General features: G+C 70.5%; 48 protein-coding genes and 4 pseudogenes (2 of these 52 cut by a window edge). 21 read left to right on the plus strand and 31 right to left on the minus strand.

Features of this window, described 5'->3' with window-relative positions:
* The 3 genes from ACIA73_RS32265 to pth all read left to right on the plus strand — a co-directional run.
* Positions 1-792, plus strand: the 3' portion of a protein-coding gene (locus tag ACIA73_RS32265; protein ID WP_399442423.1) for a ribose-phosphate diphosphokinase. The gene continues 186 nt to the left of window position 1, outside the view; only the last 792 of its 978 coding nucleotides appear in the window; its start codon lies beyond the left edge, outside the window; it ends in the stop codon at positions 790-792.
* A 288-nt stretch (positions 793-1,080) separates the two neighbouring features.
* The gene (locus tag ACIA73_RS32270; RefSeq protein WP_399442424.1) at positions 1,081-1,665 is read left to right on the plus strand and encodes a 50S ribosomal protein L25/general stress protein Ctc; all 585 of its coding nucleotides are present in this window, start codon (positions 1,081-1,083) and stop codon (positions 1,663-1,665) included.
* Between the two features lie 120 nt (positions 1,666-1,785).
* Positions 1,786-2,406 (plus strand): aminoacyl-tRNA hydrolase, encoded by a 621-nt coding sequence (gene pth, locus ACIA73_RS32275; protein ID WP_399442425.1) that lies wholly within the window; start codon positions 1,786-1,788, stop codon positions 2,404-2,406.
* 196 nt (positions 2,407-2,602) lie between these two features.
* On the opposite strand, the gene ppc is transcribed toward pth, so the two are convergent.
* A complete protein-coding gene (ppc, locus tag ACIA73_RS32280; RefSeq protein WP_399442426.1) occupies positions 2,603-5,335 on the minus strand; it encodes a phosphoenolpyruvate carboxylase in 2,733 nt (910 codons plus the stop codon).
* A 201-nt stretch (positions 5,336-5,536) separates the two neighbouring features.
* On the opposite strand from ppc, the gene ACIA73_RS32285 reads away from it, so the two are divergent.
* Together ACIA73_RS32285 and ACIA73_RS32290 are read left to right on the plus strand one after the other, a co-directional pair.
* Positions 5,537-6,544: an acyl-CoA desaturase gene (locus ACIA73_RS32285; protein WP_399442427.1), complete on the plus strand. Its 1,008-nt coding sequence runs from the start codon at positions 5,537-5,539 to the stop codon at positions 6,542-6,544.
* Positions 6,541-7,248 (plus strand): TetR family transcriptional regulator, encoded by a 708-nt coding sequence (locus tag ACIA73_RS32290; RefSeq protein WP_399442428.1) that lies wholly within the window; start codon positions 6,541-6,543, stop codon positions 7,246-7,248. Before ACIA73_RS32285 ends, ACIA73_RS32290 begins: the two co-directional genes overlap by 4 nt.
* Before the next feature lie 79 nt (positions 7,249-7,327).
* Here ACIA73_RS32290 and ACIA73_RS32295 read toward each other — a convergent pair whose 3' ends face one another.
* The 3 genes from ACIA73_RS32295 to ACIA73_RS32305 form a co-directional block, all read right to left on the minus strand.
* The gene (locus ACIA73_RS32295; RefSeq protein ID WP_399442429.1) at positions 7,328-8,002 is read right to left on the minus strand and encodes a DUF4386 domain-containing protein; all 675 of its coding nucleotides are present in this window, start codon (positions 8,000-8,002) and stop codon (positions 7,328-7,330) included.
* Positions 8,003-8,224: 222 nt separating this feature from the next.
* Complete coding sequence (locus ACIA73_RS32300) at positions 8,225-8,596, minus strand: VOC family protein (protein ID WP_399442430.1); 372 nt, start codon at positions 8,594-8,596, stop codon at positions 8,225-8,227.
* Positions 8,593-9,414 (minus strand): trans-aconitate 2-methyltransferase, encoded by an 822-nt coding sequence (locus tag ACIA73_RS32305; RefSeq protein ID WP_399442431.1) that lies wholly within the window; start codon positions 9,412-9,414, stop codon positions 8,593-8,595. Before ACIA73_RS32305 ends, ACIA73_RS32300 begins: the two co-directional genes overlap by 4 nt.
* 119 nt (positions 9,415-9,533) lie before the next feature.
* Between ACIA73_RS32305 and tamR the strand changes: the two genes are divergently transcribed.
* A complete protein-coding gene (gene tamR / locus ACIA73_RS32310) occupies positions 9,534-10,037 on the plus strand; it encodes a MarR family transcriptional regulator TamR (protein ID WP_399442432.1) in 504 nt (167 codons plus the stop codon).
* Here the strand turns inward: tamR and ACIA73_RS32315 are convergent.
* From ACIA73_RS32315 to ACIA73_RS32360, 10 genes are all read right to left on the minus strand, one after another.
* Positions 9,990-10,787, minus strand: coding sequence for a LuxR C-terminal-related transcriptional regulator (locus ACIA73_RS32315; RefSeq protein ID WP_399442506.1), 798 nt, complete (start codon positions 10,785-10,787; stop codon positions 9,990-9,992). The genes tamR and ACIA73_RS32315 overlap by 48 nt on opposite strands.
* Before the next feature lie 338 nt (positions 10,788-11,125).
* Positions 11,126-12,319, minus strand: coding sequence for a galactokinase (gene galK, locus ACIA73_RS32320; RefSeq protein ID WP_399442507.1), 1,194 nt, complete (start codon positions 12,317-12,319; stop codon positions 11,126-11,128).
* A gap of 12 nt (positions 12,320-12,331) precedes the next feature.
* Positions 12,332-13,330: a UDP-glucose 4-epimerase GalE gene (gene galE / locus ACIA73_RS32325; protein WP_399442434.1), complete on the minus strand. Its 999-nt coding sequence runs from the start codon at positions 13,328-13,330 to the stop codon at positions 12,332-12,334.
* On the minus strand, positions 13,327-14,376 hold the full coding sequence (galT, locus tag ACIA73_RS32330) for a galactose-1-phosphate uridylyltransferase (RefSeq protein WP_399442435.1): 1,050 nt from the start codon (positions 14,374-14,376) through the stop codon (positions 13,327-13,329). The genes galE and galT overlap by 4 nt, the downstream gene beginning before the upstream one ends.
* A gap of 198 nt (positions 14,377-14,574) precedes the next feature.
* On the minus strand, positions 14,575-15,255 hold the full coding sequence (locus tag ACIA73_RS32335; RefSeq protein ID WP_399442436.1) for a LuxR C-terminal-related transcriptional regulator: 681 nt from the start codon (positions 15,253-15,255) through the stop codon (positions 14,575-14,577).
* A 226-nt stretch (positions 15,256-15,481) separates the two neighbouring features.
* Positions 15,482-17,368: a PQQ-binding-like beta-propeller repeat protein gene (locus ACIA73_RS32340; RefSeq protein ID WP_399442437.1), complete on the minus strand. Its 1,887-nt coding sequence runs from the start codon at positions 17,366-17,368 to the stop codon at positions 15,482-15,484.
* 176 nt (positions 17,369-17,544) lie between these two features.
* Positions 17,545-19,311 carry a PQQ-binding-like beta-propeller repeat protein gene (locus ACIA73_RS32345; protein WP_399442438.1) on the minus strand — a complete coding sequence of 589 codons (1,767 nt, stop codon included), beginning with the start codon at positions 19,309-19,311 and terminating at the stop codon, positions 17,545-17,547.
* A 282-nt stretch (positions 19,312-19,593) separates the two neighbouring features.
* On the minus strand, positions 19,594-21,408 hold the full coding sequence (locus tag ACIA73_RS32350; protein ID WP_399442439.1) for an ABC-F family ATP-binding cassette domain-containing protein: 1,815 nt from the start codon (positions 21,406-21,408) through the stop codon (positions 19,594-19,596).
* A gap of 148 nt (positions 21,409-21,556) precedes the next feature.
* Positions 21,557-21,718 (minus strand): hypothetical protein, encoded by a 162-nt coding sequence (locus tag ACIA73_RS32355; protein ID WP_399442440.1) that lies wholly within the window; start codon positions 21,716-21,718, stop codon positions 21,557-21,559.
* A 104-nt stretch (positions 21,719-21,822) separates the two neighbouring features.
* Positions 21,823-22,440 carry a TetR/AcrR family transcriptional regulator gene (locus tag ACIA73_RS32360; protein WP_399442441.1) on the minus strand — a complete coding sequence of 206 codons (618 nt, stop codon included), beginning with the start codon at positions 22,438-22,440 and terminating at the stop codon, positions 21,823-21,825.
* Between the two features lie 44 nt (positions 22,441-22,484).
* On the opposite strand from ACIA73_RS32360, the gene ACIA73_RS32365 reads away from it, so the two are divergent.
* The gene (locus ACIA73_RS32365; RefSeq protein ID WP_399442442.1) at positions 22,485-22,985 is read left to right on the plus strand and encodes an FBP domain-containing protein; all 501 of its coding nucleotides are present in this window, start codon (positions 22,485-22,487) and stop codon (positions 22,983-22,985) included.
* On the opposite strand, the pseudogene ACIA73_RS32370 reads toward ACIA73_RS32365, so the two are convergent.
* The 7 genes and pseudogenes from ACIA73_RS32370 to rsmI form a co-directional block, all read right to left on the minus strand.
* Positions 22,982-23,182, minus strand: a pseudogene (locus tag ACIA73_RS32370) (hypothetical protein); the annotation flags it as partial. The gene ACIA73_RS32365 and the pseudogene ACIA73_RS32370 overlap by 4 nt on opposite strands.
* 23 nt (positions 23,183-23,205) lie before the next feature.
* Positions 23,206-24,144: a 4-(cytidine 5'-diphospho)-2-C-methyl-D-erythritol kinase gene (locus ACIA73_RS32375; protein WP_399442443.1), complete on the minus strand. Its 939-nt coding sequence runs from the start codon at positions 24,142-24,144 to the stop codon at positions 23,206-23,208.
* Positions 24,141-24,956, minus strand: a complete 816-nt coding sequence (gene rsmA, locus ACIA73_RS32380) for a 16S rRNA (adenine(1518)-N(6)/adenine(1519)-N(6))-dimethyltransferase RsmA (RefSeq protein ID WP_399442508.1) — start codon at positions 24,954-24,956, stop codon at positions 24,141-24,143. The genes ACIA73_RS32375 and rsmA overlap by 4 nt, the downstream gene beginning before the upstream one ends.
* 246 nt (positions 24,957-25,202) lie before the next feature.
* A complete protein-coding gene (locus ACIA73_RS32385) occupies positions 25,203-26,825 on the minus strand; it encodes a ubiquitin-like domain-containing protein (protein WP_399442444.1) in 1,623 nt (540 codons plus the stop codon).
* 222 nt (positions 26,826-27,047) lie between these two features.
* Complete coding sequence (locus ACIA73_RS32390) at positions 27,048-27,986, minus strand: TatD family hydrolase (RefSeq protein WP_399442446.1); 939 nt, start codon at positions 27,984-27,986, stop codon at positions 27,048-27,050.
* 35 nt (positions 27,987-28,021) lie between these two features.
* Entirely contained in the window at positions 28,022-28,501 is a 480-nt protein-coding gene (locus ACIA73_RS32395; protein WP_399442447.1) for a hypothetical protein, read from the minus strand.
* Between the two features lie 130 nt (positions 28,502-28,631).
* Positions 28,632-29,495 (minus strand): 16S rRNA (cytidine(1402)-2'-O)-methyltransferase, encoded by an 864-nt coding sequence (rsmI, locus tag ACIA73_RS32400; protein WP_399442509.1) that lies wholly within the window; start codon positions 29,493-29,495, stop codon positions 28,632-28,634.
* Between the two features lie 151 nt (positions 29,496-29,646).
* Here rsmI and ACIA73_RS32405 point away from each other — a divergent pair, with 151 nt between their 5' ends.
* Positions 29,647-31,407 carry a dolichyl-phosphate-mannose--protein mannosyltransferase gene (locus ACIA73_RS32405; RefSeq protein ID WP_399442448.1) on the plus strand — a complete coding sequence of 587 codons (1,761 nt, stop codon included), beginning with the start codon at positions 29,647-29,649 and terminating at the stop codon, positions 31,405-31,407.
* 152 nt (positions 31,408-31,559) lie between these two features.
* On the opposite strand, the gene ACIA73_RS32410 is transcribed toward ACIA73_RS32405, so the two are convergent.
* Positions 31,560-31,925, minus strand: a complete 366-nt coding sequence (locus ACIA73_RS32410) for a hypothetical protein (protein ID WP_399442449.1) — start codon at positions 31,923-31,925, stop codon at positions 31,560-31,562.
* Between the two features lie 475 nt (positions 31,926-32,400).
* On the opposite strand from ACIA73_RS32410, the pseudogene ACIA73_RS32415 reads away from it, so the two are divergent.
* The 6 genes and pseudogenes from ACIA73_RS32415 to ACIA73_RS32440 all read left to right on the plus strand — a co-directional run.
* A pseudogene (locus ACIA73_RS32415) lies at positions 32,401-32,737 on the plus strand (DUF3631 domain-containing protein); the annotation flags it as partial.
* Positions 32,738-32,822: 85 nt separating this feature from the next.
* Positions 32,823-33,276: pseudogene (locus ACIA73_RS32420) on the plus strand (site-specific integrase); the annotation flags it as partial.
* 92 nt (positions 33,277-33,368) lie between these two features.
* Positions 33,369-33,980 carry a hypothetical protein gene (locus tag ACIA73_RS32425; protein WP_399442450.1) on the plus strand — a complete coding sequence of 204 codons (612 nt, stop codon included), beginning with the start codon at positions 33,369-33,371 and terminating at the stop codon, positions 33,978-33,980.
* 397 nt (positions 33,981-34,377) lie between these two features.
* Entirely contained in the window at positions 34,378-36,015 is a 1,638-nt protein-coding gene (locus tag ACIA73_RS32430; RefSeq protein ID WP_399442451.1) for a penicillin-binding transpeptidase domain-containing protein, read from the plus strand.
* 145 nt (positions 36,016-36,160) lie between these two features.
* Positions 36,161-36,640 (plus strand): annotated as a pseudogene (locus ACIA73_RS32435) (YbaK/EbsC family protein); the annotation flags it as partial.
* A 113-nt stretch (positions 36,641-36,753) separates the two neighbouring features.
* Positions 36,754-37,605, plus strand: coding sequence for an EamA family transporter (locus tag ACIA73_RS32440; protein ID WP_399442452.1), 852 nt, complete (start codon positions 36,754-36,756; stop codon positions 37,603-37,605).
* 90 nt (positions 37,606-37,695) lie between these two features.
* Here the strand turns inward: ACIA73_RS32440 and ACIA73_RS32445 are convergent, their stop codons facing one another.
* Entirely contained in the window at positions 37,696-38,103 is a 408-nt protein-coding gene (locus ACIA73_RS32445) for a PPOX class F420-dependent oxidoreductase (RefSeq protein WP_399442453.1), read from the minus strand.
* 295 nt (positions 38,104-38,398) lie between these two features.
* On the opposite strand from ACIA73_RS32445, the gene ACIA73_RS32450 reads away from it, so the two are divergent.
* On the plus strand, positions 38,399-38,803 hold the full coding sequence (locus ACIA73_RS32450; RefSeq protein ID WP_399442454.1) for a hypothetical protein: 405 nt from the start codon (positions 38,399-38,401) through the stop codon (positions 38,801-38,803).
* 12 nt (positions 38,804-38,815) lie between these two features.
* Here ACIA73_RS32450 and ACIA73_RS32455 read toward each other — a convergent pair whose 3' ends face one another.
* Positions 38,816-39,520 (minus strand): VOC family protein, encoded by a 705-nt coding sequence (locus ACIA73_RS32455; RefSeq protein ID WP_399442455.1) that lies wholly within the window; start codon positions 39,518-39,520, stop codon positions 38,816-38,818.
* Between the two features lie 223 nt (positions 39,521-39,743).
* On the opposite strand from ACIA73_RS32455, the gene ACIA73_RS32460 reads away from it, so the two are divergent.
* Positions 39,744-40,646 (plus strand): D-alanyl-D-alanine carboxypeptidase family protein, encoded by a 903-nt coding sequence (locus ACIA73_RS32460; RefSeq protein ID WP_399442456.1) that lies wholly within the window; start codon positions 39,744-39,746, stop codon positions 40,644-40,646.
* A 154-nt stretch (positions 40,647-40,800) separates the two neighbouring features.
* Here the strand turns inward: ACIA73_RS32460 and ACIA73_RS32465 are convergent, their stop codons facing one another.
* The 4 genes from ACIA73_RS32465 to ACIA73_RS32480 form a co-directional block, all read right to left on the minus strand.
* Positions 40,801-41,961, minus strand: coding sequence for a serine hydrolase domain-containing protein (locus tag ACIA73_RS32465; RefSeq protein ID WP_399442457.1), 1,161 nt, complete (start codon positions 41,959-41,961; stop codon positions 40,801-40,803).
* Between the two features lie 316 nt (positions 41,962-42,277).
* Positions 42,278-43,063, minus strand: coding sequence for an energy-coupling factor ABC transporter ATP-binding protein (locus ACIA73_RS32470; RefSeq protein WP_399442458.1), 786 nt, complete (start codon positions 43,061-43,063; stop codon positions 42,278-42,280).
* Entirely contained in the window at positions 43,064-43,825 is a 762-nt protein-coding gene (cbiQ, locus tag ACIA73_RS32475) for a cobalt ECF transporter T component CbiQ (RefSeq protein ID WP_399442459.1), read from the minus strand.
* 1 nt (position 43,826) lies between these two features.
* Positions 43,827-44,918: an energy-coupling factor ABC transporter permease gene (locus tag ACIA73_RS32480; RefSeq protein ID WP_399442460.1), complete on the minus strand. Its 1,092-nt coding sequence runs from the start codon at positions 44,916-44,918 to the stop codon at positions 43,827-43,829.
* Positions 44,919-45,115: 197 nt separating this feature from the next.
* On the opposite strand from ACIA73_RS32480, the gene ACIA73_RS32485 reads away from it, so the two are divergent.
* Together ACIA73_RS32485 and ACIA73_RS32490 are read left to right on the plus strand one after the other, a co-directional pair.
* Complete coding sequence (locus ACIA73_RS32485) at positions 45,116-45,505, plus strand: SsgA family sporulation/cell division regulator (RefSeq protein WP_399442461.1); 390 nt, start codon at positions 45,116-45,118, stop codon at positions 45,503-45,505.
* A gap of 229 nt (positions 45,506-45,734) precedes the next feature.
* Positions 45,735-49,103 carry a S41 family peptidase gene (locus tag ACIA73_RS32490; protein WP_399442462.1) on the plus strand — a complete coding sequence of 1,123 codons (3,369 nt, stop codon included), beginning with the start codon at positions 45,735-45,737 and terminating at the stop codon, positions 49,101-49,103.
* 85 nt (positions 49,104-49,188) lie between these two features.
* Here ACIA73_RS32490 and ACIA73_RS32495 read toward each other — a convergent pair whose 3' ends face one another.
* The 3 genes from ACIA73_RS32495 to ACIA73_RS32505 are packed head-to-tail and all read right to left on the minus strand — an operon-like array spanning position 49,189 to position 52,600.
* Positions 49,189-50,073: an SDR family oxidoreductase gene (locus tag ACIA73_RS32495; RefSeq protein ID WP_399442463.1), complete on the minus strand. Its 885-nt coding sequence runs from the start codon at positions 50,071-50,073 to the stop codon at positions 49,189-49,191.
* Positions 50,070-51,038: an alpha/beta fold hydrolase gene (locus tag ACIA73_RS32500; protein WP_399442464.1), complete on the minus strand. Its 969-nt coding sequence runs from the start codon at positions 51,036-51,038 to the stop codon at positions 50,070-50,072. Before ACIA73_RS32500 ends, ACIA73_RS32495 begins: the two co-directional genes overlap by 4 nt.
* Positions 51,035-52,600: a flavin-containing monooxygenase gene (locus tag ACIA73_RS32505; RefSeq protein WP_399442465.1), complete on the minus strand. Its 1,566-nt coding sequence runs from the start codon at positions 52,598-52,600 to the stop codon at positions 51,035-51,037. Before ACIA73_RS32505 ends, ACIA73_RS32500 begins: the two co-directional genes overlap by 4 nt.
* Before the next feature lie 326 nt (positions 52,601-52,926).
* On the opposite strand from ACIA73_RS32505, the gene ACIA73_RS32510 reads away from it, so the two are divergent.
* From ACIA73_RS32510 to ACIA73_RS32520, 3 genes are all read left to right on the plus strand, one after another.
* Positions 52,927-53,643: a MerR family transcriptional regulator gene (locus ACIA73_RS32510; protein WP_399442511.1), complete on the plus strand. Its 717-nt coding sequence runs from the start codon at positions 52,927-52,929 to the stop codon at positions 53,641-53,643.
* A 71-nt stretch (positions 53,644-53,714) separates the two neighbouring features.
* Entirely contained in the window at positions 53,715-56,153 is a 2,439-nt protein-coding gene (locus tag ACIA73_RS32515) for a PQQ-binding-like beta-propeller repeat protein (protein ID WP_399442466.1), read from the plus strand.
* A 67-nt stretch (positions 56,154-56,220) separates the two neighbouring features.
* Positions 56,221-57,671, plus strand: the 5' portion of a protein-coding gene (locus ACIA73_RS32520) for a PQQ-binding-like beta-propeller repeat protein (RefSeq protein WP_399442467.1). Its footprint extends 796 nt past the window's final position; the window shows 1,451 of its 2,247 coding nt (coding positions 1-1,451); its start codon is at positions 56,221-56,223; its stop codon lies off the right edge, out of view.

The raw sequence follows: 57,671 nt of genomic DNA on the forward strand, positions 1-57,671 counted from the left end.
CTGATGCAGAGCCACACGGCTCCCATCAACAAGTGGATCATGGAACAGCTCATCATGGTCGATGCGCTGAAGCGGGCCTCGGCCCGTTCCATCACGGTGATCGTGCCGTCCTACGGCTACGCCCGTCAGGACAAGAAGCACAAGGGCCGCGAGCCGATCTCGGCCCGTCTGGTCGCCGACCTGCTGCAGACCGCGGGTGCGGACCGCATCCTCACGGTCGACCTGCACACCGACCAGATCCAGGGCTTCTTCAACGGCCCGGTCGACCACCTCACCGCGCTGCCGGTCCTCGCGGACTACGTGGGCGCGAAGGTCGACCGCTCCAAGCTGACGATCGTCTCCCCGGACGCCGGCCGGGTGCGCGTCGCCGACCGCTGGTGCGACCGTCTGGACGCGCCGCTGGCCATCGTGCACAAGCGCCGTGACAAGGACGTCGCCAACAAGGTGACCGTCCACGAGGTCGTCGGTGAGGTCGAGGGCCGCGTCTGCGTCCTGGTCGACGACATGATCGACACCGGTGGCACCATCTGCGCCGCCGCCGACGCGCTGTTCGCGCACGGCGCGGAGGACGTCATCGTGACGGCCACCCACGGCATCCTGTCCGGCCCGGCCGCGGACCGTCTGAAGAACTCCAAGGTGAGCGAGTTCGTCTTCACGAACACGCTGCCGGACCCGTCCGACCTGGAGATGGACAAGATCACGGTGCTCTCGATCGCGCCGTCGATCGCCCGCGCGGTGCGCGAGGTCTTCGAGGACGGTTCGGTCACGAGCCTCTTCGAGGAGCAGTCGTAGCTCTCTGAGGCGTTACGGGGACGGGGCGGCCACCTTCGTTGAGGTGGCCGCCCCGTTTCCGTACCCACGAAGGCCCGGGGCAAGGCTGGCGCAGGGCCGCCGGTGCCTGTGGAAGATCGATTGGGCTGTCCGGGGCAGGCCCGGGTACAGTGTGCAAGTTGCTCGGCGAGGGAGGCTCAGGCCCTCCGTTATCGACGCGCTCTTCGTAGCAGGCTCCTTCAGCGGGCCGTTCGTGTGGCCGGGTGACGACCTACCCCCTTTGTTTCGCCACTTACGAGGAGCGCAATCATGGCTGAAGTCAAGATCACCGCTGAGGTCCGTACCGAGTTCGGCAAGGGCGCTGCCCGCCAGACCCGTCGTGCCAACAAGGTTCCGGCCGTCATCTACGGTCACGGCGCCGACACCGTGCACATCACGCTGCCGGGTCACGAGCTGATGATGGCGCTCAAGACCAGCAACGCCCTGCTGAACCTGGACATCGACGGCCGCAGCGAGCTCGTCATCCCCAAGGCCGTTCAGCGTGACGCCATCAAGCGCAACATCACCCACGTCGACCTCCTCGCGGTCAAGCGCGGCGAGAAGGTCACCGTCGAGGTCTCCGTGATCTCCGAGGGCGACCTGGCACCGGGCTCCAACCTCCTGGAGAACGTGCTGAACACCCTCTCGGTCGAGGCCGAGGCCACCCACATCCCCGAGTCCGTCACCGTCTCGGTGCAGGGCCTGGACGCCGGTGACTCGATCCTCGCGAAGGACGTCCCGCTGCCCGAGGGCACCACGCTGGTGACCGACGCCGACGCCGTCGTCATCCAGGTCGTCTCCGCGCAGGCCGAGGAGCCGGCCGCTGACGCCGACGCCGCGGGCACCGAGGCCTGAGCCTCGTAGCTCCACAGCTTTGCGGTGCAGCCGCCGTTCCGTGCCCGAGGGGTGCGGGGCGGCGGCTGCCGTGTGTGCGGGCCCTTTCGGTATGCCTTTCGGTATGAAGGAGAGATGCAGATGACGACCCCGAGTCCGGGTCAGGCCCCCGCGCCGGACCCTTCGACCCCCTGGCTGGTGGTGGGCCTGGGCAATCCAGGACCCGAGTACGCGGCGAACCGGCACAACGTGGGCTGGCTGGTCGCCGACCTCCTCGCCTCCCGGATCGGCGGCAAGTTCAAGTCGCACAAGGCGCGGGCGCAGGTTCTGGAGGGGCGGATCGGCCCGCCCGGTCCGTACAACCGCCGGGTGATCCTGGCGAAGCCGCTGTCGTACATGAACCTGTCGGGCGGCCCGGTGACCGCGCTGCGCGACTTCTACAAGGTGCCGACGGCGAACATCGTCGCCATCCACGACGAGCTGGACATCGACTACGGAGTGCTGCGCCTGAAGCTCGGCGGTGGCGACAACGGCCACAACGGGCTGAAGTCGATGACCAAGTCGATGGGCCCCGACTACCACCGGGTGCGCTTCGGCATCGGCCGGCCGCCGGGCCGGATGCAGGTCGCCGACTTCGTACTGAAGGACTTCTCCTCCACCGAGAAGAAGGAGCTGGACTACTTCGTGGACCGGGCGTCCGACGCGGTGGAGGCACTCGTCATCGAGGGCCTGGAACGGGCGCAGTCGACGTACAACTCGTGACGCTCGCCTCTTGTACGCCGTAGAAGGCTGTACACCGTAGGTCGCCATACGCTGTACGTCGCTTTCCGGCGTACAGCAACCTGCGGCTCGCATCGCTGTACGCCGCACAACCCCATACGCCGTACAACCCCATACACCGTAAGGGCGCCCCCCGGAGTACCGGTGGGCGCCCTTACGGCGTACAGGAGGCCGGTGATCAGCCGGTGTTGCGCAGTCCCGCCGCCACACCGTTGACCGTCAGCAGCAGGGCCCGCGAGAGCAGCGGGTCGGCGTCCTGGCCGGCCGCCGCCGCGTCGCGCTGGCGCTTGAGCAGCGCGACCTGGAGGTAGGAGATCGGGTCCAGGTAGGCGTCACGGATGGCGAAGGTCTGCTGGAGGACGGGGCTGGTGTCCAGCAGTTCCGCGCCGCCCGTGATGCGCAGGACTTCCTGCACGGTGAGCGCGTGCTCGGCCTCGATGGCGTCGAAGACGTGCTTCAGCTCGTCGGGCACCAGCGTGTCGACATAGTGACGTGCGATGCGCAGGTCGGTCTTGGCGAGCGTCATCTCCACGTTGGAGAGGAAGTTGCGGAAGAAGTGCCAGTGCTCGTGCATCTCCTCCAGGACGCTCTCCAGGCCCGCCTCGCGCAGCGCCTTGAGGCCGGAGCCGACACCGAACCAGCCGGGCACGATCTGCCGCGACTGGGTCCAGCCGAACACCCAGGGGATGGCCCGCAGGCCGTCCAGGGAGACGCCCGAGCCGGGGCGGCGGGAGGGCCGCGAGCCCAGGTGCAGGTCGGCGAGCTGGTCGACGGGGGTCGACGCGAGGAAGTACGTCGGCAGGTCCGGGTCCTCGACCAACTTGCGGTACGCGGTGTGCGCGGCCCCGGAGACCGTGTCCATCGCCGCGTCCCAGCGGGCCAGCGCCTCGTCGGACTGGCGGGGCGAGGTGTGCAGCGCGGACGCCTGGAGGGTGGCCGCGACGGTCAGCTCCAGGTTCTCCCTGGCCAGCGAAGGCACCAGGTACTTGTCCGAGATGACCTCACCCTGCTCGGTGACCTTGATCTCGCCTTCCAGCGTGCCCCACGGCTGCGCGAGGATCGCGTCGTGCGACGGGCCGCCACCGCGGCCGACCGTGCCGCCCCGGCCGTGGAACAGCCGCAGCCGCACCCCGTACCGGTGAGCGACGTCACGCAGCCGGCGCTGCGCCCGGTGGATCTCCCACTGCGACGTGGTGATGCCGCCGAACTTCGAGGAGTCCGAGTACCCGAGCATGACCTCCTGCACGTCACCGCGCAGAGAGACAAGTCGACGGTACGAGGGGTCGGCGAGCATCTCGTCGAGGATGACGTCGGCCGCACGCAGCTCGTCCGTCGTCTCCAGGAGCGGCACGATGCCGATCTTCGCCCAGCCGCCGTGCAGGTCCAGCAGACCCGCCTCACGCGCCAGCACGGCCGCCGCGAAGACGTCGTCCGCGCCCTGGCACATCGAGATGATGTACGACTCGATGACCTCGGGCCCGAAGCGCTCCAGCGCGTCCTTGACGGTCAGGAACACCCCGAGGGTCTTCTCCCCCGCCGCGTCCAGCGGCGCCGGCACCGGCGCCAGCGGACGCCGCGACCGCAGCTCCTTGGCGAGCAGCTTCTGCCGGTACTCGCGCGGCATGTCGACGTACCGCCAGGACTCCTCACCGAGCCGGTCGAAGAGCTGACCGAGCGCGTGGTGGTGGGCGTCCGCGTGCTCACGCACGTCCATCGTCGCCAGCTGGAGGCCGAAGGCGGCCAGCGTGCGGATGGTGCGGTCCATCCGGCCGTCGGCGAACAGCTCGCCGCGGTGCTCGCGCAGCGAGGTCTGGATGAGGGTGAGGTCCTCGATCAGCTGGCTGGTGCCGAGGTAGTCGCAGCCGGGCCGGTGGGCGGAGCCCGCCGCCAGACGCTCGCGGGTGTTGACCAGCTTCTGCCGGATGCAGGTGGCCTTCAGCCGGTACGGCTCCTCGGCGTTGAGCCGCTTGTAGCGGGGGCTGATCTCCGGCAGCCGCTCCAGGTCCGCCTGGAGCGACTCCAGCAGCTCCTCCGTCGCACCCGTGTAGCGGATCGAGTTCGACAGCTGGCCGCGCAGCTGGTCGACCAGCTCCAGGGCGTCGGTGATGCCGTGCTCGTGCTGGAGGATCAGTACGTCGCGGGTGACGGCCGGGGTGACGTTGGGGTTGCCGTCGCGGTCGCCGCCGATCCAGGTGCCGAAGGTCAGCGGGCGGGTGCCCGGCGGGATCTCGATGCCGACCCGCTCCAGCTCGGCGGCCAGGTCCTCCAGGACGTCGCCGACCGCGCCGGCGTGCAGCTCGTCCAGGTAGTAGATGGCGTTGCGGGCCTCGTCCGCCGGTTCCGGGCGTACGACACGCAGCTCGTCGGTCTGCCAGATCAGGTCGATGTTCTCGGCCAGCCGGCGGTCGTGGCGGCGCCGGTCGGAGGCGATGACCGGGGTTTCGAGCAGCTCGGCGATGCGCCGGAGCTTGTTCAGGACGGAGCGGCGGGCGGCCTCGGTGGGGTGCGCCGTGAAGACCGGCCGCACATTGAGGTTCTTGACCGTCTGCTGGAGGTGCTCCGGGTCGGCGTCCTTCAGCAGGTCGGCGGTGCGGGCCAGCAGCCCGCCCTCGACGGCGCGCAGCTCGCGCATCTCCCGGCCGCGGTGCACCTGCTCGGTGACGTTGGCCAGGTGGAAGTACGTGGAGAAGGCGCGCACGAGGCGCGCCGCGGTCTCCAGGTCCATGTCACCGAGGAGGTCGGCGGCGGCTTCGCCGTCGGTCCTGGTGAGGGCCCGGACCCGCTCCACCAGGTCCAGGAGCTCGGGGCCCTCCTGCCGTACGAGGGTCTCGCCGAGAAGGTCGCCGAGGCGGCGGATGTCGGCACGCAGCTCGGGGCTGGTGTTGGGGGTCGTCTGGTCGGCACTGCTCACAGGTGCGGCTCCTTGCAGTGGGATACGCGTCAGGCAGGAACTCGGACCGCGCTGTCCGACGGGGTCCAGGATATGGGTCCCCGGATCCGGGTACTCGTCGGCCTCGTACAGCGGGCCTCACCGCTGCCATACTTACGAGGCCGTAGGTTACGGAACCGTAGCCAGGTATCACCCGCATTCCTCACCCCACAGGGGACCTTCATGACCACTAGCCCCGATCTACTCAACGAACCCGCCACCCAGCGGGACGACGAGGCCACGGCCTTGGCGACCCGCGGCGGCGAGTCCAAGCGTTCCATCGAACAGATCGCGCTGCTCCTGTTCATCACCGTCCCCTTCGTGGCCCTGCTCGCGGCGATCCCGCTGGCCTGGGGCTGGGGAGTGAGCTGGCTGGACCTCGGCCTGATGGTGTTCATGTACTACCTGGGGTGCCACGGCATCACCATCGGCTTCCACCGCTACTTCACCCACGGCAGCTTCAAGGCCAAGCGCCCGCTGCGCATCGCGCTGGCCGTGATGGGGTCGATGGCCGTCGAGGGCCCGCTGGTCCGCTGGGTCGCCGACCACCGCAAGCACCACAAGTTCTCGGACGCCGACGGCGACCCGCACTCGCCGTGGCGCTTCGGTGAGGATCTGCCCTCGCTGATGAAGGGCCTGTGGTGGGCGCACATCGGCTGGATGTTCGACGAGGAGCAGACCTCGCAGGAGAAGTACGCCCCGGACCTCGTCAAGGACCCGGCGATCCGCCGCATCTCCCGCGACTTCGTCTACTGGACGATCCTCTCGCTGGCCATCCCGCCGCTGGTCGGCGGCCTGGTGACGATGTCCTGGACCGGCGCCTTCACGGCCTTCTTCTGGGGCTCCCTGGTCCGCGTCGCCCTGCTGCACCACGTCACCTGGTCCATCAACTCCATCTGCCACGCCGTCGGCAAGCGCCCCTTCAAGTCGCGCGACCGCTCGGGCAACGTCTGGTGGCTGGCGGTCCTCTCCTGTGGTGAGTCCTGGCACAACCTGCACCACGCGGACCCGACCAGCGCCCGGCACGGCGTGATGAAGGGCCAGGTCGACTCCTCGGCCCGGCTGATCCGCTGGTTCGAGCAGGCGGGCTGGGCGTACGACGTCCGCTGGCCGACCGCCTCGCGGCTGGCCTCCCGCCGGCAGACCGGCGTGACGGGCCCGCGGCAACCCGACGCAACAGAAACGGCATGATGGAGCCTGTGGCGACCGACGGCAGTAGCACTGGCAATACGACCCCGAGCACGGGCGGCAGCAAGCCCCGTCCCCCGGCGCGGCGCACCCGCCGCGTGCGGATGACGGGCGCCGAGCGCCGTGAGCAACTGCTGGACATCGGCCGCACCCTCTTCGCCGAGAAGGGCTTCGAAGGTACGTCGGTGGAGGAGATCGCCGCGAAGGCGGGCGTCTCCAAGCCGGTCGTCTACGAACACTTCGGCGGCAAGGAGGGCCTGTACGCGGTCGTCGTCGACCGGGAGATGCGCTCGCTGCTCGACATGGTGACCAGCGCCCTGACGGCCGGCCATCCCCGCGAGTTGCTTGAGCAGGCCGCGTTCGCCCTGCTCGACTACATCGAGACGTACACCGACGGTTTCCGCATCCTGGTCCGGGACTCCCCGGTCGCCCAGTCGACGGGCACCTTCGCGTCCCTCATCTCCGACATCGCCACCCAGGTCGAGGACATCCTGGGCCTGGAGTTCAAGGCGCGCGGCTTCGACCCGAAGCTGGCCCCGCTGTACGCCCAGGCGCTGGTCGGCATGGTGGCGCTGACCGGTCAGTGGTGGCTGGACGTCCGTAAGCCGAAGAAGGCCGAGGTGGCCGCCCACCTGGTGAACCTGTGCTGGCACGGCCTGGAGAACCTGGAGGCCAAACCGCGCCTGATAGGACACCGCAAGAACTGACGGACGGCTTACTCCGTGTACGGCGGCGGCCCGCACCCCTCCCAGGGGGTGCGGGCCGCCGCCGTACCGCACGTACCCCTCAGCGCTTGCGCGACAGCACCGCCGCCACCCACACCAGCCAGATCAGACCGCCGAAGCGGACCACCGGCAGTGCGTACCCGAAGACGTCGGCGACCAGGCTGAGGGTGCCGAGCATTCCGGCGGCGGCGATGACCAGGCCGACGGCGGCGAGCGGGCCCGGCAGCGGTCCCGAGAGGGCGACCGCGCCGACGAGCAGCGCGAAGGCCACCGCGTAGGTCACCCCGCCGGTCAGGAAGGACAGGTCGGCGACGGCCCGCGCCAGCGCCGGTTCGGCGTCCGCGGGCAGCCGCCCGCCGGTCCAGGCGAAGAGCGCGCTCAGGGCCAGTGCCACCGTGCCCAGCACCCCGCCCACCAGGGCCAGTGCGGCGCCCTGCGCGCTGCCCCCGAGGTCCCGCAGCCGTCGGTGCAGGGCGGGGGTGAGTACGGCGAGCGGAATGGCGGAGGCGAGCAGTAGCAGTGCCCCCACCTTGACCTTGGTGCCGTTCGCGCCGGTGTAGGTGAGGACTTCGGCGCCTGTGGCGGTGGGCTGCGGAGTGGAGCTGTTGAGGACGACGTACGCGATCGTCAGGGCGGCGAAGGCGAGGACGGGCGGCAGCAGGGCCGAGCCGCCGCTCCGCGCGCGGGAGTTGCTGCCGGAGGTGTCCGGCGGGTGATGGGCGGTCGTGGTGGACATGCGGTCTCCTCGGTCAGAACGCACGGGCGGTGGCTGGTGCCTCTGCCGTTGCGCTGTCACCGGTACGACGCAGCGAGCGGAGCCGGATGTGACACCACCGCCTGAAGCCGCGGCCCCGGTTTCCCCGGGTCCCGCTGGCCGGCGCGGTGTCCGCGCAGGTCAGCCCGTGTCCGACCGCGCCCCGGCCAAGCCGGCCCACGCCCCCGGGCCGGCCCGCCCAGGTCACCCCCCGCCGTCATTCCGCTCCATGAACTCCAGCCGGTTGCCCACCGGGTCGCTCGAACAGAACCGCCGGTGCCCCGGCAGGTCGTCGTCCCGGACGACCTCCGCACCCCGTGAAGCCAGCCGCTCCGCGTACGCCTCGATGTCCGTGACCCGCACCCCCGGATGGGCCTTCCTCGCCGCCCGGAAGTCCTCCTCGATCCCCAGGTGCAGCCGCACCCCGCCCGCCTCGAACCAGCAGCCGCCCCGCGCGGCCAGCACCGGCGGCTTGGGGATCTCCCGCATCCCGAGCACCTCGACGTAGTACGCGCGCAGCGCGCTCTCGCTCCCGGGCGGCGCCGCGAGCTGTACGTGGTCCAGGGCCGCGATCACCGGACCACCCCCACCGCGAAGATCCTCCGGAACGGGAAGACGGTCCCGCCCTCAGCCCCGGCCCCGGCCCCCGCCCCGCTCGCCGGATACGCCTCGCGCAGCAACTGCGCGTACTGGGCCGTGAAGTCCGCCGTCGCCTCCTCGTCCCCGGCCAGCGCGGTGAGCACCGGCCGCAGCGCGGTGCCCTTCACCCAGTCGAGCACCGGGTCCCGGCCGTGCAGGAGTTGGAGGTACGTGGTCTCCCAGACGTCCGCCTCGCAGCCGAGCCCGCTGAGCAGGGCCAGATAGTCGCCGGGGGTCCCGACGGCGGCGGTACGGTCGCCGACCCCGCTCAGCCGGTCGCGCCAGCGCGGGGATTCGCGCAGCGAGGCGAGCAGCGTGTGGCTGGGTGCGTCGAAGTTGCCGGGGACCTGGAAGGCGAAGGTGCCGCCCGGGGTGAGCGCTGCCAGCCAGCCGGGGATCAGCTCCGCGTGGCCGGGCACCCATTGGAGGAGCGCGTTGGAGACGATCAGGTCGTACGTCGCCGGGGGCGGCGCCCAGCTCGCGGCCTCGGCGTGGGCGAAGTCGAGGCGCTCGCCCGCGTACTGCTCGGCCTTGGCCAGCATCTCGCGGGAGTTGTCGAAGCCGGTGATGCGGGCCTCGGGCCAGCGGTCGGCGAGCAGCGTGGTGACGTTTCCTGCGCCGCAGCCGAGGTCGGCGATGCGGGCCGGAGCGGTGGCCGGGTTGATCCGGGCCAGCAGGTCCAGGAAGGGACGGGTCCGGTGGCCCTCGTGGCGGAGGTACTGGTGCGGGTCCCAGACGGGAGGGGAGGTCGTCATGGGTATCAGCATCCTCGCCCACTTATCTCGACGTCAAGAGACTCAATACAGAAACTCTCGCAATCAAGAGACTCGACCTGAAGAGACTTCACATCGACAGACCCCCTACACTGATCCCCATGGAGGACGAGGTCGACCGACTGGTCGCAGCATGGCGCCGAGAGCGCCCCGACCTCGACGTGGAGCCACTTGAGGTGCTCAGTCGGGTGTCCCGTCTGGCGCGCCATCTCGACCGGGCCCGCCGTCTCGCGTTCTCCGAACACAGTCTGGAGCCGTGGGAGTTCGACGTGCTCACCTCGCTGCGCAGGGCAGGAGCCCCGTACCAGCTCTCCCCCGGCCAGCTGCTGACGCAGACCCTGGTCACCTCGGGCACCATGACCAACCGCATCGACAGGCTCGCCAAGAAAGGCCTGGTCGAGCGGCTGCCCGACCCCAGCGACCGGCGCGGAGTCCTCGTCCGGCTGACCGACGAGGGCCGCGACCGCGCCGACCAGGCGCTGGCCGGACTGCTGGAGCAGGAGCGGGCGATCCTGGGCGAGCTGTCGCGTGCCCAGCGTGGCGAACTGGCCGGTCTGCTACGCCAGTTGACCGCCCCGTTCGACAACATCCCCGGGAACGGTTAGCTCGGCCGGACCGACCCCGGCCCGCCGCGCCAGCGCCACCGCGGCCAGCGTGGAGTGCACGCTTAGTTTCCCCAGCACGTTCTGCATATGGGTGCGGACCGTGTGCGGGGACAGGAACAGCCGCTCCGCGACCGCCTTGCGGCCCAGCCCCGCCACCATGCAGCGCAGCACTTCTCGCTCGCGCGGGGTGAGGGACTCCACCAGGCGTTCGCTCTCGGTGCGGTGCTTGCGGGCGGCGGTGAGTTCCCGCAGTACGCCGGTGAGGAGTGCGGGCGGCAGATGCGTCTCCTCCCGGAGTACGCCGCGGATGACGGCCAGCAGCCGTTGCAGCGAGCAGTCCTTGGCGACCCAGCCGGAGGCGCCGGCCTGGAGGGCGAGGGCGGCCCGGCGCGGGTCGTCCTTCTCGGCGAGCACCACGGTGCGCACCGCCCCGTGCCCGCTGCGCACCCCTGCGACCAGCGAGATCCCGTCGACCAGACCGTCCTGTTCGGCCCCGCTGTCGGGGACGGCGACCGCCACCGCGTGGTGCGTGGTGCCGCCCTGCCCCGGCAGTGCGGTGCCGAGATCGGCGTCGATGAGCATCACGTCGAACTTGCGGCCTTCCGCCGCCCCGCGCTCCAGACACCGCAGCGCCGCGGGGCCACTGCCGGCCGCCGCCACGTCCACGTCCGGTTCCGCCGCGAGGGCGGCGGCGAGGGACTCCGCGAAGATTCGGTGGTCATCCACCACCAGGACCCGGATACGAACCACTGCCTCTGACACCCCCATGGGTCGGAGGGCGGACCTACGCGGACACGACCCCCGGGACCGGGTACCTCGATCACTGCGCACGGCCGCCGCCGTGTGCTGATCAGTACCCCGCCCCGGGCGCCGTACCCGACTGTCTCGCCCCCTGATCAGCACCGGCCCCCACCGGTGCTCAAGCCTCAGAGTACGGGCGGGGGCGGTAACGGGAAGGGCTTTTGCCGAACTGTTTGGGGTCGGGGCCCGGAGTGGGCTTCCTGTGTCCGGTTGTGGCGGAAGGAGAGAGGGAATGAGCAGTTCCTGCCCTCAGGTGCTGCTTTTGCCCTCGTCAAGTGGCTCCCGTTTCAGGCCAGTTGGCGTGCTCCCGCCGACGGGGTGGCCGGGAAGACCCGCGGGGCGCGGTGGCCCTCCGCCGCGAACGCCGCCTCGATCCGGTCGCCGAGACCGGTCACCGCGGAGGCTTCCGCCAGCACGATCGCCGAGCCGCCGAAGCCGCCGCCGGTCATCCGTGCGCCGTGCACGCCAGGCGTGCGCGCCGCTGTCTCGACGACCAGGTCGAGTTCGGGGCAGGAGATGCGCAGATCGTCGCGGAGGGAGGCGTGCCCTTCGAGGAGTACGGCACCTATGGCGCGGACGTCACCCGCGTCGAGGTGCTCGGTCACCTGCCGCACCCGGTGGTTGTCGGAGACGACGTGCCGGACGTACCGGCGGATCCTCTCGTCGGTCAACTTGGCCAGGGCGTCGTCCAGTTCGGCGTGCGCGACATCGCGGAGGTGGGTGACCCCGAGCTGCCGGGCCCCTTCCTCGCAGCCCGCCCGGCGTTCCGCGTAGGCCCCGTCGCCCAGGGCGTGCTGGACGCGGGTGTCGACGACCAGCAGCGTCAGACCGTGGGCGGGCAGGTCGAAGGGGATCTGCCGCCGGGTGAGGTCGCGGGTGTCCAGGTGCAGGGCGTGGCCCGCCTCGCAGCAGGCGGACGCCGTCTGGTCCATGATTCCGCACGGCACGCCGACGAAGGCGTTCTCCGCGTACTGGCACAGCTGAGCCAGCTCCGCACGGGTGAGCGGCAGCTGGTACAGGTCGACGAGCGCCAGAGCGAGGGCCACCTCCAGCGCTGCGGACGACGACAGCCCGGCCCCGGTGGGCACGGTCGAGCGCAGGTGTACGTCCGCGCCGCCGGCCACTTCGGCGGCGTAACCCCGCTCGCGCAGCGCCCAGACGACGCCCGCGAGGTAGGTCCACCACTCGCCGGGCGCGTCCTGGGGCCTGAGGTCGGCGACCCGGAGTTCGGTGACGCCGCCACTCCTGCCGCCACCCCCGCCGTCCCCCTCACGGTCACCGGAGTGCAGTCGCAGGACGCCGTCGGTGCGGCGGGCGACAGCGACCTGCGCGGTGTGCGGGAGGGCGAGCGGCATCACGAAGCCGTCGTTGAAGTCGGTGTACTCGCCGATGAGGTTGACCCGGCCGGGGGCGGCCCAGACGCCCTCCGGCTCGCTGCCGTACAGCTCCTCGAACTCGGCGATGAGTTGAGCCACGGTCATGCCCATGCCTGTCTACTCCCCCTCGGTGCGGCTGCTGCCGCCGCTGGTGCCGTTGTTGCCGCGGTCGCGCTGGGCGAAGCGCCAGGCGTCGCCGATGATGGCCGCCAGGTCGGTGCGGGTCGGGTTCCAGCCGAGGGCGGCGGTGGCCCGGGCGGCGGAGGCGACCAGGACGGCCGGGTCGCCCGCGCGGCGGGGGGCGGCGATCTCGGGGATCGGGTGGCCGGTGACCTTGCGGGCGGTGTCGATGACCTCGCGGACGGAGAAGCCGTTGCCGTTGCCGAGGTTGAGGATCAGGTGCTTCCCGGGTTCGGCCGCGGTCACGGCGAGCAGGTGGGCCTCGGCGAGGTCGGCGACATGGATGTAGTCGCGGACACAGCTGCCGTCCGGGGTCGGATAGTCCTCGCCGTACACCGAGATCGCCTCCCGGCGGCCCTGGGTGACCTGGAGGACCAGCGGAATCAGATGCGACTCCGGGTCGTGCCGCTCGCCGCAACTGCCGTACGCTCCGGCCACGTTGAAGTACCGCAGGGACACCGCCGCCAGGCCGTGGGCCGCGCACTCGCCGGTGATCATGTGGTCGACGGCGAGCTTGGAGGCGCCGTACGGGCTGGTGGGCGCGGTCGGCAGGTCCTCGGTGAGGGGGTTGGCGGTGGGCTCCCCGTAGGTCGCCGCCGTCGAGGAGAACACCAGGCGGCGCACCCCCGTGTCGCGCATCGCGCCAAGCAGGTCCACGGTGCCGCCGACGTTGTTCCGCCAGTACTTGTCCGGGTCGATGACGGACTCGCCGACCTGCGAGAACGCGGCGAAGTGCAGCACACCGTCGTACGTCGCGTCCAGATACCGGGCCGCGTCCTGGATGCGCCCCTCGATGAAGGTGGCGCCCGCCGGGACGCCCGCACGGAACCCGGTGGAGAGGTCGTCGAGGACGGTCACCTCGTGCCCGGCCTCCAGCAGATGCGCGGTCACCACACTGCCGACGTATCCCGCGCCGCCGGTCACCAGGTACTTCACTTGACGCGTCCCACCTCTCGCAGCCGTGCTGCCGCCGCCTCGGGCGACACGTCGTTGATGAAGGCACCCATGCCGGACTCGGAGCCCGCGAGGGCCTTCAGCTTGTCCGGGGTGCGGCGGATCGTGAACAGTTCCAGGTGCAGCGCGAATTCGTCCCTGTACGCGTACCGGAAGGGCGCCTGGTGCCAGCCGGAGATGTACGGCGTCGGCGGCTGCCCCGGCCCGAAGAGCCGGTCGAAGCGGCGCAGCAGCTCCAGGTAGAGGCCCGGGAATTCGGCGCGCGCCTCCTCGTCGAGTCCGCGCAGGTCGGGGACCCGGCGGGTGGGGTAGAGGTGCACTTCGTACGGCCAGTGGGCGGCGTACGGGACGAAGGCGACCCAGTGCTCGCCCTCCAGGACGATGCGCGAGGCGTCGGCGCGTTCGCGGGCGACGACGTCGTCGAAGAGGTTGGCGCCGCCCGTCGAGTCCCGGTGGGCCTGAAGGGAGCGGAGCATCTGGGCGGTGCGGGGGGTGGTGAAGGGGTAGCCGTAGATCTGGCCGTGCGGGTGGCCGAGGGTGACGCCGATCTCGGCGCCGCGGTTCTCGAAGCAGAACACCTGCTCCACGGAGGGCAGTTGGGCCAGTTCCGCGGTGCGGTCGGTCCAGGCCTCCAGTACCAGATACGCCTGCTCCTCGGTCAGGTCGCAGAAGGCCGCGTGGTGGTCGTCGGTGAAGCAGACCACCTCGCAGCGCCCGGAGTCGCCCGCGAGGGACGGGAAGCGGTTCTCGAAGACCGCCACGTCGTAACTGCCGGCCGGGATCTCGCTCCGGTGCCCCTCGCGGGAGGGGCAGAGCGGGCAGGCGTCGGCGGGCGGCAGATAGGTGCGGTCCTGGCGGTGCGAGGCGATGGCGACATGGTCGTCGAGCAGGACGTCGTGGCGGACCTCGGAGGTGGTCACGACCGGGGCCAGCGGACGCGGGTCGTGCGCGTCGCGGACCCGGTCGTCGGCCAAGTCGTAATAGAGGAGCTCACGACCGTCGGCGAGCCGGGTCGATGTCTTCTTCACTGTCACCTCACGCACGCACATCCGCCAACAGAATCAAACACAACAAACCACAGGTGCACAGCGGCGTCAATGCCGACGGCCCGCGAAGGGATACGGAAATGGGCGCGCGCATACGCGAGTTGACCCCCGGGGCCGGGCGCGCCGCGTGCGACGCACCGCCTCCCACCCCTGAAGCCACCTACCAGCTGCTGCCTACTGCTACTGCTCCTGCGGAGCGAGCGCCGCCCGGTCGAGCAGGCCGGTGCGGGCGGCGAGGGCCGCCGCCTCCAGTCTGGACCCCACCCCCAGCTTCATCAGCACCCGCTGCACGTGGGTGCGCGCGGTGCTCGGGGCGATGCCCATGCCGGCCGCGATCAGCCGGGTGTCCTCGCCGTCGGCGACCCGCACCAGCACCTCGACCTCGCGCGGGGTCAGCATGTGCAGCAGCCGCTGCCCCTCGTCGTCCGGCTGTGCGGCCGGGTTGAGCAGTTCGGCGAACGCCCCCTGGAGAAGGCCCGGCGCGACCGCCGCCTCCCCCGTCCTGGCCTTCACCATGGCCCGCTCGACACCTTCTATGCGCTCGTCGTGCCGTACGTAACCGGCTGCCCCGGCGGCGAAGGCGGCGGCGATGCCACGCGGGCTCGGCACCGGCCCGAGGACGACGACCGCCACCTGGGGGCGCTCCCGCTTGATCCGCACGATCGGGTCGAAGGTGCCCGGCAGGGCGGGCGTCGCCGTACCGAAGAGGCAGACCTCCGGCGCGCGGCTGACCACGAGTTCGGCCGCGCCCGCGGTGGGTGCGGCGGCGGCGAGCACCCGGTGCCCGCGCAGTTTGAGCGCCGAGGCGAGTGCCTCGGCGAGCAGGCGGTGGTCGTCGACCACCATGAGCCGCACGCCCATCGAAGTACCCCCATATTCCCCCAGGAACAGGCCCCCCGGCCTCCTGCCCCGGCAAGCTACACGCTTGTTCGACGTTGCGCGCCCCTTACTGGCCAGATTCCGCTCGAAGTGGCCAATTCGCCCGGTTCCTGGCGTTGTTGTCGGCGCGACATGGTCGTTGCGCCGACAACCGGAGGGGGGCCGCGACGTGATGTCACGGCCCCCCTCCTTCGCTCTGCCCGCCCGGTTACTGCGCCGGTACGAAGGCCAGAGCCAGGTACTTCTTGGACGAGGACGGGTCCGCGCTGATCAGCGTGGTGCCCATGTAGAGGCGGCCCTTGTGGTAGCGGACCTCGTCCATCTTGATGGTCATGGTCTGCTCGGCATCACGCACCGAACGGTCGGCGGGGTTGTCGAGCAGGAGGGTTTCCTTGCCGGTGCCGCCGTCGATGCTGGCGACCTGGCCACCCTTGTCGTAGGGCGGGAACTTGTAGACGATCAGGTTTCCGCCGTCCATCCGCAGCGGGACCATGTGGTACCGCTCGCCCGCCTTGTAGTTGTCGCCGGTGGGCTTGCCGGTGGCGAGGTCGAAGGTGACGATCTCGTTGGTGCGGCCGGTCTCGGCCTGGCCCTGGTGCTCGGCGGTGGGCAGGTACAGCTTGCCGTTGCCGACCGCGACCTGGGTGCAGCCGCCGACGTCGTCGAGGTCGCAGTCGAACGGGTAGCGCTCGCTGTCCACACCGATGCGGGCACGCAGCTTGCCGGTCTTCTCGTCGACCGAGAAGACGTCGCTGACCTTCGTCTTGTACTCGCCGGCCTCGCCGACGTTGGCGCCGACGACCAGCGGCTTGACGGACAGCACGGAGACGTACTTCGAGTTGTCCGGCATCTTGAACTTGCTGATCGGCTTGCCGTCGGCAGGGTTGAGCGTCTCGATGGAGTACGTCTCGTTGTCGTAGTCACCGCATTCGCGGACCGCGACCAGGCCGCCGGGGCCGCCCGCGTAACCCTTGTCCTTGCACTGGTCGGCGGTGGGCTTCGGGGACCACAGCTCCTTGCCGTCGGCGAGGTTGAACGCGCCGCCGCCCGAGTAGCCCGCCACGGCGACCGTGTTGCCGCTGATGGTGGCCATCGAGAGCCGGACCTTGCGGTCGCCGTCGGGGAAGCTCTTCTGCCAGAGCAGCTTGCCCGAGGCGAGGTCGATCACGCCGGCCTCGGTGCACTGGGCGACCTTCTCGCCCGGGGCCTTGGTGCCCTCGAAGACGATGGCCGCCTTGTTGTCCTGGGTGATCTGTGCGGAGCCGCCGCACGGCGAACCGGAAAGCGGGATCTTCCACTTCTCGGTGCCGTTCTGCGGGTCGTAGCCGACCACGCTGTTGACGGCCGCGCGGGCGTAGATGGTGTCGGTGGCCCAGGAGCCCTTGGTCTTGGTGATCTCCTTCACCGTCGGCAGCGGGACCTGGAAGCCGACCTTGGCGGTGACGTTCGCCGGGGCCTGCTCCTTGCCCGCACCGTCGGGCGCCGGCTTGGCCCCGCCCTCACCCTTGCCTTCGGCTCCCCCGGTGCCACCGGCGGAGCCGCCCGCCACGTCCTTCGGGTCGTCGCTGCTGGTCGCCTTGTAGACGACGCCACCGCCGACGATCAGGACGACGGCGACGACCGCCGCGATGATGATCTTCAGCTGGGTGGTCAGGATGCTGCCGCCGCCGGTGCTGCCGCTCGGGGTGAGGGGCTGCGGAACGGTGGGCGGAGCCGGGGTCTGGGCCGGGTAGCCGTACGGCGGGGGCTGCTGACCGGCCGGGGGCTGCTGGCCCGGGAAGCCGTAACCGGCCGGCGGCGGGGTCTGCGGAGGCTGGCCCGCCGGGGGCGGCGGCGTCGCCGGGGCGCCCTGCGGCTGCTGGCCGGGGGCCTGCGGGTAGCCGTATCCGGGCTGCTGGCCGGGGGGCGGCGGCGTGGGCGCACCGAACCCGGGCTGCTGGGCCGGGGGCGGCGGGGTCGGCGCCCCGAACCCGGGCTGCTGGCCGGGAGGCGGCGGCGTGGGCGCACCGAACCCCGGCGGGGTCTGGGGCTGCTTGGAGAAGGGGCCCGGGGTCTGGGCCCCGTCCTGCGGAGGTTCGTTGGGCGGCTGGGTCATGGAGTTCTACCTCTGGGGGACGTGGTGATCAACTGGGCGGAGTACCAGGGCACTTGATGCCGGAAGCCGGGGGGCCGCTCGGCGCCCGCGCGGCCGTCGCCCCGCCACCCCCGGGAGGGTGGCGGGGCGACGGCGCGTGCGGGTGACGGAGCGAAACGCCATCTGTCGCAGAGGGCCTAGTTGCCGAAGGCCAGCAGGGTCTTCGGCTTCTCGTCGTCCTTGCCGGAGACGCGGTCCGGGGCCAGGAAGAGACGGCCGCCCTCGTAGCGGACCTGCTTGGAGAAGATCGAGCTCTCCAGGCTGGCGACCGACTCCGGGTTCTTCAGCACCGGCGCCGGGCTGCCGCCGGCCGCGGGGATCTTCACGATGCCGCCGGCCTTGTCGTACGTCGGCTCGGTGTACGCGAAGACGCTGCCGCCCTCCGCCTTGACGGGCAGCATGACGCGGCCCTGGAGGGTGGAGACCCACTTGCGCTTGCCGGTGTTGACGTCGTACGCCCGCACCTCGTTGGAGCGGCCGCTGCCGACGCTGCCGGACTTCGCCTCGCCCGCGATGTACAGCGTGGTCGCGTCCGCGGTGACACCGGTGCAGCCCTGGAGGTTGGCCTGCATGATGGCCCAGCCGCACTGCGGGGCGGGCAGTTCGCCGGTCATCTGCCCGGCGGGCTGGCCGTTGGCCTTGAAGAAGGAGACGTTGCCCGCCTTCTTCTCCTTGTTCTCCATGAAGAGGACCAGCGGGTCGACGGAGTAGACGCGCTTGACGCTCCAGCCGGCGGGGACCTTCCAGGTCCACTTGCCCTTGCCCGTCGTCGGGTCGGCCTCGCGGACCTGCTCGGTGGTCTTGTCACCGGTGCCGCAGCTGTCGATCGCGATCAGCTTGGTGCCGTTGGACGCGAAGGAGTCCGCCGCGCACGCGCCGAACTTCTGGTCACCGAAGAGCTTCGAGCCGTCGCTGACCTTGAAGGCGCTGGCGAACGCACCGCGAGCCACGGTGAGCGTGTCCCCCGCGATGGTGAACTCCGGGTCGCCGAAGTCGAAGAGGTTCTCCTGCGGGATCTCCTTCTTCCACCCCACCTTGCCAGTGCCGAGGTCGACCTGCTGCATCTGATTGCACTTGGCCTTCTCGGTGTTGTTGTCCTCCACCGCGATGACGATCTTGTTGCCCGCGCCGACCTGTCGGGGCGCACCGCAGATCTTGTTCGGGAACGGCAGTTCCCACTTCTTCTTGCCGTCCGAGACGCCGTACGCCGTCATGGTCCGGTAGTACGACTGGACGACGGTGTCCCCCACGAACCACAGCGGCAGGACCTCGCCACCGTTCTTCGGCAGGTCGACCGCGTTGGTGTTCGCCCACAGCACCTTGGAGTCGCCCGGCTTGCGGCCCGCGTTGAGGTCCTCGTCGGTGCGCGACTTGCCGTCGCCCGGACCCTTGCCGTCGCCCTCGTCCACGCTCGGACTGCCCTTCGGCGCGGCGGTGTTGGTCGGCCCCGCGACCGGAGTCTCCTCCTTGCCGCCCGAGACCAGGTAGATGGTGCCCGCGATCACGATCAGCGCGGCGACGGCCGCACCGATGATCAGCATCAGCTTCTGCTTCTTCTGCGGGTCGCTGCCACCGGGCCCCGGCATTCCGGGGTACGTCGGCTGGCCCTGCTGCGGGTAGCCGTAACCCGGCTGACCGGGCGGCGGCGTTCCGGGCTGCCCCGGGTAGCCGTAACCGGACGGCGGCGTCGGCTGTGCGTACGGGTTGTCGGCGGCGGGCGGCGGACCCTGCGGGTAGCCGTAACCCGGCTGCCCCGGCGGCGGGGTCGGCGGCATCTGCGGCGGAGTCGGCGGCTGCTGCGGAGCTCCGGAAGGCGGTCCCTGCGGAGCCCCGCCATAGGGGTTCTGCGGGTCCTGCGGAGCGCCGTAGCCCCCCTGCGGCGGCTGGTTGGGCGGCTGAGACATCAGCACTTACCTCTTCACACGGGGGTCCGCCGCCCGGTCGGACTCCCCCGCGATCCCAGTGGGTCAAAACCTCCTGGAATGGAGCGAATCGGGCTTGGATCCCGCAGATCTACGTCAGTCGAGCGGGGCTTCTTTCTATCACTGGAGTCAGCTCGAACAAGGGGCCGGTCCACCCCTGTTCCCAAGGGAGGACCGGCCCGTGATGCGCTCGTTATGAGCTCTCTACGTGTTCTCTACGTCCACAGCAGCACCATTTGCACGGGTACCGTCCGCACCCGCGCCCTACGCGTCCTCGGCCATCTCCAGCCAGCGCATCTCCAACTCGTCGCGCTCGACCACGAGTCGGCGGAGCTGCGCGTCCAGCTCGGCGACCTTGCCGAAGTCGGTGGAGTTCTCGGTGATCTGCGCGTGCAGCTGGGTCTCCCGCTCGGAGAGCTTGGTGAGCTGCCGCTCGATCTTCTGGAGTTCCTTCTTCGCCGCTCGCAGATCGCCCGAAGACTTCTCGGGCTTCACGGACTTCTCCGCCATCGCCGTCACCGGCGCCGCCGCGACGGCCGCCGCGATGACCTGCTGCCTGCGCTCCAGGTACTCGTCGAGCCCGCGCGGCAGGTTCCGCAGCGTGGCGTCGCCGAGCAGCGCGTACACCTTGTCGGTGGTCCGCTCGATGAAGAACCGGTCGTGCGAGATGACGACCATCGAGCCCGGCCAGCCGTCCAGCAGGTCTTCCAGCTGGGTCAGCGTCTCGATGTCGAGGTCGTTGGTCGGTTCGTCGAGGAAGAGCACGTTCGGCTCGTCCATCAGCAGCCGCAGGATCTGCAGCCGCCGCCGCTCACCACCGGACAGGTCCCCCACCGGGGTCCACTGCTTCTCCTTGGTGAACCCGAACTGCTCGCACAGCTGGCCCGCCGTCATCTCCCGGCCCTTGCCGAGGTCGACGCGGTCGCGGACCTTCTGCACGGCCTCCAGCACCCGGAGCTTGGGGTCGAGTTCACCGACCTCCTGGGAGAGGTACGCCAGCTTGACCGTCTTGCCGACCACGATCTTCCCGGCGACGGGCTGGGTCTCGTCCTGCGAACGGGCGGCCTCGGCGAGCGCCTTCAGCAGCGAGGTCTTGCCCGCGCCGTTGACGCCGACCAGGCCGATCCGGTCGCCGGGGCCGAGCTGCCAGGTGACGTGCTTGAGCAGCACCTTGGGCCCGGCCTGGATGGTCACGTCCTCCATGTCGAAGACGGTCTTGCCGAGCCGGGCGTTGGCGAACTTCATCAGCTCGGAGGTGTCGCGCGGCGGCGGTACGTCGGCGATCAGCTCGTTGGCCGCCTCGATGCGGTAACGCGGCTTGGACGTACGGGCCGGAGCACCTCGGCGCAGCCAGGCCAGCTCCTTGCGCATCAGGTTCTGCCGCTTGGACTCCTCGGTGGCGGCGATCCGCTCCCGCTCGGCACGCGCGAAGACGTAGTCGCTGTAGCCGCCCTCGTACTCGTGCACCGCGCCGCGCTGCACGTCCCACATCCGCGTACAGACCTGGTCCAGGAACCAGCGGTCGTGGGTGACGCAGACGAGCGCGGAGCGGCGGGCCCGCAAATGACTGGCGAGCCAGCTGATGCCCTCGACGTCGAGGTGGTTGGTGGGCTCGTCGAGGACGATCAGGTCCTGGTCCGCGATGAGCAGCTTCGCCAGGGCGATACGTCGCCGCTCGCCACCGGACAGCGGGCCGATGACCGTGTCCAGTCCCTGCCCGAACCCCGGCAGGTCCAGCCCGCCGAACAGTCCGGTCAGCACATCGCGGATCTTGGCGCTGCCCGCCCACTCGTGGTCGGCCATGTCGCCGATGACCTCGTGCCGGACGGTGGCGGTGGGGTCCAGCGAGTCGTGCTGGGTAAGCACACCGAGGCGCAGCCCGCCGACGTGCGTGACGCGGCCGGTGTCGGCCTCTTCGAGCTGGGCGAGCATCCGGATGAGGGTGGTCTTGCCGTCGCCGTTGCGGCCCACGACCCCGATCCGGTCCCCTTCCGAGACGCCGAGGGAGACGCCGTCGAGCAGGGCACGTGTGCCGTACACCTTGCTGACTGCCTCGACATTGACCAGGTTGACGGCCATGAGTGGGTGCTCCAGGGGGCGGGGACGGATAGGTCTCCCAGCGTAGTCGGCGCCCGCCGTCGACGTGGACGGCGGGCGCCGGGCCCCTGGCGGGGGGCTTACGGGCAGGACGGGGGCACCCGCGCCCCGTGCTCCCCCGGTCCGCCCGTCAGCCGTGGTCGCCGCGTGCGTGCCGACGACGTACGGCGAAGGCGGTACCGGTGGCGGCCAGCAGCGCCGCACCACCCACCCCGAGCACGAGCCCGCTCGCACCGCCCTGCTCCCCGCCCAGCTCCGCACCGGCCCTGACCGCGCCGGACGGGGTGACCATCGGATTGCTCGGGTTGCCCGGCCACACGGGGCGGTACCGGGAGCGGTGGACTCACCCGTGCCCGCCCCCCCACTCCCGCCCTCACCCTCCGCGGCCCCGCCCCCTCACTCCCGCGGCCACCCCTCCAGCGCCACATGCAGTGCTTCCACGATCCGGGCCCACGACGCTTCCACATCGCGTGCCGCCGTGAACCCCTCACCGGCCTCCAACTGGGCGAACCCGTGGAACGTCGCCCTCAGCAGGCGCACCGCGTCCGTCGCCGCCGGCTCCTGGAGTCCGTACCCCCGCAGCACCGCGTACGTCGTCTCCGCACACCGGCCGGGCCCGGTCGCCCCCGCCGCCACGGCCGCGCCGGCCGGCACCCGCACCTGCGTGGCCGCGTACCGCCCCGGCCGCTCGCGGGCGAAGTCGCGGTAGGCCCCCGCGTAAGCGATCAGCGCATCGCGTCCCGCGCGCCCGGCCACCGCCTCCCCCACCCGGTCCGCGAACTCGCCCGCCGCCAGCAGCGCCACCCGTACCCGAAGGTCCTCAAGACCCCGCACGTGCGAGTACAGACTCGCGTCCTTCACCCCGAAACCGCGGGCCACCGCCGACACCGTCAGCCGCTCGAACCCCACCTCGTCCGCCAGATCCGCCGCCGCCCGCACGACCCGCTCAGCCGTCAGCCCGACCTTCGCCGCCACGCCCCACCACCACCCTCTCCACGCCACCCCTACACCCATTAATCATTTGCCTAGGTTACCTAGGCAGCCGTACCGTCGCACTCATGAAGGAAGCCACCGAAAACGACATCCGGTCGTCGTTCATCAACTGTTCCAAGGGCGAGTCCAAGCGGCTGCCCATGCCGCGCGATCTGGCCGAACGGCCGTGGGGTGACCTGGACTTCATGGGCTGGCGCGACCTCTCGGCCCCCGACCGCAGCTACCTGGTCACCGAGGACCCGGCCACCGGAAAGCTCTTCGGCGTCACCTTCCGTTTCCCGTCCCGCCAGCGCGGCTTCCTGCACCGCAGCATGTGCGCCATCTGCCTGACCACCCACCCCGGCAACGGCGTCTCCCTGATGACCGCCCCCAAGGCGGGCCTGGCCGGCCGTCAGGGCAACTCGGTCGGCATCTACATGTGCACCGACATGGCCTGCTCCCTCTACGTCCGCGGCAAGAAGACCCCGGAGCCGGGCGGCCGCTTCGAGGAGTCCCTCACCCTGGACCAGCAGATCGACCGCACCCGCTCGAACCTGTTCGCCTTCCTGGCGAAGCTGACGGACTAGCCGGCCGACGGACCGGCGGAAGCCGAAGGCCGGGCGCCCACGGACCGGGCGAATCCGGCCAGCACCCGGAAGTCGTCCGCGCGCAGGCCGATGCGCGGATTGACGTGACGGAGCAGCCCGTCCGCCCGGTGGTGGGCGCTCACATACGCCTCGTCCCGCTCGCTCTGCTCGTCGTCCACCCAGGCGAAGGGGCGGCCGGCCGGGGTTGAGGCACAGGCTCTCAGCCCTTGACGACGACCGTCGCGCCGGGCGCCGGCGATACGGCCGGGCGCGCGGCCACGCAGGTCCCCGAGGCGAGCAGGGATTCAGCCACTCGTCCGGCCGCCTCCGCGTCCTTCACCAGGAAGGCCGTGGTCGGGCCCGAGCCGGAGACCAGGGCCGCCAGGGCGCCCGCCTCGGTGCCCGCGGTGAGGGTGGCGGTGAGGGAGGGGCGCAGGGAAAGGGCGGCGGGCTGGAGGTCGTTGGTGAGGGTGGCGGCGAGCGCGGTGGCGTCTCCGGTTCGCAGGGCCGTCCGCAGCGCGTCGGAGGCGGCCGGTTCCGGCACGTCGGTGCCGGAGGCCAGGCGGTCGAACTCGCGGTAGACGGCAGGGGTGGAGAGTCCACCGTCGGCGACCGCGAACACCCAGTGGAACTCGCCGCCCACCTGCCACGGCGTCAGCAGCTCACCCCGGCCGACACCGAGCGCCGCCCCGCCGACCAGACTGAAGGGGACGTCACTGCCCAACTCGGCGCATATGTCGAGGAGTTGGGCATACGGGGTCCGGGTGCCCCAGAGGGTGTCGCAGGCCAGGAGCGCACCGGCCGCGTCCGCGCTGCCGCCCGCCATGCCGCCCGCGACGGGGATGTCCTTGGCGATGTGCAGGTGGACGCCGGGGGCCAGGCCGTGGAGTTCGGCGAGGGCGAGGGCGGCGCGGGCGGCCAGGTTGGTGCGGTCCAGGGGGACTTGGTCCGAGCCCGGGCCGGTGCAGGTGATGCGGAGTTCCGGGGCGGGGGTCGCCGTCACCTCGTCGTACAGGCCGACCGCGAGGAAGACGTTGGCGAGGGGGTGGAAGCCGTCGGGGCGCGGGGCGCCCACCGCCAGCTGCACGTTGACCTTGGCGGGGACGCGGACGGTGACCGGCCCCGGGGCGGCGGCCGCCCCCTGCGACGTATCGCTCACGCCTTGGCCTCCGCGATCCGGGCGAACTCCTCCACCGTCAGCGCCTCGCCGCGCGCCTGCGGCGAGATACCGGCCGCGACCAGGGCCGCCTCGGCCGCCGGGGCCGAACCCGCCCACCCCGCGAGGGCCGCGCGCAGCGTCTTGCGGCGCTGGGCGAAGGCCGCGTCGACGACCGCGAAGACTTCCTGGCGGGTGGCGGTGGTGTCGACCGGCTCGGCACGCCGGACGAGGGAGACGAGTCCGGAGTCGACGTTCGGGGCGGGCCAGAACACGTTCCGCCCGATGGACCCGGCCCGCTTCACCTCGGCGTACCAGTTGGCCTTGACCGAGGGGACGCCGTACACCTTGTTGCCGGGCTTGGCCGCGAGCCGGTCGGCGACCTCCGCCTGGACCATGACCAGGGTGCGCTCGATGGTCGGGAAGTGCTCCAGCATGTGCAGGAGGACGGGAACGGCCACGTTGTACGGGAGGTTGGCGACCAGTGCGGTCGGCTCGGCCGGGAGCTCCTTGACCAGCATGGCGTCCGAGTGGACGAGGGAGAACCGGTCCGCCTTGGCGGGCATCCGGGCCTGGATGGTCGCGGGCAGCGCGGCGGCGAGCACATCGTCGATCTCGACGGCGACGAGACGGTCCGCCGTGTCCAGCAGCGCCAGCGTCAGCGAACCCAGTCCCGGGCCGACCTCCACCACCACGTCGTCCGCCCGCACCTCGGCCGTACGCACGATGCGCCGGACGGTATTGGCGTCGATGACGAAGTTCTGGCCGCGCTGCTTCGTCGGGCGTACGCCCAGCACGGCGGCCAGCTCGCGAATGTCGGCGGGCCCGAGGAGGGAGCCGGTCGCGGAGGCCTGCGAGTGGTCTTCGGACGCAGCGACGGAAGGTTCAGATGTACTCACCCACCAAGCGTAAACGCGCCCCCACCCCAAGACCTCCCGCCTCCCACCCTCGTCAGCCCCCTTGGGCGGCGGGGCCGCCCCCCTGAGGCGGATCGAGCGGGCAAGGGGGCGGCCCCACGGAGTCGCACCCCACCCACCCCGGCCCCGTACCTCCCACCCCCCTTACAGGTGCCGCCCACAGTGCGGCCAAGGACTGGCCCCCCTCTGCACATACAACTTCTTCGCCCGAAACGTCTGCTCCTCCGCCGGAGCCTCATGCGCCGCCCCCGACCCACCCAACGACTGCCACGTCTGCCGGTCGAACTGATACAGCCCCCCGTACGTCCCCGACGAGTCCGTGATCGAGGCCCGCCCCCCGGACTCACACTTCGCCAGCGAGTCCCAGTCCAGCCCGTCCGCCCCCCGCACCGCCGTCGGCATCGCCTTCGTCCCCACCCTGACCACCTGGTTCACCGGCTCCCGAGCCACCTCCTCGGAGAACTTCTTCGGCCGCTGCTTCACCCCGTTGACGGTCCGCAGGACATACGTGACCCGCCGGGTGCCCTTGACCCCCGGCCGCACCACCTCCTCCGTGCCCTTGAAGAGGGACGCGTCGTCCCTGCGCACCACCTCGAAGTCGATCGGCTCCTCGCGGACCTCACGGGTGCCGGTGATCCGCATGATGGTCACCGTCTGCCCGTCGCGCGGGAAGCTGCTCAGCGGGACGGAGGTGGTGTCCTGGTTGCCGAGGGTGATGCCGGACTCCTCGACCGCCTCCTCGACGGTGGCCGCGTTGGTGCGGATGGTGCGCTCGCGGCCGTCGGCCATCAGGGTCAGGGTGCGTTCGGTACGTACGTCCAGGGAGAGCCCCGTACGCGAGATCGGCGAGGACCGGGACGCCGAGAGGTACGCCCCCTCCGCCCGCACCCCGAGCTGACGCAGCGCACCGTCGACGGTCTGCGCGGTCGTCCACACCTTGCGCCGCTCCCCGTCGATGTTGAGCGTGACGGGACGCCCGTACCGGACCACCACCTCGTCCCCGCTGGCCAGCGTCTGGCCGCGCCCCGGGGCCACCAGGTCGTGCTCACCGATGGACACGCCCTCCTTCTCCAGGAGTTCGGTGACGTCGTCGGCGAAGGTGTGCAGGGTGCGGGGGGCGCCGTCGACGCTCAGCTCGATCGATTTGTCGTTGGCGATGAAGGCGGACGTGCCACCGGCCAGGAAGGCCACCACCAACGCCTGGGGGACCAGCTTCCGCAGGGTGTCCGGCTTTTCGGCCCCGGCGGGACCGCCCCCCGGGGCCACCGGCGCCCCCTTGCGACGGCGCGCCGCACGCCGGCCGTCGGCCCGGCCGCCCGCTCCCTCCGGAACGGGGACAGGGCTCTGCCGGGGCAGCAGGGAGTCCGGCCCGTGGGCCTGGCCCCGGCCCGCACCCGACGCGCAGAGGTCCGGCTCCCCCGCCGGCCCCGGCACCACCGGCGAGTCCTGCGCGGCGCCGTACCCGTGGACCACCTCGTACGACCCGTACGCGTCCTGCGTGCCGTAACCCTCGGGACCCGCGTGCTCCCCGTGGCTCGCATGCCCGCCGTGCCCCCCAGCCCCCTCGTACGACGGCTGATACGTGTCGTACTCCACCGACCCCACCGGAGCCGAGTACTCCGCCTCGTACCCGGCCCCGCCGTACGGCTCGTGCCCCGCCCCGTACGACTCGCTCCCGTACGACTCGCTCCCGTACGGCGGATCGACGTACGACGACCCGCCGTACTGCTCCCCGTAGGACAGCGCACCACCTTGCGTATTGCTCACGTCGCTCCCGGTCCGCACGACCGGCACCCCGGATGATCCGGGACGCCCTAGCTGCGGGCCGGGACACTAGCCGAGCAATCGTCACTCTCCAAAGCGGCACAACTACGCAGGGTTGCGCGACGAACCCCCGTACGAGTGGCATACGTGCTGAAATGCGAGCCAGTACGGATCAATCACCCACCGAGGGCCCGGCGCACGGCCCGTGCGCGCCCCTCGGGCGGCTCAATATCCGAACGCACGCGCCGTATTCACCGAGATGGCGGTCGCCATGGCGTCCTCGTCGACACCCTTCACCTCAGCCATCGCCCGGACCGTGATCGGAATCAGATACGGAGCGTTGGGCCGTCCGCGGTACGGAGCGGGAGTCAGGAAGGGGGCGTCCGTCTCGACCAGGACCAGTTCCAGCGGGGCCACGGCGAGGGCGTCGCGCAGGGGTTGGGCGTTCTTGAAGGTGACCGTGCCGGCGAAGGACATGAAGTAACCCTTGGACACGCACACTTCGGCCATCTCCGCGTCACCGGAGTAGCAGTGGAAGACGGTCCGCTCGGGCGCGCCCTCCTCCTCCAGCACGCGCAGCACATCGGCGTGCGCGTCACGGTCGTGGATGACCAGGGCCTTGCCGTGCCGCTTGGCGATCTCGATGTGGGCGCGGAAGGAACGCTCCTGCGCGGCCTTGCCCTCCGGCCCCGTACGGAAGTAGTCGAGGCCCGTCTCGCCCACGCCCCGTACCTGGTCCAGACCCGCGAGCCGGTCGATCTCGGCGAGCGCGTCGTCGAGCGCCGCGTCCCCGCCGCCCGGCCGGGCACCCTGCCGGGACCAGCCGTCGGGGTCGCCGAGGACGATGCGGGGGGCCTCATTGGGGTGCAGCGCGACGGCCGCGTGGATGTTCGCGTACGACGCCGCCGTCTCCGCCGCCCAACGGGAGCCCTTCACGTCGCAACCCACCTGCACCAGGGTGTCCACCCCGACCGAGGCGGCCGCGGCGACGGCCTCCTCGACGGTGGCGCCCTGCATGTCCAGGTGGGTGTGCGAATCGGCGACCGCGACACGGAGCGGCGGGGGCGGCGGCGGCGCGGTCTCCTTGGCGCGGTCGCTCTTGCTGCTGCGATCGCTCTCGCTGGTGCTGCGTTCGCTCTTGCCTGTGCTGGTGCGGTCGCTCATGCGGTCGATCCTACGAAAGCCGCCCGGCCCCCTACTTACTTGCGCTCGCCCCGGTGGAACGGGTGCAGGAGATCGGAGAGGTGCCAGTGGTGCGGCTCCCGCTGCTCGGGGACGTCCGCGACCTCCGTGCCGCCCGCCGCGACCGGTCCGGCCGCGGGGGCCGCAGCCGCCTTGCGGCGCTGGAGTTCCTGGATGGACGACACCTGGCCGGAGCGCATGATCCGTACGACGGTGCTGCCGCAGTTCAGGCAGGAGGGCCGGGACAGCGGGGAGGGGACCCGCTCACCGTTCGCCCGGTACACGACGAAGGGGTGGCCGGAGCCGTCCGTGTGGTGCTCTATCTCGTACGCCTGCTCCCAGCCGTGGCCGCACTTCATACAGGCGAAGGCGTACGCCTCCTGCACGGTCCCCGCCAGGGGCCCCGATGTCTGCGTCCCCACCACTGCCTGTGCGGTGGCCTGTGCGGTGCCCTGTGCGGTGACGCTGCCGGCTGCGCTTTCGGCGATCTCGCTCATGCCAGCTCCTTTCCACTCACCATCCAGTGGACGCCCATTCGGGCCGAAGCGCGACAGACCTGTCGAAACGTAAGGAGCATTTGACGCCGACCTGGGAAATCAGGCACGAATCAGGCATTTACTTTGCTTTTCAAGACACTCCTTTACTCTCACCTGCCCCTGCCCGAGCCGCATTCTTTGCCGCCACGACCGCATCGAACACCTCTCGCTTGGGCAGCCCCGCGTCGAGGGCGACGGCGGCGATCGCCTCCTTGCGACGCTCCCCCGCCTCCTCGCGCACCTGCACCCTGCGCACCAGCTCATCGGCGTCCAGCTCGGCGGGCCCGGCCTCCGGCGCCCCCTCGACGACCACGGTGATCTCCCCGCGCACGCCCTCCGCCGCCCACTCGGCGAGCTCCTTCAGCGGGCCGCGCCTCACTTCCTCGTACGTCTTGGTCAGCTCCCGGCACACCGCCGCCCGCCGCCCCTCGCCGAACACCTCGGCCATCGCCGCGAGGGTGTCGTCGAGCCGGTGCGGCGCCTCGAAATAGACCAGCGTCCGCCGCTCGTCGGCGACCTCCCGCAGCTTCGCCAGCCGCTCGCCCGCCTTGCGCGGCAGGAATCCCTCGAAGCAGAACCGGTCCACCGGCAGCCCCGACATCGCCAGCGCGGTAAGCACCGCGGACGGCCCAGGCACCGCGGTGACCCTGATGTCCTTCTCCACGGCAGCCGCCACCAGCCGGTACCCGGGGTCCGACACCGAAGGCATCCCGGCGTCCGTCACCAGAAGCACCCGAGACCCGCCTTCCAGGGCCTCCACCAGCTCCGGCGTCCGGGCGGTCTCGTTGCCCTCGAAGTAGGAGACGACACGCCCCGTCGTGTAGACCCCCATCGCCTGGGTGAGCCGGCGCAGCCGTCGGGTGTCCTCGGCGGCGATCACATCGGCGCGCTCCAGCTCCTTCGCCAGCCTCGGCGGTGCGTCGGACACGTCCCCGATGGGCGTTCCGGCGAGCACGAGGGTCCCGGCGCCGGAGGAGGCGTCGGGCGCGGGCGCGGACGCCGGGGCGGACTCGGGGGCGGGCGCGGGTTCAGTCGATCCAGTCACACTGCCCATCCTCCCAGGGTGGACGGGCGACGCGCACAGCCTCGTTACCTACGATGGCGCGGTGACGAGTACCGCGCCCCACGCCCCACACGGGCAGGCCACCCACGAGGAGCCGCCCTCCTGGCAGCGGCGGCTGCGCCGCTTCGGCCATGTGCCGCGCCGCCAGGCCGACCTGCGGGACCGGCTCGTACCTCCGTACGTACGTCCCCCCGGCCCTCACCTGTGGTCGATGCTCCACATCTCCCCGGCCCTCGCCGACCGGCTGATGCGGATCGCTCCCTGGGGCGGTCCGCTGCTGGTCACACTGGTCGCCGCCCTGCTGCGGTTCTGGCAGCTGGGCAGCCCCAAGGCGGTGATATTCGACGAGACGTACTACGCGAAGGACGCGTGGGCGCTGGTCAACCAGGGGTACGAGGGCAGTTGGCCCAAGGACATCGACAAGCGGCTGCTGGCCAACCCGGACCTGGTGTCGGTCCCCACCGACCCCGGCTATGTGGTCCACCCGCCGGCCGGGAAGTGGCTGATCGGATGGGGCGAGCAGCTCTTCGGGTTCACCCCGTTCGGCTGGCGGGTGGCCGTCGCGGTACTCGGCGTACTCTCCATCCTCATCCTGTGCCGGATCGGCCGGCGCCTCTTCCGCTCCACCTTCCTGGGCTGCCTGGCCGGTCTCCTGCTGGCCGTTGACGGCCTGCACTTCGTCATGAGCCGCACCGCGCTGCTCGACCAGGTCCTGATGTTCTTCGTTCTCGCGGCCTTCGGCTGTCTGCTTGTCGACCGCGACCACTCACGTCGCCGGCTCGCCGACGCGCTGCCCGTCGACGCCGACGGCGTACTGCGCCCCGACGCCCGCCTCGCCGAGACCCTCCGCCTGGGCCTGCGCCCCTGGCGGCTGGCCGCCGGGCTCTGCCTGGGCCTGGCCTTCGCCACCAAGTGGAGCGGCCTCTACACCCTGGTCGTCTTCTGCCTGCTGACCGTCGTCTGGGACGTCGCCGCCCGCCGCACGGCCAGCGCCAGGCACCCGTACAAGGCGGTCCTCAAACGCGACGTCCTCCCCGCCTTCGTCTCCACCGTCCCCGTCGCGCTGCTCACCTACCTGGCCTCCTGGACCGGCTGGCTGGTCACCGACAAGGGGTACTTCCGCGACTGGGCGAAGGGCCGCGAGGGCCTCTCCCCCGACCGCGTCCTGGGCATCCCGCTCCCGCAGTTCGACATGAGCTGGGTCCCGGAGTGGCTGCGCAGCCTCTGGCACTACGAGAGCGAGGTCTACTCCTTCCACATCCAGCTGACCTCGGGCCACACCTACGAGTCCAACCCCTGGTCCTGGATCGTGCTGGGCCGCCCGGTCTCGTACTTCTACGAGTCCCCCGGGCCCGGCACCGACGGCTGCCCCGTCACCGAGACCGAGAAGTGCGCCCGCGAGGTACTCGCGCTCGGCACTCCGATGCTCTGGTGGGCGGCGGCCTTCGCGCTCCTCTACGTCCTCTACCGCTGGTTCTTCCGCCGCGACTGGCGCGCGGGCGCCATCCTGGCGGGCGTGGTGGCCGGCTGGCTCCCCTGGTTCCTCTACCAGGAACGCACCATCTTCTTCTTCTACGCCGTCGTCTTCGTCCCCTTCCTCTGCCTGGCCGTCGTCATGATGATCGGCGCCATCCTCGGCCCGCCGGGCTCCGACGAACGCCGCCGCGCGGTCGGCGCGATCGGCGCGGGCGTCCTGGTGCTCCTGATCATCTGGAACTTCATCTACTTCTGGCCGATCTACACGGGCACCACGATGCCGATCGGGGAATGGCGCCACCGGATGTGGCTGGACACCTGGATCTAGCTGGATGAACACCCGTGAGGGGCGCGGCTCAGGCCGCGCCCCTCACGGGTGTTGTTGGTCGTTGTCGCGGTGGTCTTGGGCCACCTTCGGACGGCCCACAGACGGCCCCCGCTCCTCGTGGAGATACCGAATGCAACCCTCGTGGAAGGATCTCAAGCGTCGTCTCGGATGAGGTCGACGAGGGCTTGCTCCGACCAGTGACCAGCCGCGCCGGGGCTGGCGGCGACGTACGCGGCGATTGCACCCACGCCCCATGTGCCGCTCGACAGTAGGCCCGACGCCAGGAAGCGAACGTATTCAGGTGACGGCGGAACACTGGGTACTTCGTGCATGCGCCAAGGCGCTGTGAAGGTCAGCACGGGCACATCGTCGACCTGCCCGGCACACACAAGCGTTTCGTACCGCCCCTCGCCCAATGCCGCGCGCCCCTGCGTCAGGACGTCTGTCAGGTCGAGATCCGTACCGGGCTCTCGATACATTTCCTGGGCCGCGATGTCGGCGAACTGCTGGACGGTCACAAGGTGCGCCCTAGCGAGTACTCGCCCCTGGGCGTACGGGTCGTAAAAGGCCCTGCCCCCGCCCCACACCGGGGACTCCGTGGCGAAGTACAGACTCCCTGAGAGTTCGACCGGGATGGACCGAGTCGGCATCTCTCGATCACGGCACCCCGGGTACGACCTGGACGCTCCCGGGGGCTGGCCGCCCTGAATGTAGGCGGCCAGCCGGTCCAGGTGCATGTTCGAGCCGTAGGACGTGTACCAGACCCGCGCAGGATGCTGGTTGCGGGGAAGCTCTGGGTCGATGCTCCGAGGGGACTTCACTCTTGCTTGCTCCTGTAGGGCGTGTTCACTCTGCCGAAACGTCGTACCTGATGACATGACGGTCTCCCGGGAGAATCGTGATCATTACGCGTAGCGGCCGATCGTCTTCGTCGTAGCCCGTACGCATGTGCGCGGCCACGGGAGTGCCAAGAGAGACAGTTTTTCGATCTCTGTCACCGACCTGCGGGACCAGGTGTTCAGCGGCATCGACCGGCTTCCCACAGTCGCCGTTCTCGACCGGCTGTGCAGCCTGGACGAGTCGCCATGGGCTGACATGGCAGGCCGCCCGCTGGACTCCCGGGGAGTGGCCAAGATGCTCCGGGAGTACATGACCGCCGACAACACCCCCGTCGCGGCCCGGAACATCAAGACCGGCGCGGGGAGCGTGATGAAGGGCTACTACGCCAAAGACCTTCACGGCGCGTGGCAACGGTACTGCCCTCCCCCTCCTGCCTGAGAGTCCGCTACTTCCGCTACCTCGGCTACCGGGCAGCTCAGAGGCCCTCTGAGAGGTAGCGGCAAGCACCCCGGTAGCGGCAAACGTCCGCTACCGCTACCTCTTGCCGCTACCTCGATCATGCCCTGACCAGCGACGTCTTCGCCCTACCGAAGGGCGGCAAGGTGCGCGACGTACCGCTCCCCGAGGAGGTCGCCGGCGCGCTCCGTGCGCACCCGGAGCGCTTCCCGCCCGTCAGGGTCACCTTTGCCTTGGCGTACGCCCGGCGGGCCGCCGGTTACGAAGTCGCTCATCTTCGCCGGGAGCGGCGGCGACTTCGTACGGGTGAGCCACTTCAACAGTTGGCAGCGGAAACCCGCTCTTGCGGCCGTGGGCATCATTCCGGAGCCCAAGGGGGGTTGAGCGGTACGCGGCGGCGAGAACATCCGAGCCCTGAGCCAGTACTTGGGGCACTCGGACCCGGGCTTCACGCTCCGGACGTACACGCACCTGATGCCGAGCAGCGAGGGCCGCACTCGGAAAGCTGTAGACAGCTTGTACCGGGTGTCTTTGTCGACCACGAGTGCACCGGTGAAACAGCCGTCAGGTTGAGCGCGAATAGGGAATGGCTGGAAACCTGTCAAGGCAAAAAGCCAGTTGCCAAACCCCTTCAGCTCGAAGTCGGCGGGGAGGAGGATGACGCAATGGACCAGGAGTTCGTAGGGCTAGTCGCTGGCATGTCTGGACTCATTGGGGCCGTGGTGGGAGGGCTTGCCACGGCCTACGGTGCACGCATCGGAGCACAAAAGACCATCGAGGCCACTCACATCCAGGCCGAGCGCCAATCCACCGATCAGCAGAGGCGCTGGATACTCGATCAGCGCAGCCAGGTGTGCAGTGACGTCCTAGCATCACACGCGTCATTCCGAACAACGGCTATCAACTGGGTAGCAACGCTGCGTGGAGGTAATCCGTTGGCTGAAGAGGAATACCTCCGTTTCCAGGGCCAGTTTGTCGAACTCGTGGAAGTCTCAGCACGCGCTGACCTTTGGGGGCCCCAGTACCTGGTCGACAACAGCAGAGCGCTGCTCAAGGCAGCCGGGGCGGAGTTCAGCGCGCTCGTCGAGTGGTCTGCAGCGACTCGTGAGGGACGAGCGAGTGACATCACAGCCGTGACTCAGCAGTACGGGGCCGCTAGGGACGCCATCCAAGCGGCCAGGTCCGCCTTTATCGAAACGGCCGGCCGTGCCCTACAGATCTCCAACGACAGCCCGATGACGGCCCGGGAGACCCTGCAAGGCCCAGCGAATCGCTGAGCAGGCAGGTCCGCGCCCTAGAGCTCCTGCATGGAACAACTTCATCTACTTCTGGCCGATCTGCACGGGCACCACGATGCCGATCGGGGGATGGCGCCACCGGATGTGGCTGGACACCTGGATCTGAGCCCCGCGGAGGGGCCCCGGAAGGGGCGGGCAACCGCACCGCAGACAACCTCGGCCCCGCCCCTTTTGCCTCCTCCACCAGCACCGACCCGCACACCACCCGACAGCCGAACCCCACAAAATCCACCTCCCTTCCCCACTCCGGCCGCCCCAGCCCCACGTACCAGTCGCATAACGCCACACCACCCCCACCACTCCCTCCCCGTAGAGTCACTCCCCGATAACCCACCGGAACCGACTCCGGGGGGACTCCTGGGGAGGGGACTGCGACATGCGCAGTGGAGCCAAGGTCGCCGCAGTGAGCGGCGCATTCGTCCTGTTCGCCGGCGGCGTGACCTACGGCGGCTACCAACTCCTCTCCGGCGAAGGCGCGATCAGCAGCCAGAACGGCAAGGGCCCCGGCACCCAAGCCGCCCCCGTCCGCACCGGCCCGCCCACCAAGGACGAGATCACCACCACCGCCAACAACTTCCTCACCGCCTGGGCCAAGTCCGACACGGAGGCCGCCGCCCAGCTCACCAACGACGCGGCCACCGCCACCACCGTCCTCGCCACCTACTTCGAGGAAGCCCACATCTCGGGCCTGAAGATCACCCCTGGCACCGCCACCGGCACCAAGGTCCCCTTCACCCTCACCGGCAAGGTGAGCGCCGACGGCGTGGAGAAGCCCCTCTCCTACGCCTCGTCCCTCACCGTCGTCCGCGGAAAGACGACCGGCCAGCCTCGCGTCGACTGGTCCCCGTCCGTCGTCCACCCGGACCTGAAAAAGGGCGAGACCCTCAAGACGGGCACCGCGAGCACCCCGCCGATCAAGGCGGTGGACCGCAACGGCAAGGAGCTGACGGAGGAGAAGTACCCCTCCCTCGGCCCGGTCCTCAACACGCTCCGCGACAAGTACGGCGAGAAGTCCAACGGCAAGCCCGGCGTCGAGCTCTTCATCGAGTCCGAGGACCCGAACACTCCCGCCCGCACTCTCCTCACCCTCAGCAAGGGCGTCCCCGGCAAGCTGCAGACCACCATCGACGCGGGCGTCCAGGCGGCCGCCGAGACGGCGGTGGCGCGGTACAAGGGCGGATCCGTCGTCGCCCTCAACCGCGAGAACGGTGCCATCCGCGCCCTCGCCAACAACCCGGCCAAGGGCTTCAACACGGCGGTCAGCGGCACCAGGCCCCCGGGCTCCACCCTCAAGATCCTCACCGCCGCCATGCTCATGGAGAAGGGCATCGTCACCCCGGACAAGACCGTCGAGTGCCCGCCCGACGTCACGTACTACGGCACCAAGGTCGACAACCTGAACCACAAGGGCTACGGCAACATCCCCTTCTCCAGGGCCTTCGCCGTCTCCTGCAACAGCGCCTTCATCAAGCAGATCACCAAGGTCGACGACGACGGCGCACTCCCCGCCTTCGCCGCCTCCCACTTCGGCATCGGCGCGGACTGGAAGACCGGGATCACCACCTTCGACGGCAACATCCCGGCCGGCGAGCGGGGCGAGGCCGCCTACCAGTACATCGGCCAGGGCCAGACCCAGTTCAACCCGCTGAACATCGCCTCGATCACCGCGACCGCCACCACCGGCACCTTCCACCAGCCCTACATCGTCGCCAAGGACCTCGACGACCGGGCCTTCGCCCAGGCGCCGTCCTCACTCTCCGCGGCCACCGTTTCCGGCATCCGCTCGATGATGCGGCTCACCGCCACCAGCGGCACGGCGGCCGAGGCCATGAGTTCGGTCGGCGGCAACAAGGGTGCGAAGACGGGCTCGTCCGAGGTCGCCGACCAGAAGACGTCCGACAGCTGGTTCACCGGATACGCCGACGGACTGGCCGCGGCGGCGTACGTCCCGGCAGCGGGCCACGGCGGCGACGCGGCCGGTCCCATCGTGGCGAGGGTCCTCAACGCCCGTTGACGGAGCACTGGTTACCAGCCATTCATCCCCCTAATCCACCCCAAATCCCCCTCTTATCCCCCTCCGATCACGCTTGAGTCATCCCCTGACTCAAGCTCCGATACGGACTCGCGTGGCCCGTACGCCGACCAGTAGCGTGCGGGCCATGAGCACTTCCGAGCCTTCAGAAGTCCATCCGCTGTTCGCGGCGGCCCTCCGCGAAGCCGGCCTCACCGTGGAAACCCGCCGTTTCCCCGACGGCGCGCGCACGGCGGCCCAGGCCGCCGAGGCGATCGGCTGCACTCCCGGCGAGATCGTCAAGTCACTGATCTTCGCGGCGGACGGGGTGCCGGTACTGGTCCTGATGGACGGCTCCTCCCGGGTCGATCCGGAGCTGGTACGGGCCGAGTTGGGCGCCCAGCGGGTCACCCGCGCGGATGCCGTTCTTGTACGGCGTACAACGGGTTACGCGATCGGCGGAGTACCCCCCTTCGGCCATGTCACCCGCACCCGCGTCCTCGCCGACCGCGGCCTCCTCGCCCACCCGGTCGTCTGGGCGGCCGCCGGCGACCCGCACACGGTGTTCCCCATGGCCCCCGACCAGCTCATCACCCACGCGGGTGCCACCCTCACCGACGTACGCGAGGCAGGCACCCCCGGGGCGGGCGCCGCCGGGGCAGGCACTCCAGGCGCAACCACTCCAGGCGCGACCGCTCCCGGCGCGACCGCTCCCGGCGCGACCGCTCCCGGGGCCGCGAAGTGACCCCTCTCGTCTGCGCGGCAGTCCTCATCGCCGCGGTCACACACGCCAGCTGGAACGCGATAGCCCACCACATCAAGGACCAGCTGCTCTCCTTCACCCTGATCTCCGGCGGCGGCCTGCTGATCGGCGCGGTGGCCGCGCTCTTCGTACCCCTCCCCGCCGCCGAGGCCTGGCCCTACCTGGTCCTCTCCGCCGCACTGCACGTCGCGTACATGCTCCTGCTCATGCGCTCCTTCACCCTCGGCGACTTCGGCCAGATGTACCCGATCGCCCGAGGCAGCGCGCCCCTCATCGTCACCGCACTCGCCGCCGTCTTCGCCGACGAGATCCCCGGCGGCTGGCAGCTGGCAGGCGTGGCGGTCGCCTGTACCGGCCTGGTGGGCGTGGCCGTCTGGGGCATCCGGGGCTCCGGGAAGAAGCCCCAGTGGCCCGCGATCGGCGCCGCGCTGGCCACCGGCCTGGCCATCGCCCTCTACACCACCGTCGACGGCCTCGGCGTCCGCGCCTCAGGAACCTCCCTCGGCTACATCGCCTGGCTGATGATCCTCGAAGGCATCTCCATCCCGGCCTACGCCCTCTGCAAACGCCGCACCCAACTCGCCGCCCAGCTCCGCCCATACGCTGTAAGGGGCTTCATCGGCGCAGCCCTCTCCGTCATCGCCTACGGCCTCGTCCTCTGGGCCCAGACCCGCGCCCCCCTCGCCCCCATCGCCGCCCTCCGCGAATCCAGCATCATCGTCGGCGCCGCCATCGGCACCCTCGTCCTGAAGGAACGCTTCGGCGCCCCACGCATCGCGGCGGCAGGCCTGATGGTGGTGGGCATCGGCCTGATGCTCCACACCAGTTGACGCCGTCCACCCCCTCCGCAGAAGTACGCACCCGGGGGGGGCGCCGGGCACGAACTCCGGCCGCCCCCTCCTTCTACCCGCCCCCTCCTTCTACTTCGCCGCACTCCCCAGCACCCGCTGCGGCGTAATCCGCACCGTCAACCGAACCGCCTCCACCGGCAGTTGCAGGTACTCGTCCCCCGCACCTGCCCCCTCGTACTTCTCCGCCAGCGCGACGGCGACCTTCCGCCCCTCGTCCTCGCTCACCGCGGCAAGCCCCCGCACCTCCACATAACTGTCCGAATTCTCCACGTCGTACATGGTCAGACTGACCCGTGGATCACTCCGCATGTTCTTCTCCTTCTTGCGGCCGGCCTGCGTCGAAATCAGCAGGTCATCGCCGTCCCGCCCCACCCAGACCACGGACGTCTGCGGACTCCCGTCAGGATTGATCGTGGCCAGGACGGCACAACTGCGCCCGTCCAACAACTTGCGCGCGTTGTCACTCAGTGAAGTCATGACCGCGAGCTTAGAGCCTGTGTCTGAACCCCGGTCGGATCAGCGAACGTCGTCTGGTGCGTGCGATCGCAAGGCGCTGGAAGGTCCTCGCTGGGGTCTCCCCTGCTCGAACGAAGTTGAGAGCTCGGGGAAGGAGCTACTAGGGGCTTTCGGCAACGCCGCGAGCGTGCGTGCCAGACGACGGGCGCCCGGCCGGGGTTTAGACACAGGCTCTTAGATCCGCCACACCCACCCCACGGTCCTGCGGTTTCACCACTCCCACCGGAATCCCATCTACCGGCATACGCTCAGCCACATGAAGCCCACCGCGCGTGGCACCGCCGCAGCCCTCCTCGTCGCCGCCACCCTCTTGCTGACCGGCTGCAGCACGCCGAACCGGGCACCGGAGTTCTACTCGGACCCAGCTCATCGCACCGCCGGCCCTGTCCCGGCCGAAGCGGCACAAGTAGCCGAACGCTTCCGCAGGAACGGTGGCGAGAAGGCGATCAAAGGAGTCGACAGCGGAGCCGTCGCGGAGGGCGTCCCACGCATCACCGTGTGGTCCAGCGACACCCAGAGCGACAACGATCACTTCAACGAACTACGCCCCGCCATCGAGACGTACCTGAAGGAGAAGGAGGGCTGGGAGGCACCCGACGGCTACTTCCTCGACATCTACGGCGGCGACGGCACGCTGCTCCACCGCTTCGACGCACGCTGAGCGCCGCAATCGTTAGTCCCGCCCCTGCCACGTGGTCACGCACACCTCGTTGCCCTCGGGGTCGGCCAGCACCCGGAAGGCCGGGGCCTCCGCCTCGTACACGAGTCGTCCGCCTGCGGCGAGGGTGGCCTCGATCCGGTGGGCCACCTCGTCGTGCGGGACGCAGACGTCGAAGTGGATGCGGTTGCGTTGCGGGCGCGGATGGTCCATCTGCTGGAACCAGAGGGCCGGGCCCTGGCCGAGGGGGTCGACGAGGGGGTCCTGCGGGCCGTCGGCGCCCGGCTCGGCGACGTACCCGAGTACTGCGCGCCAGAACGGTCGTACGGCGGCGATGTCCATCGCATCGACCGCGAACTCCAGGATCTGCACCGAGCGCGGTGACGCCGGCGGCTCGATGCCGGGGCCGGTACGTAGGCCCATGTCGCTTACGGCGGTGGAGATCCGGGCGGCGAGGGTGACGTCGTGGGCGGTGACGGTGGCGCGCGGGAGGGTTTGCAGAGTGAGGGTCACGTGCGTGGGGCGCAGGTCGACAAATAGATGTTGGTCACCGTCACCACCGCACGCGGCGACCGCGACCGCCGCCACCTCGGCGGCCCGCGTCAGTGACGCGACCGCCACCGACGTACGCAGAGCGCCCAACAGATAGCGCCACCCCAACTCGCCGACCGCGTCCGACGCTTCCTGCCGGGTCAGTACCGTCTCCGCCGAAGTCTCCATGCGGGCATCCTCGCAGCGGCAGGCGCGGTCGGTCCCGGGAGGAGCCCAGGAGAGGAGCCCAGGAGAGGAGCACGGGAGGAGCTCAGGAGGAACCCCAGGACGAACTAGGTAAGGGAACGGTAAAGAACTCGGTTTCCATGCATCCATTTGTTCTTCACGCATGTCCCACAAGCAGGCGGCCTCCCCATGTGGCCGCCACTTCAGGGCATATGGAGCATCTACCTTGAATACAGGCATCAAGGCGGTCTGTCGCATATCGGCGACTCTGGTCACCGCCGGGTCGGTCATGGTCACCGGCGCGCTCGTCGCGCCGGCCGCGCAGGCCGCACCCACCGCCGCACCCAAGGCGCCGTCGATCGTCGCCAAGGGCGGGTTCCTGATGGACGCCGCCTCGGGGCGGACGTACTTCGGGAAGTACGCCGACACCCGGCTCTCCACGGGCTCGACGACCAAGATCATGACCGCTCAGGTGGTGCTCGCCACCAAGGGCGTCAACCTGAACACCAAGGTCACGATCGACAAGGCATACAGCGACTACATCGTCGCCAAGGGCGCCTCGTCCGCGCGGCTGATCGTCGGTGACAAGGTCACCGTGCGGCAGTTGCTGTACGGGCTGATGCTGCCGTCGGGCTGCGATGCCGCCTACGCGCTCGCCGACAAGTTCGGCGTCGGCAAGACGCGGGCCGCGCGCGTGAAGTCGTTCATCGGGAAGATGAACAGCGTCGCGAAGTACCTCGGCATGAAGAACACCCACTTCGACTCGTTCGACGGCATCAGCAACGGCGCCAACTACTCGACGCCACGCGACCTTTCCAAGCTCGCCGTCAACACGCTGAAGAACCCCAGCTTCCGCTCGATCGTCGCCACGAAGTCCACCACCCAGAAGGTCACCACCAAGCGGGGTGGCTACCGCAACATGGCGTGGACCAACACCAACAAGCTGCTCGGCAGTTACAAGGGCGCGATCGGCGTGAAGACCGGCTCCGGCAAGCAGGCCAAGTACTGCCTGGTCTTCGCCGCCACCCGCGGCAAGCGCACGGTCGTCGGCGCGGTCCTCGCCTCGTCCAATGAGGTCAACCGCACGGCGGACGCGAAGAAGATCATGGATTACGGCTTCAAGCTCTGAGATTTGGGTTCCAGGGCCTGGGACTTGGGCCATGAGCACTGAGTCCTCCTGAGCCCTGAGTCCTGAGTCCTGGTGGGACATGGGAGGGGGCCTTCACCGCGGTAGAGCGGTGAAGGCCCCCTCCGTCTATGGGACTCCGTCTACGGGACTCCGTCTATAGGAGCGCCTCACGCACCCCTGCGATCAGCGCCAGTGCGCGCGGATCGGCGGTAACGCCCTTGCGCAGGCCATTGGTTACGTAACCAAGCGCGATTCCGGATTCCGGGTCGGCGAATCCCAGCGAACCACCGCGGCCGGGGTGGCCGAAGGAGCCGGGGCCGAGGAGGGGCGAGGCCGAGCCGTGCAGCATGAAGCCGAGGCCGAAGCGGGTGTTCACCACCAGGACGCGGTCGGGGCCGCTGGATTCCTCGGTACGGGCGAGAGTCAGGGTGGCGGGCGCGAAGAGGCGGGGGCCGTCGTCGACGGGGCCGATCATCGCGGCGTAGCAACGGGCCAGGGCGCGGGCGGTGGATATGGCCCCGGAGGCGGGGAGTTCGGCGGCCCGGTAGGCGGGGTCGTTCTCGTTGGGGAGCGGGTCGATGGCGCCGAAGGCCCGGCGGGTGAGCGAACCGGGGTCGGCGTAGGCGTCGCTGACCGCGCGCTTGGGGCGGAGCTTGAGGCCACCGGGGGTGGCGGGTTCCTCAATGGGTGCGATCCGGCCGACACGGTGGGCCTCCTCGACGGGCAGGCCGATCCAGAAGTCCAGGTCGAGCGGGCGGGCGATCTCCTCAGCCACCCAGCGGCCGATGGTGCGGCCGGTGACCCGGCGGACGAGCTCGGCGAGCAGGAAACTGTACGTCTGGGCGTGGTACCCGTGGTCGGCGCCGGGTTCCCAGACGGGAGCCTGGGCGGCGACCGCGCGGGCTCCGGACTCACCGTCGCACGCTTCGGCAGGGGTCAACGGCCGGTCGAGGACGGGCAGTCCGGCGCGGTGCGAGAGCAGATGACGTACCAGAACGCGTTCCTTGCCGGCCGTTTTGAACTCCGGCCAGTAGGTGCCGACGGGGGCGTCCAGGTCGATCTGGCCCCGTTGGTGAAGGAGGAGGGGGACCGCGGCGGCTATGCCTTTGCCTGCGGAGCGGACGACTTGGGCGGTGTCCAGCGCCCACGGTTCGGCGCCGTCGACGTCACGGGTGCCGCCCCACAGGTCGGCGACCTTGTGACCGTGCCGGTAGACGGCGACGGCCGCGCCGCGTTCGCCGCGCTGCTGGAAGTTACGTACGAAGGCGTCCCTGACCGGTTCGAATCCGGCCGCCACCGTGCCCTGGACGTCCACGCGTACATCACTCCCGCTCACAACCCGACCGACACTTTTCCGCCCCCATGGTGCAACGCTTCGACCTGCGATGCAGGCCCACCCCCGGGACGTACGCGGGGTTCACCCATCGCCGCCCTGTACGCCGTACGGTGCGCACGGAGGTCACCGTCCTGTACGCCGTACAGGACACCCGGCCGTCATCTGCTTCTACGCCGTACAGGACACCCGGCCGTCATCTGCTTCTACGCCGTACAGGACACCCGGCCGTCGCCTGCTTCTACGCCGTACAGGACACCCCGTCATCACCTGCTTCTACGCCGTACAGGACACCCGCCTACCCCACCCTCACCGACCCCGGGTCAAAGCCGAACGGCAGCTCCAGGCGGTGCGCTCGCATCAACTCCTCATCCAGGAGCAGGTCCTGGGTTCGGCCGTCCGCGACGACCACTCCCTCGCTGAGGACGACCGCTCGCGGGCAGAGCTCCAGTGCGTAGGGGAGGTCGTGGGTGACCATCAGGACGGTGACGTCCAACGTACGGAGGATGTCGGCGAGTTCGCGGCGGGACGCCGGGTCGAGGTTGGACGACGGCTCGTCGAGGACCAGGATCTCGGGGCGCATCGCCAGGACGGTCGCCACCGCGACCCGGCGGCGCTGCCCGAAGGAGAGGTGGTGCGGGGCGCGGTCGGCGAACTCCGCCATCCCCACCTGTTCCAGTGCCTCCCGCACCCGCGCCTCCAGCTCCGCACCACGCATTCCGGCGGTGGCCGGACCGAACGCCACGTCCTCCCGCACCGTCGGCATGAACAGTTGGTCGTCCGGGTCCTGGAAGACGATGCCGACCCGGCGGCGGATCTCGGCGAGGTTCCGCTTGACGACCGGAAGGCCGGCCACCTCCACCGTGCCGGCGCCTGCGGCGAGGATGCCGTTGAGGTGCAGGACGAGGGTGGTCTTGCCGGCGCCATTGGGGCCGAGGAGGGCGACCCGCTCCCCCTTGCCGAGGGCCAGTTCTACGCCGTACAGGGCCTGGTGGCCGTCCGGGTAGGCGTAGGCGAGCCCACTGACCGCCAGCGAAGGCGCGGTCGGCGACGTCTCGTTCCCGGTCACAGCGTCAACACTCATCTACAACACCCATCCCATCGCGCACACCAACAGCGCCGCCCCCGGCAATACCGCCGCGTACCTCCACTGCTCACGTGACGCGGTGACCTCGTCGATCACCGGCATCACTCCCGTATACCCCCGGCTCACCATCGCCAGGTGCACACGCTCCCCCCTCTCGTACGACCGGATGAACAGCGCTCCCGCCGTCTTGGCGAGCACTCCCCACTGCTGTACGCCCCGGGCCTCGAAGCCCCGGGATCTGCGGGCGATCGACATCCGGCGCATCTCACCGGTGATCACCTCGCCGTACCGGATCATGAACGACGCGATCTGGACCATCATCGGCGGGAGCTTCAACCGCTGGAGTCCGATCAGGAGTTCACGCAGGTCGGTGGTGGAGGCGAGAAGCACGGAGGCGGCGACGCCGAGCGTCGCCTTCGCGAGCACATTGAACGCACCCCACAGCCCGGACACGCTCAGCGAGAGCCCGGCCACCTCCACCCGCTCGCCCTGGGCGACGAACGGCATCAGCACGGCGAAGGCCACGAACGGCACTTCGACCAGCATCCGGCTCAGAACGTGCCGGGCCGGTACGCGTGCCGCGTACGCCACCACCGCGAGTTCTACGGCGTACAGGGCGAACGCCCACACCGCCTCGCGCGGGGTGGCGACGACCAGCACCACGAACGCGAGGACCGCGGCCAGCTTGCAGTGCGGCGGGAGCGCGTGGACGGGGCTGTGGCCGTGCCGGTAGAGCGCGTGTGCGTGACCGGCGCCCATGTCAGGCGGTGACCTTGCCGGAGCCAGAAGTCGACTTCTCGACAGCTGCGGATGTACGTCGCCGGCGGACGACCCAGAAGGCGCCGCTGCCGACCACCACGGTCACGCCCACGCCGATGACGCCCGCGAGGCCGCCGGACACGAAGGGGTTGTCGATGTCCTTGACGCCGTAGTCGGCGAGCGGGGAGTCGGCGGTCGCGTGGTCGCGAACGTTCTTGTCGATTCCCTGGTCGGCGGCGACCTTCTCCAGGCCGTCCGGGTTGGCGGAGGCGTAGAAGGAGACGACCCCGGCGAGGACAAGGGCGGTCAGCAGACCGACTCCCCAGAACTTGCGGGCGGAACGCGCGGCGACCGGGACGGCCGCGGAGTCCGTGGCCGCCGGCGAGGCGACCGGTGCGTCGACCAGCTCGCCACCGACCCGCAACTTCAGCGGTGCCGACACCGACTCCTGTACGCCGTATACCAAGTCGGGCCGTACGGCGAGTACGGAGGACACCGTGAGGGCGGTGATCGCGGCCTCGCCGATACCGATCAGCACATGGACGCCGACCATCGCCGTTAGCACCTTGCCGAGGGGCACGTCGGTGGTGCCGCCGACCGCGTAAATCAGCGTGAAGAATCCCGCGGCGGCCGGCACCGAGACGAGTGCGGCGGCGAAGGACGCGACGGTCACCGACCGGCGGCGGCCGCGCGGCAGCACCTTCAGCAGCCCGCGATATACGCCGTACGAGACAAGGACGGTGACCACGCCCATGACCGTGATGTTCACACCGAGCGCGGTCAGACCGCCGTCGGCGAACAGGATGCCCTGCATGAGCAGGACGACGGATATGCAGAGCACACCCGTGTACGGGCCGACCAGGATCGCCGCGAGCGCACCACCGAGGAGGTGACCGCTGGTGCCGGCCGCGACGGGAAAGTTGAGCATCTGCACGGCGAAGACGAAGGCCGCGACCAGCCCGGCCAGTGGGGCCGCCCGTTCGTCCGCCAGTTCGCGCCGGGCGCCGCGCAGGCTGACGCCGACGGCAGCGGCTGCCACCACCCCGGCGGCTACGGAGACGGGTGCGTTGATGATTCCGTCGGGCACATGCATGGCGGTTCTCCCCCGGGTCTTCCCACTGGGAAATGGGCAACCGTTCGATGATAGGGACTTATTGCAAAGCACTTGCAAAAGTTCCCCTGTGACAAATACCCACCCTTGGCCCGAAGCAAAATATGGGAAATTTAGTATCAAATAGGATCAACAAGAGCTTCTGGTGTGTAGGACGACCACGTGAAGGAGGCGGGCAGATGTCCCGCACTGCCAAGGAACCCACCGTGACGGACTCCGGGAAACCAGCCTTCGAAGCGCTTCTCCGCGGCCGCCTGATCACCGACGCGCCCGTCAGTCCGCTCATCCCGGTGGCCCTGCGCCACGACCCGGCGAGCGATCCGCGCGCGGTCAGCGTCGTACTGCCACTGCGGCCGGGCGCGGAACAGGGCAAGGGCCGCACCGAGTGGACCTTCCCCCGGGCCCTCCTCGAAGCGGGCCTGCGCACCCCCGCCGAGCAGGGTGACGTACGGATCTGGCCGTGCGGCCGGGTCCAGGCGGTGCTGGAGCTGCACGCCCCGCGCGGGGTCGCACTCGTCCAGCTCGACAGCGCCCCGGTGGTCCGCTTCCTACTGCGCACCTACGCGTAGGTCACCAACGCCGCCTCCCGTACGCCGTACAGGAAGCAACCTGCACCTCCTGTGCGCCGCACAGGAGAGTGGTCACTCTCGTACGCCGTACAGGAGAATCCCGCGCCGCCCTTGTACGGCGTACAGGAAGCTCACCCACCGGCCGCCGCACAAGCACTCACCTCCCGCCGCAGAAAAACGTCACCCTCCACAAGTTGCCGGTGCCCCGCTGCGCGGAAAGCATTGAGGCATGCGAGTGCCCACGAACGACGTCGCCGGCTACCTCCGTTTCCCGCACCTGCACGGCGACACGCTCGCCTTCGTCGCCGAGGACGATGTCTGGGTGGCCCCCCTCACGGGCCCCGGCGAGACCCCGGGCCGTGCCTGGCGGCTCACCATCGACCGCACCCGCGTCGGTCACCCCCGCTTCTCCCCGGACGGCACCCAGCTCGCGTACACGACCTGGCGCAGCCTCGACCCGGAGGTCCATGTCGTTCCGGTCGAGGGCGGGCCCTCCCGACGGCTCTCCCACTGGGGTTCGGTCGACGCCCGCGTCTGCGGCTGGACCCCTGACGGCCACATCCTCGCCGTCTCGTCCCACAACCAGCCGTTCTCCTACTTCTCCTGGGCGTACTCACTGCCCACCGACGGCAGCCCCGGCGGCAAGCTCCCCTGGGGCCCGGTCTCCGGGATCGCCGTCTCCGACTCGCTGCCCGGCTGCGACGGCGAACGCCGCACCCTCCTCCTCACCGGAAAACCGCCCCACGAGCCCGCCGCCTGGAAGCGCTACCGGGGCGGCGCGACCGGCCGCCTGTGGCTGCACGGCGACCGGCTGCTCCCCGACCTGAACGGTCATCTCGACTCCCCGATGTTCGTCGGTGACCGGATCGCCTTCCTCTCCGATCACGAAGGTGTCGGCAACCTCTACTCCTGCCGCACCGACGGGGGTGACCTACGTCGACATAGCGACCATGACGCGTTCTACGCCCGCCATGCCTCCTCCGACGGTTCGCGGGTGATCTACCAGTGCGCCGGTGACCTGTGGCTGGTCGACGACCTGTCGCCGGACGCCAAGCCCCGCAAGCTGGACGTACGTCTCGGCGGCCCCCGCACCGGTCGGCGGGGCTACCAGATCCCGGCCGCCGGGCACGTCGGCGGCCTCGCCGTGGATCCCACAGGCCGGGCGAGCGCGGTGTCGGTACGCGGCAGCCTCTACTGGCTGACCCACCGCGACGGCCCCGCCCGCACCATCGCCGACACCCCGGGGGTCCGCGTACGGCTGCCCGAGATGCTGGGCACCACCGGCCAGGTCGCGTTCGTGACCGACACCGAGGGCGACGACGCCGTCGAGATCGCCTACCTGCCCCGAGCCGCCGGCGCCCGCGCACCCCGCCGCCTCGCCTCCGGCCAGCTCGGCCGCGTACACGAGATGACCGCCGACCCGGACGGCGGCCGCATCGCCCTCGCCGCACACGACGGCCGCCTGCTCCTCCTCAAGGTCACCGAGGGCGAGGAGAGCCTGACCGAACTGATCCGATCGATCAACGGCCCGGTCCGCGACCTCGCGTTCTCCCCCGACGGCGCCTGGCTGACCTGGTCACACCCCGGCATCGGCCGCTCCCTGCGCCAGATCAAGATGGCGCGCATCAGCGACAGCACAGGCAACAAAACCACCCACAGCACCGAAGGCACCGAAGGCACCGAAGGCACCGAAGACACCAAGAGCAGCACCAACCGCAGCCACCACCTGATCGTCGACGTCACCAACGGCCGTTTCGAGGACGAGAATCCTGTCTTCACCAGCGACGGCCGCTACCTCGCGTTCCTGTCCTGGCGCGGTTTCGACCCGGTGTACGACGTGCACACCGGCGACCTCTCCTTCCCGCTCGGCTGCCGCCCGTACCTCGTACCCCTGTCGTCGGCGACCCCCTCCCCCTTCGCCCTCTCCCCCGACGGACGTCCCGCCGCCGGCGGTCTCGACCCCGACGACGCGGCCGAGGGCGACGGCACGGTCACCGTCGAGGTCGAGGGCCTGTCCAACCGGGTGACCCCCTTCCCCGTCGCCGCCTCCAAGTACTCCTCACTCGCCGCCGTGAGCAGCGGCGGCCTGGTCTGGCTGCGCTGGCCGATCTCCGGCGCGCTCGGCGAGACCTTCGCCAACCCCGCCGACACCTCCGGCCGTCCCACCCTCGAACACTTCGACCTGGCCAAGGCCCGCAGGACCGAACTCGCCGACGACCTGGAGTGGTTCTCGATCAGCGGCGACGGCAGCCGCCTGGTCATCGTCGAGGACGGTGACCTGCGCGCCGTACCCGCGACGGAGCGCGCCGACAACGACACCACCGTCCACCTCGACCTGCGCCGCATCCTGCACGACGTCGACCCGGGCGCCGAGTGGCGGCAGGCGTACGCCGAGGCCGGCCGCATCATCCGCGCGTACTTCTGGGAACCGAACATGGGCGGCATCGACTGGGACGCCGTCCTCGATCAGTACCGCCCCCTGGTCGAACGCGTCGCGTCACCCGACGAGTTCGCCGACCTGCTGCGCGAAGTCCTCGGCGAACTGGGTACGTCGCACGCGTACGTCGCCGCCGCCCGCCGCAACGAGGGCCCGCCCCACTACCAGCGCGCCATCGGCCTGCTCGGTGCCAACTTCTACGCCAAGGACGGCAACTGGGTCCTCTCCCGGATCCTCCCCGGCGACTCCTCCGACTCCAAGGCCCGCTCACCGCTGGCCGGCACCGGCATCCGCGTCGGCGCGACCCTCACCCACATCGACGGCCGCCCGGTCGACCCCCTGTCCGGGCCCTTCCCCCTGCTGTCCGCAGCAGGGGGTACGACGGTCGAGCTGACCTTCCTCCCCGAGGTCCCCGAAGGCGCCGAGGCCCGCCCGCGCCGCGTCGCCGTCGTCCCCCTGGTCGACGAACGCCCTTTGCGTTACCAGGACTGGGTGGCCAAACGCCGCGAGGTCGTACGGGACTTGAGCGGCGGCAAATGCGGCTACCTCCACATCCCGGACATGGGTGGCTCGGGCTGGGCCCAGTTCAACCGCGACCTTCGCCTGGAGGTCTCCCGCCCCGCTCTGATCGTCGACGTACGCGGCAACGCGGGCGGCAACATCAGCGAACTCGTCATCGAGAAGCTCACCCGCCGCATCCTCGGCTGGGACCTCACTCGTGACGCCCAGCCCATCTCGTACGCCTCGAACGCCCCACGCGGCCCGGTGGTCGCCCTCGCCGACGAGGCCACCTCCTCCGACGGCGACATGATCGCTGCCGCCTTCCGGCTGCTCTCGCTCGGCCCGGTCGTGGGCCAGCGCACCTGGGGCGGCGTGGTCGGCATGACCGGCCGCCACCCGCTGGGCGACGGCACGGTCATCACCGTCCCGATGAACGCGGCCTGGTTCGACGAGTACGGCTGGTCGGTCGAGAACCACGGCGTCACTCCGGACGTCGAGGCCCTGCGCACCCCGCTGGACTGGGCGGAGGGCCGCTACGCGCAGCTCGACGACGCGGTCAAGGTCGCCCTCGACCTGCTGGCGAACCAGCCGGCGGCCACCCCGCCCGGCTACTCGTCGGTCCCGGACAAGCGCCGACCGAAGCTGCCGCCGAGAAGCTGAAGTGCCGAGAACCGGAGGAGGGGGCGGGGGTACGTCACCCCCGCCCCCTCTCGTCCGTCAGGACGCCTGCCTCCTCGTACGACCCCTAGCTCGGGCCCGCCGCATGCCGGGTCGACTCGTCCGCCGCCCCACCTGCCCCGACCAGCCCCTTGCCGACCCCGTTCAACCGAGGCTCGAACCGGCGCATTTCACGCTGCCCGACCGTACCGATGACCGCCGGCAGGTACCCGCGCACCGACTGCATGCCCCGCAGCCACCACTGCGCGTACACATGTGCCGACCGCCGCTCGATGCCCGCGACGATCCGGTCGACGGCCGGGCCCAGCGGGTACGTCCGGTTCGAAGGCCACGGCAGCCGCTGCCGCAACTCCCGCATCACGTCGTCCTGGTCGGCCCCGCGCACCATGTCGGTGTCCGTCCACGACAGGTAACCGACGCCGACCTTCACGCCCTTGTACCCGACCTCGGCCCGCAGACAGTGCGCGAACGCCTCGACGCCCGACTTCGACGCGCAGTACGCACTCATCATCGGGGCCGGGGTGATCGCCGCCAGCGACGCGATCTGCAGGAAGTAGCCCCGGCTCTCCATCAGTACGGGCAGGAACGCCCGCGCGGTCACCGCGCCACCCACCAGGTTGACCTCGATGACCCGCCGCCACGCCTCCGGGTCGGAGTCGACGAACGGCCCGCCCGACGCCACACCGGCGTTGGCGACCACAATGTCGACCTTTCCGAACCGCTCCTTCACCTCCTGGGCGACCCGTGCCATCGCCTCGTGGTCGGTGACATCCGCGTACCACCAGTCGCACTCGGTGTGCAGCCGGCCCGTCACGTCCTTCAGCTGCTCGGGTTCGAGACCGACCAGGGCGACATTCGCGCCGCGCGCCGACAGCTTGCGCGCCAGCAGCTCACCGACACCCCGCGCCGCCCCCGTGACGACGGCGACCTGACCCTCAAGGCTGTAGCTCACGCGACTTCCTCCTCCATGTCCGCAGCTTGTACGTCGGCAGCCTGCGCGCCCACGGGCCGCACGTCCCCTGCCTGCATGTCGCCAGCTTTGACGACATATCCACTCATCAACTCCCGGATCTTGCCGGTCACCACCTCCGGCGCCTCCACCGGCGACATGTGCCCCACCCCGGTGAGCAGCGTCAGCCCCAGCGACTGCGGCAGCGCGGCCTCGATCTCCCGCGCGTGCACCGGCGGCGTCAGCCGGTCGTCGGCACCCGCGATGACCGCCACCGGCATCCGCAACTCACCGATCTCTGTCGACAATTCGAGCCCGGCCAGCACGTGCGACCACGCCACCCGCGCCCCCCTCGGGCACGCGTGCACGATCCGCGCACACTCGGCGACCCGCTCCGGCGCCGCCCCGCGCCCCATCGTGGCGTACTTCAGCACCGCCTTCGAGACCGGAGTCACCGGCCCCAGCGGCGCCCGCGCCCCGAGCACCGCCTTCGTCAGCCGGGTCCGCAGCCCACCCGCCCGCATCGGCAGCACCAGCGCCTCGGCCACCAGCCGCGACGCCCCCGTGCTGCACAGCAGCACCGCCGCCGCACGCTCGGCGACCGCAGGGCGGCCCGAGGCCGCCATGATCGTCATGCCGCCCATCGAGTGGCCCACCAGCAGCGCCTTCTCACCGGGGCCGAGGGTTGCCGCGAGCACCGCTTCGAGGTCGTCGGCCAGCGCGTCCGTCGAGCAGGTGACCGACGCGGGCGTACGTCCGTGACCCCGCTGGTCGTACGCGATGACCCGGTACTCACCCGCCAGTTCACGGATCTGCGCGTCCCAGAACCGGATGGAACACGTCCACCCGTGCGCGAGCACCACCGCCGGTGCACTCGCGTCTCCGTACACCTCGACATGCAACCGCGCACCGTCCGCGGAGTCGACCGTCAACTCCCGCACGTCGAGCCCCACTCCCCGCGCAGTCACGCCACCGCCCCCTCGGCCTCGGCGACCGAACCCGACGCCCCCGAAGTCGCCGAAGCCGCCGACGACGAAGACGAACCCGCCCCCGGCCCCCGCACCACCTCGTACTCCGCCAGGTTGACCTCCCGCGTCGCCCTCCGGAACTCCGAAGTGGTCCCAGGCCACACCGTCGTATTGCGGCCGTTCGCATCCAGATACCAGCTGTCGCACCCACCGGTGTTCCACACCGTGCGCTTCATCCGCTCCTGGACGCGCCGGTTCCACGCACCCACCGCCGACGGGCGCGCGGACAGCGCGACCCGTCCGCCCAGCACGTTCAACTGCCGCATGTAGTCGGCCAGATAGTTGAGCTGCGCCTCGATCATCAGGATCATCGACGAGTTACCGAGCCCGGTGTTCGGGCCGATGATCGTCATCCAGTTCGGGAAGCCCACGGCGCTGGCGCCACGCAGCGACTCCATCCCGCCCTTCCACGTCTCGGCGAGCGTGATTCCCTCCGCGCCCACCACCCGGTCGGCGATCGGCATGTCGGTCACATGGAAACCGGTGCCGAAGATGATCGCGTCGACCTCCGCCTCCGTACCGTCGGAAGCCACCAGCGTCGACCCGCGCACTTCGCTCAGACCGGACGCGACGACGTTCACGTTGTCCTTGGCGAGCGCCGGATAGTAGGCGCTCGACAGCAGGATGCGCTTGCAGCCGATGCGGTACGAGGGAGTCAGCTTGGCCCGCAGCGCCGGGTCCTTGATGGACTTCGCCATGTTCGCCTTGGCGATGTTCTCGACGAACCCGAGCTCGCCGGGACGCTTGGTGAACGCGGAGACCTGCAACTCACGGATGCCCCACAGCAGCCCCCGCCTGGCCGTCCCCGTCACCGGCACCTTGCGGTGCAGCCACCGCTCGGCGCCACTGATCTCCCGGTCCATCCGCGGCATCACCCAGGCCGGCGTGCGCTGGAAAAGTGTCAATTTGTCGACGTCGGGCTGGATCGACGGCACGATCTGGATCGCGGACGCACCGGTTCCGATCATCGCGACCCGCTTGCCCCTGAGGTCGTAGTCGTGGTCCCAGCGGGCCGAGTGGAAGACCTTGCCGGGGAAGGTGTCCAGGCCCGGGATGTCGGGGACCTTCGGGTCGGAGAGCGGCCCGGTCGCGGAGACCACCACATCGGCGACCAGCGTCTTCCCGTTCGCCGTCTCCACCTTCCACCACAGCTTGTCGGCGTCCCACGTCATCATCGTCACCTCGTGATCGAGGCGGATGTGCGGCCGCAGCCCGAAGGTGTCGGTGACGCGCTCCAGGTACGCCCTGATGTGCTCCTGACCCGAAAAGGTGCGCGGCCACTCGGGGTTGGGCGCGAAGGAGAAGGAATAGAGGTGTGACGGTACGTCGCACGCGCATCCCGGGTAACTGTTGTCGCGCCAGGTCCCCCCGACCGAGTCGCCCCGCTCCAGGACGACGAAATCGGTGATCCCCTCGCGGCGCAGCCGGACGGCGGCCCCCAGGCCACCGAATCCGGACCCGATCACCGCCACTCGTACATGCTCGTGCTCGAACTCGGCCATGCCCGACGCCTCCCGCACTCACTTGCTCAACTCACGACTCTGCCAGCAATCACTGGCACGGTTCGGAGCGTAAGCCAGTCGCGTACTGATCGGTAGGGGTACGACGCGACAAGTTACCGGTGGTACGACATAGGCTGCCCGGCGTGGACGAGGAAGACCGGCCCGCAGAACTGGGCAAACAGAACGCGGACAGCGGCGAACGGGGCGCGGACAGCGACGCATCGAGCGCGGCCCGCCGACCCCCCGGCAGCCCGATCCCGCACCCGCACCCGCACCCGCAAAACAGCCAGCACCAACCCGTCACCCCCACCCTCCGCGAGTACCGCATGGAGGAGCTCGCCGATGCGGCCGGCATCCCCGTCCGCACCCTGCGCTTCTACCGCGAGCGCAAGCTCATCCAGCCGCCCCGCCGCGAGGGCCGCATCGCCTGGTACAACGACCACCACCTGGCCCGGCTCCGCACCATCACCGCCCTGCTGGAGCGCGGCCACACCCTCACCGGCATCGCCGACCTCGCCTCCACCTTCGACAGCGGCCGCGACGTCGGCGCCCTCCTGGCACTCGGCACCCCGGGCGAGCCCACCGAGGAGATTCCGGTCCGCCTCACCCCCGAGCAGCTCGCCGACTACTTCGAGGGCGAGGTCACTCCCGAGAACCTCGCCTCCGCCATGGCGCTCGGCTATCTCGCGATCGACGGCGACGAGATCGTGCACATCAGCCGCCGGCTGCTCGACGTCTCCGCCGCCCTGGTCCGCGAGGGTGTGCCGCTCTCCGAGGTAATGGCCGTCGGCCTCCAGGTGCGTGAACACGCGGACGTACTGGCGCAGATGTTCATCCGCCTGCTCACCGCGCACGACGCCGACCCGCAGCAACTGCGCCCGCTCGCCAAGAGCGTCGTCGAGGCCGAACTGTCAATGGCACTCGACCGCCACCTGCCCCTGTCCCACCGCACAGCAGACCCGGGCCACCACCCGACAGCGCCCCCGGCAGCACCACCGACCGCACCCCCGGGCCCCACCGACGCCGGACACCCCCTCCCCTAAGATCGAACTCCTGTGCCTGAAGCGGTCCGTAACAACGACTGGGGCGACAGTGACAGTTGGGGGAGTACGACATGGAAGCACTGCACCGGGACGATCCGATACACATAGGCCCGTACCGGACGCTGGTCCGCTTCCGTGAGACGGCAAGCTCCCTCCAGTACCTCGCCCACGCGCCCGACGGGAGTACGGCGGTCATCACCCGCGGCCGGCCCGAGCTGTCGAAATTGACCGCGTTCCAACGACAGTTCGCCGCCGAGGCGCACACCGGCGGGCAGCTGGCGGGCGGTTGGGTGCAGACCCTCCTCGACTCCCGCACCACCGGCGAGGACCTGTGGACCGCGCGCGGGTACGTACCCGCCCTCACTCTCGGCGAGGCCGTCGCGCTCGCGGGTCCGCTGCCGGTACGTGCGGTACGGGTGCTGGGCGCGGCCCTCGCCGAGACGCTGGCCCGGGTGCACGCCACGGGCGCGGTGCATCAGGGGCTGGCTGCCGACACGGTGCTGCTGGCGGCGGACGGGCCCCGGCTCACCGCGTTCGGCGCACTGGGCGCGGCGGCCTCCGCCCGCCCCGGCCCCCAGGGCCGGCTCTCCGTACAGCTCGGCTATCTGACCCCGGAACAGGCGTCCGGCGCACGCCCGGTCCCCGCGTCCGACGTCTTCGTGCTCGGCCACCTGCTGGCGTACGCGGCCACAGGCACATCCCCCTTCCCGGGCTCCGGCACCGGCCGCCTCGGGGACGCCGCGCCCGATCTGCGTCCGGCCCCCGAGGAGCTCCGCGACCTGCTCGTCCACTGCCTGGCCCGCAACCCTCAGGACCGCCCGAACCCGACGGAGATCGCGGACCGGCTCGCCCCCGAGGGCCCGGCGAAACTGGCCGCGAACGGCTGGCTGCCCGGCCGAATACTGTCCGCGGTGACCGCACAGGCCTCGGCGGTACTGGCGCTGGAGTCGTCTCCCTTGGCCGACCGGGCGTCAGCGGTACAAGCCCTGGAATCCGCCCCTCCGGCCGCACCACCCACCTCGGCCCCCACCTCGCACCCCAATGCCGCGCCCGCACTCACACCCCACCCCGCCACCACCCCGGACTCCGGCCCCCACCACCCCGCCGGCTCCCCCGCGTCCCCTCCCCCCACCACCCTGGATCACGGCCCATCCACCCCCACCACACCACCCGCCCCACCCACATCACCCACCCCCACCACCTTGAGCCCCACCCGCCGCTCCCTCCTCACCGGCCTCATCGGCGCCGCAGCAGGTCTCGCCGTCGGCGGCGGCTCCGTCTACGCCCTCACCTCCGGCGACTCCCGCGGCATGACCCCCGCCCCCGCACCCAGGCCGAAGCTGCCCGGCACCAGCCCCGACCCCCTCTGGCACTACCGCTACTCCCTCGCCGCCGACCCCGCCGACACCGGAATGTCGGACTCCATGCAGACCTGCGTCTGGCGCAACCAGGTCCTCGTCCTCACCGGCCGGGACCAGCCCGCCACCGGTATCGACATCCGTACCGGTCGGGTCCTGTGGACCCAGAAGACGCTGAACGTCCCCTCGGCCGCCCGCGCCGCCGACACCGAACACTGTTTCGTGATCGACGAGGACAAGGGCGTCCTCATCTGGTTCGGCGCCCGGGACGGCATCGTCAAGCGCCGCATCCCCCTGGACACCGCCCTGGGCGACACCTTCGTCAGCGTGCAGGACACGCTCGTCTCCGAGGGGCCCGTCGTCTGGCTCAGCATCTCGGTCAGCTCCGCCCTCCAGCAGAAGGCGGGACAGTACGTCGTCGCGTACGACATGGTGGCGCGCAAGGAACTCTGGCGCTCCCTGGTCACCGAGCGCGCGGCGCCCGTGACCCTGGCGCCGGTGGCGGTCCGTCCCGAGGGGATCATCCTCAAGGAGGTGCCCTACTCCGTCGATCAAGCGGTGCGCAAGAAGCGCAAGGGCCTGCAACACCTGTTCTTCCTGGACCGCAGGACCGGAAAGAAGCTCTGGGCAAAGGAGTTCGCGGGCGTACGCGAGAACGCCGGCCTCACGATCGCCCCGACCGGTCCCCTGTACGCCGCGGTCAACGAGAACCTGGACGCCCTCGACCTCACCACCGGCAAACGCCTGTGGCGCGCCCCCGCCACCCCCCGGGGCAACCTCATCGAACCGTTCGGCTTCGGCGCGGGCAAGGTGCACGGCTCCACGCTCTACATCGGCAGCAACTCCACCACCGTCCTCGCCCTCGACACCGCGACCGGCACCCTGCGCTGGTCCCACCCGACCGAGGAGCCCAGCAACGGCATCAACGCGGTCAGCGTCAGCGACTCGGGCCGCACGGTCGTGTCGCTCGGCGCCGGCCAGCTCACCGCCTTCGACGCCCGGGAAGGCACCCTGCGCTGGAAGTTCACGGACATCGGCGAGTCGGTGAAGGGCGACACCGGACGCAGGTTCCCCGTGTACGGCGCCCGTCTCGCCGGCCGTACGGTCATCGCCTTCCGCGGCCGCAACATCTACGCACTCGCCCTCGACTGATGGTCACCACCTCACACCCACAACCCACCCGCCGAACGCGAGTCCACCGACGGACGAAGGCCAACAGATGTCTGTGATCGCCCCGTTGACCCATGACGATCCCGAGGAGATCGGCGGCCACACCCTGGTCGGCCGGCTCGGCAGCGGCGGCATGGGCACGGTCTATCTCGCCCGCACCCGGGGCGGACGGACGGTCGCCCTGAAGACCGTGCACGAGGAACTGGCCCGCGAACCGCAGTTCCGTACCCGGTTCCGGCTGGAGGCGGAGGCCGCCCGTTCCATCGGCGCCGCCCACGGCGCACAGGTCGTCGACTGCGACCCGGCTTGCGCCCGCCCCTGGCTGGCCACCGAGTACCTGCTCGGCCCGTCCCTGGACGACGCTCTCCAACTCCTCCAGGCCCCCCTGCCCGAGGAGACGGTAAGGGCGGCGGGCGCCCTCCTCGCCGAGTCCCTCGAAGTAATCCACCGCGTCGGCATCGTCCACCGCGACCTCAAACCCTCCAACATCCTCCTCACCGCCTCCGGCACCCGCATCATCGACTTCGGCATCGCCCGCGCCCTCGGCGCGAACCGCCTGACCAGCACCGGACAGGCCGTCGGCACCCCGCAGTTCATGTCCCCCGAGCAGGCGGGCGGCGGCGAGCACGACGGCCCCGGCGACGTCTTCGCACTGGGGTCGGTACTGGTGTGCGCGGCGACGGGCTGGCCACCGTTCGGCACCGGCTCCGCCGCCGAGATCCTCTATCAAATCCGTTACGGGGAACCCCGGTTCGCCACCTCCCTCTCCCCAGGTCTGCACGCCACCCTGCTGTCCTGCCTGTCCAAGGACCCCGCCGAACGACCCCGCCCGGCCGACCTCGCGGCCGCCTTGCGCGCCGGGCCGACGGCCGCCTTCGGCGACGTACTCCCCGATCCGGTACTGGCGGAGATCGGCCGCCGCACGTCCGAGGTCTGGACTGTACGTACGGCCCGGCTGCCCGCACCGCCACCGTCGGCCCCGGTGACCGTCGTCGACTCCTCGGCGCCGGGCCCGTCGCGACGTCGGCTGTTCGCGCTGGGCGGGGCGGTGCTGGGCGCGGGAGTGCTGGGGACGGGCTGGTACGTGTACGCCCGCGAGGACGACCCGAAGGCCCCGCCCGCCCCGGCAGGCCCGACGAAACGCCCGCCGGGCACCCCGCCCACCGCCCTGTGGAACCGGGCGCACGGCGTCGACAACCTCTTCCGTGGTGTGCCGGTGGCGGCGGGCGGAGTGCTGGCCTATCTGGACCCGATCAGCTTCCGGATCACCGCACTGGACGCGAAGACCGGCGAAAGCGCCTGGCAGCGCGAGTCGTTCAGCCTGCTGGCCCGCGTGGGCGGCACCGGACAGAGGGGCGCCGGGGGCGAACGGCTGCTCGCGACCAAGCACAGGTACGAGTTCGCCGCCGACCCCGCCTCCGCTCCCGCACCCGCCCCGCTTTCGGCACTGGACCCGAAGGACGGTTCCCCGACGGTCCTCGGCCCGCTCGGCAAGCCGCC

Source organism: Streptomyces sp. NPDC051561, assembly GCF_044454195.1.
Lineage (GTDB): Bacteria > Actinomycetota > Actinomycetes > Streptomycetales > Streptomycetaceae > Streptomyces.

Excerpts from the sequence above, each read along its gene's own strand:
- ACIA73_RS32345 (WP_399442438.1), bottom strand. The coding sequence starts at position 19,311 with ATGTCTCAGCCGCCCAACCAGCCGCCGCAGGGGGGCTACGGCGCTCCG.
- ACIA73_RS32360 (WP_399442441.1), bottom strand. The coding sequence starts at position 22,440 with ATGGGTGTAGGGGTGGCGTGGAGAGGGTGGTGGTGGGGCGTGGCGGCG.
- ACIA73_RS32480 (WP_399442460.1), bottom strand. The coding sequence starts at position 44,918 with ATGCATGTGCCCGACGGAATCATCAACGCACCCGTCTCCGTAGCCGCC.
- ACIA73_RS32350 (WP_399442439.1), bottom strand. The coding sequence starts at position 21,408 with ATGGCCGTCAACCTGGTCAATGTCGAGGCAGTCAGCAAGGTGTACGGC.
- ACIA73_RS32445 (WP_399442453.1), bottom strand. The coding sequence starts at position 38,103 with ATGACTTCACTGAGTGACAACGCGCGCAAGTTGTTGGACGGGCGCAGT.
- ACIA73_RS32470 (WP_399442458.1), bottom strand. The coding sequence starts at position 43,063 with ATGAGTGTTGACGCTGTGACCGGGAACGAGACGTCGCCGACCGCGCCT.
- ACIA73_RS32515 (WP_399442466.1), top strand. The coding sequence starts at position 53,715 with ATGGAAGCACTGCACCGGGACGATCCGATACACATAGGCCCGTACCGG.
- ACIA73_RS32365 (WP_399442442.1), top strand. The coding sequence starts at position 22,485 with ATGAAGGAAGCCACCGAAAACGACATCCGGTCGTCGTTCATCAACTGT.
- ACIA73_RS32510 (WP_399442511.1), top strand. The coding sequence starts at position 52,927 with ATGGAGGAGCTCGCCGATGCGGCCGGCATCCCCGTCCGCACCCTGCGC.
- ACIA73_RS32305 (WP_399442431.1), bottom strand. The coding sequence starts at position 9,414 with ATGACGACCTCCCCTCCCGTCTGGGACCCGCACCAGTACCTCCGCCAC.
- ACIA73_RS32270 (WP_399442424.1), top strand. The coding sequence starts at position 1,081 with ATGGCTGAAGTCAAGATCACCGCTGAGGTCCGTACCGAGTTCGGCAAG.
- cbiQ (WP_399442459.1), bottom strand. The coding sequence starts at position 43,825 with ATGGGCGCCGGTCACGCACACGCGCTCTACCGGCACGGCCACAGCCCC.
- ACIA73_RS32355 (WP_399442440.1), bottom strand. The coding sequence starts at position 21,718 with ATGGTCACCCCGTCCGGCGCGGTCAGGGCCGGTGCGGAGCTGGGCGGG.
- ACIA73_RS32490 (WP_399442462.1), top strand. The coding sequence starts at position 45,735 with ATGCGAGTGCCCACGAACGACGTCGCCGGCTACCTCCGTTTCCCGCAC.
- tamR (WP_399442432.1), top strand. The coding sequence starts at position 9,534 with ATGGAGGACGAGGTCGACCGACTGGTCGCAGCATGGCGCCGAGAGCGC.
- ACIA73_RS32390 (WP_399442446.1), bottom strand. The coding sequence starts at position 27,986 with ATGAGCGACCGCACCAGCACAGGCAAGAGCGAACGCAGCACCAGCGAG.
- pth (WP_399442425.1), top strand. The coding sequence starts at position 1,786 with ATGACGACCCCGAGTCCGGGTCAGGCCCCCGCGCCGGACCCTTCGACC.
- ACIA73_RS32430 (WP_399442451.1), top strand. The coding sequence starts at position 34,378 with ATGCGCAGTGGAGCCAAGGTCGCCGCAGTGAGCGGCGCATTCGTCCTG.
- ACIA73_RS32455 (WP_399442455.1), bottom strand. The coding sequence starts at position 39,520 with ATGGAGACTTCGGCGGAGACGGTACTGACCCGGCAGGAAGCGTCGGAC.
- ACIA73_RS32340 (WP_399442437.1), bottom strand. The coding sequence starts at position 17,368 with ATGACCCAGCCGCCCAACGAACCTCCGCAGGACGGGGCCCAGACCCCG.
- ACIA73_RS32450 (WP_399442454.1), top strand. The coding sequence starts at position 38,399 with ATGAAGCCCACCGCGCGTGGCACCGCCGCAGCCCTCCTCGTCGCCGCC.
- ACIA73_RS32505 (WP_399442465.1), bottom strand. The coding sequence starts at position 52,600 with ATGGCCGAGTTCGAGCACGAGCATGTACGAGTGGCGGTGATCGGGTCC.
- ACIA73_RS32485 (WP_399442461.1), top strand. The coding sequence starts at position 45,116 with ATGTCCCGCACTGCCAAGGAACCCACCGTGACGGACTCCGGGAAACCA.
- ACIA73_RS32335 (WP_399442436.1), bottom strand. The coding sequence starts at position 15,255 with ATGGGCGTGCGGCTCATGGTGGTCGACGACCACCGCCTGCTCGCCGAG.
- ACIA73_RS32395 (WP_399442447.1), bottom strand. The coding sequence starts at position 28,501 with ATGAGCGAGATCGCCGAAAGCGCAGCCGGCAGCGTCACCGCACAGGGC.
- ACIA73_RS32425 (WP_399442450.1), top strand. The coding sequence starts at position 33,369 with ATGGACCAGGAGTTCGTAGGGCTAGTCGCTGGCATGTCTGGACTCATT.
- ACIA73_RS32295 (WP_399442429.1), bottom strand. The coding sequence starts at position 8,002 with ATGTCCACCACGACCGCCCATCACCCGCCGGACACCTCCGGCAGCAAC.
- ACIA73_RS32285 (WP_399442427.1), top strand. The coding sequence starts at position 5,537 with ATGACCACTAGCCCCGATCTACTCAACGAACCCGCCACCCAGCGGGAC.
- galK (WP_399442507.1), bottom strand. The coding sequence starts at position 12,319 with ATGACCGTGGCTCAACTCATCGCCGAGTTCGAGGAGCTGTACGGCAGC.
- ACIA73_RS32290 (WP_399442428.1), top strand. The coding sequence starts at position 6,541 with ATGATGGAGCCTGTGGCGACCGACGGCAGTAGCACTGGCAATACGACC.